This window comes from Phaeodactylibacter xiamenensis (assembly GCF_965229835.1).
Lineage (GTDB): Bacteria > Bacteroidota > Bacteroidia > Chitinophagales > Saprospiraceae > Phaeodactylibacter > Phaeodactylibacter xiamenensis.
Genome location: NZ_OZ245931.1, coordinates 6027176 through 6084846, shown reverse-complemented (window position 1 = coordinate 6084846; position 57671 = coordinate 6027176). Strand labels below are relative to the sequence as shown.

Sequence of the window (57671 nt, the reverse complement as noted above, 5' to 3'; positions counted from 1 at the left end):
ACCACAATCAGCGGACCGACCTAAGGGCACTGTTCGAATGTTTGTTGAAAAAGCCACAACCGCCCTCCAAGGCAGCGGTTTGGCAGGCGCTATTCCCGGATACGCCCTACAACGATCAGCAACTGCGGTTGATACAGAGCTATCTGTACCGCAGCCTGGAAGACTTTTTGCTTCATCAGGAACTGGACAACCGCCCGGAAAGCACCCGCCACCTGCTTTTGGATGCTTACCGCCAACGCGGGCTGGACCGGCATTTCACCAAAGCTTACCGGCAGCAGCAACGCGCCCTGGAGCAAACACCACTTCAGCATCCGGAGCATCATCTCGCCTTGTACTGGCAGGAGCGTGCCTTATTTCAGCATCAGGCGCGTCGCGAACGGACCCGCGAGCACAATTTACAGGCCATGGAAGACGCTCTGACCCTGGCTTTTCTCAGCATGAAACTCCGGCAGGCTTGCTGGCTCCTGGCGCACGAAGCAGTGTACAAGGCAGAGTACAAAGTAGCCCTGGAGCCTCTGCTGCTTGAGCTCGCTCTAAAGCCCGCCTACACCCAACAGCCTGCCGTAGCCATTTACCTCAACTGCTACCGGATGCTGAAAGCACCGGAGGAGTCGGCTCACTTCGAAGCGTTCCGGGACTGGCTGTTCCGCATTATCGGGCACTTCCCAGTGGAAGAACTGCGGGACCTTTTCCTGCTGGGCATCAACTACTGTATCCGGCAGATCAACCGTACTGCCGACAGCTACCTGCGGGAAGCCCTGGAGCTCTACAAAAAAGGGCTGGAAACAGACTTGCTGCTCGAAAACGGGGTACTCTCGAGGTTCACCTACAATAACATCGCCGGCATCGCCCTGCGGCTTCAGGAATTGGACTGGACTGCCCATTTTCTCGAAACCTACCGGCCCAAGCTTGCCCCACATCAGCGGCAGGCGGCCTATAGCCTTAATGCCGCCCGGCTGGCTTTTTCCCGAAAAGATTACGCTCAGGCGATCACCCATCTGCAGCAGGCCGATTACCGGGACTTTATTAATAACCTGGTCGCCCGTACTTTACTCTTAAAGTGCTATTTTGAACTCGACGAGTACGATTTGCTGGAGTATCACCTACAGACTATGCGCAGCTTTTTGCGCCGAAAACGGAAAATGAGCTATCATCAGCAAAACTACCGGAATATTGTACAGCTGACCTTCCGATTGCTCCGGCTCAAGCCCGGAGACAAGGCTACCGCCCGTACCCTGAAGGCCGCTATTGAAAACACCACCCCACTAACCGAACGCCGGTGGCTGCTCCGTGCATTGGAACGCACCCAATAACCCATCCGGGTTGCAAATTGGCTCCACCTTGCTTAAATTCACAGTTTCTTACCCACTCACCGATGACAAGACTTGCCTATTTGCGGATACTTTTCCTGGCCGGGGTGCTGATGCCCGGTTGGCTTGTGGCCCAGAGCCAGGCAGCAGATAGCCTTGAGCAGGTCTTTTACCAGCATAACAAGGACTCTGTAGGCATCGAAGCTGCCCTCGCCCTCTGTGACGAGTGGTCGTTTCTGCAAACCGATACTGCATGGGAGTGGGCCAGGCGCGCTTATGCCCTGGCGGAAGACCTGCAATCCCCGTCACTCACAGCCCGCAGCCTTTACCAACTGGGCGCTGCGGCTTACGACAAACGGGAGCTGCAGCAGGCTATGACTTACTTCCTGCAGGCACTAGAGCGCTTCGAGGAGTTGGGCGATGACCGCCGGCGGATGGACACCCGGCTGGAAATCGGCCTCATCTACCAGGATATGGGCGAATACGGGCAGGCCCGGAAATACCTCGATGCCTTTTACCAGTTTTACGCCCGGAAGGGCGCTGCTGAGGCGCCCAACATCATTTTTGCCCTCAACCAGTTTGTAGTACTTTTCGAACAAATGCAGGAAGTCGACTCCATGCTGCACTACGCCAGGGCTACCCTGGAAGCCGCCGAGCAGTACGGGCAGGACAAGTACCTTGCTAATATCCACAACAACCTCGCTTCGGTCTACCTATACGCTAAAGACTATCCCAGTGCGCAGTACCATTTCCAGCAGGCTGAGCGTATCGGGTTCGGCCCCAATAAGGTAGGCCGGTACTACAACTTCTACGCGCTTGCCGACATGAAACAGGCACTGGGCGAGCCGGACAGCAGCGCTTACTATGCAAAACGGGCACTGACGGTAGCACAGAGTTTTGGCGACCTCGAAAAAGAAAGCAGTATCCACCTCTTTCTTTCCGGACTTTATCAGGAAAGTGGAGACTTTGAGCAAGCTTTTTCCCAACTTGACACCTTCACACAGCTCAAGGATTCCCTGACGGCTCTCCGGCACCAACGCGACCTGTCAGAACTCTCCGTGCGCTATCAGACACAGGAAAAGGAAGCCCGGATCACTCAGCAGCAACTGGAGTTGGAACAGGAAGCCAACCGCCGCAACCGATTGCTGTTTGGAGGCTTGCTGGGATTCCTGCTGCTCGGCGGGGCTTTCTTATTTTGGCGCAAACGGCAGCAGGAAGAAGCCCGGCAAACGGCACTGGAGCTCAAATTCCAGCAGGCGGAAGCCAACCGCCTGCGGGAACTGAGTGAACTAAAGTCTAACTTCTTTGCAAACATCAGCCATGAGTTCCGTACTCCGCTTACCCTACTGCTTGGGCCGCTACGGGATATGGAAACCGGGCAGCGAAGGGCAGAAGCCAACACCCTGGCCAGAATGCGGCGGCAGGGCGAGCGTCTGCTCAACCTTGCCGACCAAATGCTCGACCTCTCAAAGCTCGAAAGCGGGGCAATGCCTGAGCGGCTTGAGCAACGTGACCTCACCCGTATGACTGCACTCACAGCCGCCGCATTTGAGAGCATGGCAGAACAAAAACACATCCGCCTGCATACCCACCTCCCTGAAGAGGGCACCCTCGTCATGCTTGATGCAGACAAAATCGAAAAAGTACTGAACAACCTGTTGGGCAATGCCTTGAAATTCACTCCCGATGGCGGCCAGGTCAGCCTGAAGCTCCGGACGAAGCCCAATGGCGATCAATACATGGTCCGCATAGAGGTACAAGACAGCGGGCCTGGCATCCCTCCCGGGCAGCTGTCACATATCTTCGAGCGCTTTTACCAGGGGCAACCTGAAGGCAGGCAAGAGGGCGCTGGCATCGGGCTTGCCCTGACCCGGGAGCTGGTACATTTTATGGGCGGAGACATTCAGGTAGAAAGCCAGGTCGGACAGGGTACCCGCTTTGTTTTGTCCATCCCTTTTCAGAAAGCAACGCCAGCTTCAGCAGTAGTACAGGCTACACCAATAAGCCCTGACAACGGGCAGCCCATGGTCCTTATCACAGAGGACAACCCGGAGCTCCGGCAGTACATCCGCGAGCAACTTCAGGAGCAATACCAGATTATCGAAGCCGCAGAAGGGCAAACCGGCCTGCAAATGGCGCAGGAGCAACTGCCCGATCTGATCCTCTCAGATGTGCGCATGCCGGGTATGGATGGGCTTGACTTTTGCCGGGCGATTAAGTCGGATGAGCGCAGTAGCCACATCCCGGTTATCCTGCTGACCGCCCTGGCAGACCAGGAAGATGTCCGCACGGGGCTGCTCACCGGCGCAGATGCCTACCTGACCAAACCCTTCGACGCAGAAGAGCTCCGCATCCGCGTAGGGCAGTTGATTCAACAGCGGCGGCAGCTGCGGGAGAAGTTTGCCAGATCTTTGAAGGATAGCCCCGCTCCGGTAGAAACTGAAAACCCTGCCGATACTGCATTCCTCCAAAAGGTAGAACAGGCGGTGATGAGCCAACTCGATGAAGAAGACTTCAGCATCGAAGCCCTGGGCCGGGCAGTAGGCATGAGCCGGAGCCAGCTCCACCGCAAAATCAAAGCCCTCACAGATCAGTCGCCTTCTGTTTTTGTCCGCACGCTCCGGCTGCGGGAGGCCTATCGGTTGCTGCAGGCTAAGGCCGGCAACGTTTCAGAAGTCGCTCATCAGGTGGGGATGCCCAATCTTGCGCATTTCTCCCGCTCTTTTAAGGACCTCTTCGGGCACCCGCCCAGTCAGATCAGCTAATCCCCTTATGCTACATAAGTGCAAAACCGCGACATATCAGCAAAACACCATAAAAAACACGTGCACAACCCGCTCATCTAACTACTGATTATCAAATACTTATACCCAAAAGACACATAGCGCAAAACATTTGGGACATAGCGCAAAGCAGGGCCCTGTGAATCTCTGCAACTTGCCCCCAACAACAAACTCACAATCGTATGAAAGCGCTAATTCCATTTATTTTTTGTCTGGCACTTGGTGCGGCAAGCACCATTCAGGCACAGCAAACCGTAGTGGTCAACGGGCAGGCACTCGCCCCCCAAACAGTGCAGCAACTCGAAGCTTACTATCAGGTAAAAATACAGCCCGGGCGGTACTGGTACGATCCCTACTGCGGGCTATGGGGCATGGAAGGCGGCCCGGCACGTGGCGGCATGATGGCTGGCCTTGCACTGGGCGGGCAAATGCGGGCCAATGTTTCCCGGGGGCAGACGCATATCTTCATCAATGGCCGGCAAATCCCGCAAAGTGAGCGGGTACAGTGGGAACAGCTCACGGGGCCGATTACGCCCGGCCGCTACTGGCTCGACGCCTATGGCAATGTAGGGCTGGAAGGCGGCCCCTCCCTGGGCAATCTGACCGTGCTGGCACAGCAGGTACAGCGCAACGCCTCTGGCTATAACCAGGGCAAGGGCAATACCTTCTACCGCAACTTCTACACCGGCACCGGTAGTGGCAGCAGCAGCGAGGGCTTCTACATCATGGGCGAAGACTGGTCTTACAGCAGTTTTTAATCTATTCAACCAAAACCCGATCAACAATGAGAAAGTTACTTTTGATGCTTATCCTGCCTTTACTATGGGCGTCCTGCAACAAGCAAGAGACTGAACCCGGTGGCGGCAACGGCAACAACGCTCCCAATGAACCGATACTGGAAGAAACCATTGACGCGGCCTTCCCCTTCACCCCCAATCAACCATTCGGTGCCATTTACTACTGCGGGCGACTTGGCTCACAGCTCAGCTGGTACTTCCTGTTTGCAACAGACAACACCTTACAGGTGCTCTTTACCACTGATGCCCACCAAAACTATGCCTTCAACGGCAGCTATACCTACGCCTCAGATGAGTTGCGCCTGCAAATGCCCGGAGGCCCGGCAAGCCCTTTCCCTCAGGGACTGGACGAGCGGTCTACCCTGATCATGCCCAGTATGGGGCTCGTGGGTGCTTTTGCCACTCCGAAAATGGTCTGCGTCTGTATGGGACACGACCTCAACCCACAGGACCCGCCACAGGCAGAGGCTAATTACGACTGCCCAACCATCAATGTACAAGCGGCAACGGATGAGGATAATGCCATAGAACTCATGCACCGGAGCGTGCCCTATGAATTTGCCGTGCCTGGCTCTATTTTCCGGCAACAAGACACTTACGTCAGTGGTGTGAGCAACCCGCAAGTCAGGCGCGGCTATGGCATCTACCGGACCGATGGCAACCGGTTTTATGCCAACTTCCGCCTGGCTCAGGATTTATACGAATATGCAGCCCCCGGGCAGTTGCCTGTTAATTTGGAACCCGGTGTGCCTTTTACCGACCATAACCTGATCAGCGGGCAGATTCAGGCGGGCTATCAGGAGCTAACGGTAGACCAGCTGTCGCCGGAGTCTGGCCCCTGCCGGCTCAGGTAAAGAAAGTCTATTCCAACAGACCTGATCAACAACGGCATCTCTGCTCAGAAAGGATTGGCTGAAACCAATGAACCGTTCCAGCCCGGTCCGTACTGTGCACTTCAGGGACCGCCAAATGAATCAAACACCTAAGACCCATGTCATCTTTATCCCTTAAACTACTGTTCACCCTGTGTTTGCTCCATCCGATCAGCCTATTGGCCCAACCCGTATGCGAGGGCACGCTTTCGATCGACCTCCTAACCTATGATGGCTTTGGTGCCGGGCAGGAGCCTGTACAAACGGACGATCCATTCCTGTCTTCGTTACTGAGCTACCAAAGCACAGGGCCATGGCTGCCCGGTACTTACAGCCTGATGAACACCACTGCACTGCCCGGCAGCCCTCCTTGCTGGATAACCGCTCAGGGCAACAGCAATGAAGAAGAGGGCTACTTCCTGGCGGCCTATGCCGGGGCAGATCCGGTAGCGGTGATCGAACAAGGAGTCGAATGGTGCGGGGAAGGCAGGTATACCCTCGCCGCCGACCTGATCAACCTGAGCAGCGATACCTGCATAGAAAACGGAGCAACCATTAGCTTTTTCATTGACAGTACGGAGGTGTACAACTCTGGCCCATTGCCCTCCAACGGCAATTGGGAAGCACATCAGGCGGCATTCGATATCCCTGCCGGCACGCCCTTGAGCACGGTCCGGATAATTGCGGCCGGCACACCATTTGGGATGGACAATCTACAGCTGCAATACTGTCAGCCGATACTGGAACTACCAGATACGGTGCACTTCTGCAACGGGCAGGCAACCACCCTCACCCTAAACGGAGCAGACACCCTGTTTTCCAGTCCAGCCTGGCAATGGCAACAGAGCTTTGACGGCGGGAGCACATGGGTAGATGTTGACGGCGCTACCGCCCCTACGCTGACTATTGATCCCCCACTTGAAGGCGTTCAGTACCGAATATTAGGAGCTAACAGCCCGGTCGCCCTCTCTGGCGCAGGCTGTGCAAGCCTGTCCAATACAGTGAGCCTGCTGGAACAACAGCCCGTGGAGGTTTACCAGACGCCGGTCATCTGCCAAGGTGATACAGCATACATCGGCCAAACACCACTCTACGAGCCGGGCAACCACAGCATTACCCTGCCCGGTGGAAGTGGGTGCGACAGCCTGGTCCACGCCTTCTTGTTTGTCCATCCGGTTTATGAGCAGTGGTTCACCCAGCATTTATGCTACGGAGAGGCCTTTCTGGGCATGGCCTGGACTACCGATACCCTGCTGACCCTACAGTATGAAACCATGGCAGGGTGCGACAGCCTCGTCACCTACGATATTGAGGTGGCGGCTCCCGACACCTTTGCCATAACAGGGGCTTTGCAGATTTGCACAGGTGCGGCCACTACCCTTTCTGCACCCGGCGGGTACAACGATTATGTATGGAGCAATGGGGCAACTGCCGTTACGACCATCGTAACAACAGGAGGGACCTATACCGTATCCTTCACCGACAGTCAGGGGTGCCCGTACGAAGCAAGCGCCACCGTAATCAGCGATCAGCTGCTCTTTGATGTTTCGGCTATTCCTCCGGACTGCCCGGATGACCAGGACGGACAGTTGCATATTCCCTGGGTGGAAAGCGGCACCCCACCCTATGCCTACCGGCTTAACGGAGGGGACTGGCAGTCTAGTAATCACTTTGAAGGACTTGCTCCCGGCGACTACGTAACAGAAGTGCAAGATGCCGCCGGCTGTAGCGCGGAGGTGCCCATTTATCTGGAGGCACCTCAGGAAATCAGCCTTTCCTGGTCGGGTTGGGCTAACGGGCTGCTCAACGCAGGCGACACCCTTTTTTTGAATGCTTCAGCGGCTGATGCCAATACACAATTCGAGTGGTCCGGTCCGGGTCGGTTTAGCTGTGCCTCTTGCCCGTCCACCCAATTTACCGCTTTGACGAGTGGGCGGTTCAGGGTACGCGCCACTACACAGGAAGGCTGTACCGCCACACTGGACACCACATTGGCCGTAGCCAGCCGCTACCGGCTATACCTGCCCACGGCTTTCTCGCCCAATGGGGACGGGAACAACGATTATTTCGAGCCGGGCTTCGGCTCTAATGTCGTCCGGGTATTGCGCTGGGACATTTATGACCGCTGGGGCGGGCAACTGTTTGAGGGCGGCCCTGCACTGCCCGGTGCACCACAACTGCGCTGGGATGGCAGCCGCGATGGCGCACCATTACCGCCCGGGCTTTACCTCTACCATGGGCAAATAGAATTCGAGCACGGGCAAGTCCGGGAGACCTCCGGCGAAGTCCTGCTATTGCGATAATCCAATTAAAAACTTTCAAGATGATGTCAGTTATTCAACAATTCGTATCAGCGGTGGCATTTGTGGCTTTGCTGATCGGGTACAACCCACCCGCTCCGGCCCAGGATATGCCACGCGCTGTATTTGGCAATGCCGGGGATTATTACACCAACCTCTTGTTCGGCGACCTGCACTGGACGGTTGGAGAGGTCGCCGTGTCTCGCTTTCAGAATGGGATTTCCCTTTCCGAGGGCTTCCATCAGATGTATTATGAGTTGGTGGTGGAAACCCGGGAAGAAACTTACCGGGACTGGACAGTGCGGGTGTTCCCAAATCCCACAGCCAGCCATATACAGGCCGATTGGGCTGCTGACGCCCCCGTTCAGGCCAGGCTAATGGCCGCCACCGGGCAGGAGCTTCTTCGGGATCCCCACTTCCAAAAAGGGCAGCAGCTGGACCTGACGGGTCTGCCGCCCGGCGCTTACTTCCTGCAGTTACGCAACCGGGACGGACAGCAAAGCACCTTCCGCATCCTAAAGGTCAGAAGATAGATTTTCCACACCAAAACCTTAAAGTCATGAAACCGTATTTAGTCCTTGGGGCCATTTTGGCCCTTGCTTTGCCATTGCTTGGGCAGAGTCCTCAAAAATTCAAATTCCAGGCGGTTGCCAGAGATGCTTCCGGCCAGCCCTACACAAGTGTTAACCTTGGCGTCCGCATCAGCCTGGTGCGCGATGGGGTCTCCGGACTGATCGACTATGCCGAGCGCCACGTAGTCACCACCTCCCCACTTGGAGTCTTTGACCTTGAAATTGGCGGTGGGCTTCCCATCTCAGGGACCTTTGCTGATGCCGACTGGGCCAACCATCCCTATTACCTCAAAGTAGACATTGACCCCGATGGAGGGACCAATTATATGAACCTGGGCACCTCTCAGTTGCTCTCCGTACCTTACGCTATTTACGCCGGAGCAGCTGGCAACGGTGGTGGCGGGGACCCTACCGATGAGCTGCAAAACCTAATCTATAACCCAGCCACGCAAACCCTGACTCTCACGAATGGAAATACCGTTACGCTGAATTTCCCTACCGGTACAGATGCTCAGCACCTCAGCCTGAATGGCACCAACCTTTCCATTGAAAACGGGAATACGATAGACCTAAGCCCACTCATGGACGGCGTGGAAGATGCCGATGCGGACCCTATGAATGAGCTACAGGACATCTCCTTCAACCCTGCTACCAATCAGCTCAGCATCTCCGGCGGAAGTACCGTCACCCTGCCCACAGGTGGTACGGATGCCGATGCAGACCCCACAAACGAAATTCAGGTCATCTCCAAAACAGGCAACACCGTGACCCTCAGCAACGGCGGAGGAAGCTTCACCGACGAGGTCAACGATGCGGACTCAGACCCCACAAACGAAATCGAAACCTGGGCCACACTCAGCGGCATCCCGCCAGATATCGCCGATGGGGATGACGTGGATGATGCCGACCCCAACCCGTTTAACGAGATTCAGGACATCTCCTTCAACCCTGCTACCAATCAGCTCAGCATCTCCGGCGGAAGTACCGTCACCCTGCCCACAGGTGGCACGGATGCCGATGCAGACCCCACAAACGAAATTCAGGTCATCTCCAAAACAGGCAACACCGTGACCCTCAGCAACGGCGGCGGAAGCTTCACCGACGAGGTCAACGATGCGGACTCAGACCCCACCAACGAAATCGAAACCTGGGCTACACTCAGCGGCATCCCGCCAGATATCGCCGATGGGGATGACGTGGATGATGCCGACCCCAACCCGTTTAACGAAATTCAGGACATTTCCTTCAACCCTGCTACCAATCAGCTCAGCATCTCCGGCGGAAGTACCGTCACCCTGCCCGCAGGCGGCACGGATGCCGATGCGGACCCCACAAACGAAATTCAGGTCATCTCCAAAACAGGCAACACCGTGACCCTCAGCAACGGCGGAGGAAGCTTCACCGACGAGGTCAACGATGCGGACTCAGACCCCACCAACGAAATCGAAACCTGGGCCACACTCAGCGGCATCCCGCCAGATATCGCAGATGGGGATGACGTAATTGACGGAGATGCCAGTCCAACGAACGAACTTCAAGCCCTCAGCCTATCCGGCAGCACTTTAAGTCTGAGTGGAGGTGGCGGCAACGTTGATCTGTCCGGGCTGGGCAGCGTGTGGTCGCAGAATGGGAATCAGATTTATTATAACACCGGAAGAGTTGGGCTCGGCAACACCAATCCGGACGAAGAACTGGTAGTAGGCACCAATTTGAATTCTGGCTGGGCAGTGCCCGCCATCACAGTAGGGTCCAATAGTGGTGGAGGAATTCAGGTGGGCAATCCGACTACCAAGCTCTCCATAGGCTCCGGTAATGCTTTTAACCGGGGCCGCATCATCCAAAGCGATGCCAATGGGTATGGACAGGGTATTATTGAAATGCGGACCCGCCAGCTCAATATTGGCACGGAACCAGGCATCAATACCACCCGAACCTACCCCGTACGGATTGTTCAAAACACATCCGCAACAGGTGGAGCCTTCGGTATGCTGCTAATGAATGGTACCAATAACGACAGCAACTGGGAGTTTTATGTAGGTGGGAGTGGCAACCTGCTGCTCTACGCAGATAATGCTCCCCGCGGACAATTTGATGCGGTTTCGGGCAACTACACGGCGACTTCTGATGCCCGCCTAAAGACCGGTATCAGAGACCTCCCGGCGGTCTTAGCTAAGGTACAACAGCTTGCCCCTAAAACCTACCAATACCGTGGGCAGGAAGGTAAAGATTACATTGGCTTGCTCGCTCAGGAGCTACAGGTGATCTTCCCGGGCCTCGTTTCCGAGACCCCTTCCCGTAACACAGAGGAAGACCCAACTCTGTTGGTCGATTACAATCAGCTGTCCGTAATTGCCCTCAAAGCGCTGCAGGAGCAACAAGCCATTATTGTCCGCCAACAGGAACAGATCCAAAGTCTGGAAGCTCGTCTGGAACGTTTGGAAAAGCAAGTGCTGAAAGATTAACCTTTGTCTCTGATTTCATCCCCCTGATTACCTGGGCTCCGGTTAGGCCGGAGCCCTTTTCCGCTTTTCTCCGCTCAAAGGTTTGAGCTAAAACCTCTAACTTTCCGCAAAAACATGAAGCAACACCTCGCCCGCATTGCCCTGCTGGTCCGCGACTACGACGAAGCCATCGAATTTTTCGTGCAGAAAATGGGCTTCACCCTGCTGGAAGATACACCGCGCTCCCCCAGCAAGCGATGGGTGGCCGTTGCCCCGCCGGGACAGCCGGAATGCTCCCTGCTGTTGGCGAAAGCCAAAGACGAGGAACAGGCACAGTACATTGGTAAACAAGGCGGTGGGCGGGTCTTCTTATTTCTTCACACTGATGACATCCAACGGGACTATGAGCAATACCGGGCAGCAGGCGTCCACTTTGAGGAAACGCCCCGGCAGGAAGCATTTGGCACCGGCGCTATTTTTCAGGACTTATATGGCAACCGATGGGAATTGATTGAACGGAAAATTTAGCGCCCCCGACTCAATAACCACACCCCAGCCAGCGTCACCCCAAAGCTCAGCAGAAGCTCCAGGGTTAGCAACTCGTCCAGCAATAGCCAGCCGAAAAAGAGGGCGACAAATGGGTTGATGTAGGCATAAAGCGTGACCTGAGCTACCGGCAGGTGCCGTATGGCGTAAACGTAACTCCCGAAACCGGCGATGGAACCAAATAGCACGAGATAAGCCACCCCCAGCATGGAGGTATTGGAGATGGCAGCAAAGTCCACGGGCTCCAGCAAAACCCCGCTGATCAGCAACAGCCCCATAGCACCGAAGAACAGCTGTACGGCCGACCGGAACATGGCGGGCAGATCACCGTCCCGCCCATCGGACAACAGCACGCTCGTGCCTGCCCAGCAAACTGCTCCGCCCAGGGCAATGCCCATACCAATGAGCGCATCCGTGCCTTCCAGATTGAACAGGCTTTCCCGGAAGACCAGGAACATGCCCAGAGCCCCCAGCAAGAGCCCCGTGACGATACGGCGGTTCATGCGCCCCTGCCCCATCAGCAGATTGATGAATAGCACGTACACCGGGATCAGGGAAAATACCAGCGCGACCAGTCCGGCCGGCGCATAGTCCAAACCCAGCACCATCAGACCTCGGGCAAAAGCAAAAAAGCCCAGCCCGAAGAGCCCCTGCCGCAGTACCTCTTTCCAGTCTATTGCCTTCGGTTTTTCCAGTCCCAGCGACAACCCGAGGAAGATCAGGCTGGCCATCAGCTCCCGGATACCCGCCATGAAGAAGACCGGAATGGTCTGAATGGCATACTTCACCGCGATGTGCGTAGTGCCCCAGATGAAACACAGCAACAGGATGGCCAGCAAAGACAGGCGTTTGGGGTCAGCGTGTTGGATGGCTTTCAGCATGCTCGGAATTTTGTGCAAAGGTGGGAAAATTTACCGGCTTTGCAGCCCACCTGCCGGACTGGCATAAGATATCATCGCCCATTTGCGTTATGTTTAAAAACCTACCTATGAAAAGCCAATACTTTATCCTCGTCGCCGGGCTGGCCCTGGTGGCCGCCTGCAACAGTACTTCCAAAACCACTGCACCCACTAGCACTGCCACTGCCAAATCCGAAACCACCATGGCGCCCAAACAACGCCCTTCCCTGGTCAACCGCAAATGGGATATTACAGAAGTTTCAGGTCAGGATGTGCGGAAGCTCCGCCTGGCCGTTACGCCTTTCCTGCGGCTTACCGGGGAGGCAGAGGGCTTCCGTCTGAGCGGCAGTGATGGCTGCAACAACCTGATGGGCGGCTATGATGTAGGGGACCACGGCACGATCAGCTTCTCCAGGGTTGCCTTTACCCGGCGTGCCTGCCCGGAAAACGGGGATATCAACGCCATACTGACCAAAGCACTCCAACAGGTCAACCACTATACCCTGAGCAAAGACGGGCTGAGCCTTACGCTGAATAAAGGCGAGGGCAATCCGATCATCAAAATGGAGCTGGCCCGATAGTCTTGCAGATCAGTTTGTGCCTGTTCTGAGCTAATCAGACCAGCCAGATTTGTACGTTGAGGTGGTCCAGTCCTGAAAATTGGGTTTTCCGCCAACCGAAAGGAAGTTTTTGATTGTTAAAGGGTCAAATAACGCACCCAACCCCATGCAAAAGCTCCAATTCGATCCGGCAACCGCTCCTGCCCCCTTGAGCGAAGTGCTGAAGTCCTGCTGGGTCATGCGCAGCAGCGCCGAAGACCGGCAAACGGTACCTGATTTGCTGATCCCGGATGGATGCCCGGAAGTCATCTTTGTCTATCAGGGCGGGTACCGTAAAGTGGCCCTTCATCAACCGGAAGTCAGCCAACGGGTTACGGAATCCTGCCTGGTGGGCTTGCAAACCCAGACGCAGTTGGTCACGCGGGTCAGCCCGGTGCATATTGTGGGCCTCAAGCTTAAGCCTGCCGGGTTTTACCGGCTTTTTCCCAAAGTGGCTGCCGAAGCGGCACAGCAAAACCTTCCCATATCACAACTCAGGATTCCATGGCTGCAACAGCTGGAAACGCAGCTTAAGGCTCTGCACACCGCTGCCGAAATCCTGGACCATCTGCAAGGTACCCTGCCTTTACAATGCATACAGATGCCGGATGGGCTGGCGATCGTGCAGCGTTGTATTGAGGCTCAATTGCAGGAACAAGGACAAATACCCATTCAGGAGCTGGCCCGGCAGCACCACCGCAGTATTCGTCAGCTGCAACGCTATTTCAAGCAATACACCGGAATTACCCCCAAGCAATTTGCCCGGCTCATCCGGTTCAAGGCGCTATACAAGGACAGCGTAATTCGGGAAGTGCAGCCCGGCAACTACTTTCAATACGGCTACTTCGATCAGATGCACTTTATCAAAGACTTCAAGGCGCACCTGGGCATCACCCCAACCGCTGTAGCCGACCGGGACTTTCAGCAACAGAACGAAATGGCCCGGATCAGCCGGTCCTGACGCTTTTTTACTATCGGGCAGGCACAAGAGATTATAGTTTTGCCATCAAAAACACCTATGGAATTACGACCACTCGGAAACAGCAGCCTCAAAGTCAGCCCCATCTGCCTGGGCACCATGTACTTCGGTACCAAAACCGATCAGGCACAGTCGGAGCTCCTGCTGGACGCCTACCTGAGCAACGGTAGGCGATAAAGCCATCAACAAACCGATTCAACTGTAAGCTATGCCGAATTACCCATTTTTCAATGAAATCACGCTGGACCGCCACTCGGAAGTAGCGCTGTACATACAGTTGTCCAACAATCTGGCCCGGCTGATCAAGCGCGGCATTCTCAAACCCGGTTTTAAGCTGCCCGGCACCCGCACCATAGCCAGCCACCTGGCAGTCAACCGGAATACGGTGGTAGCCGCCCTTAGTGAGCTGGAAGCAGAAGGCTGGATTTACAGCCGGAACCGCAGCGGGTGGTATATCAATAAAGACCTACCGGTGGTCACGCCCCGGTCGGTCAACGGGGACCTGGGTATGGCCTGCTGCTACCCGGAAACGACCGGTTTTGCGCTGTACGAGCCGGCACTGCCCGAGCTGGAGTATCAGCAATCCCCGCGGGCACCTTTGGCTTTTGATGACGGCTCATCGGATCCCCGGCTGGCCCCACTGCAGGAGTACGCCCGGGAGTATGCTTCCGTTCTGCAAAGCCCGAGGCTGGGGCGGCTGCTGGAGCAGGTTTCCCCCCTCGGCGACCGCAGGCTGCGGGAAATTTATACGCCATTGCTCAATCAATACCGGGGGCTGAATGTCCAACCCAATCAGATGATCCTGACCCGGGGCGCTACGCAGGCCATCTTCCTGCTGTCGCATACGCTCCTTAAGCCCGGTGATACCGTGGTGGTTGGGGAGAGCAGTTATGAAATCGCCAATCAGGCCTTCCGGAAAGCCGGCGCCCGCCTGCTGCGCATCCCGGTAGATGAGAAGGGCCTTGATACAGATGCCCTGAGCCAACGGCTCGAGCGGGAAGCCATACGGCTGGTCTATGTGCCTTCCCACCACTACTGGCCGACTACCGTAGCCCTATCTCCGGAGCGGCGGGTACAACTGCTGGAACTGGCCCGGCAACACCACTTCGCCATTTTGGAGGACGACTACGACTATGATTACCATTACCAGCATAAGCCCCTGCTACCTATTGCGAGTGCGGATTGCGAGGGGTATGTGATTTACATCGGCTCCTACTCCAAGAAGTTATTCCCGGCAGCACGGGCGGGGTTCATCCTTGCCCCGGATGACCTGATACAGCGGTTGATGCAGGTCCGGCAGCTCATTGGCGATCCCGGGGACCCCATTCAGGAGCGAGCCATTGCCCGGCTGATCGAGCTGGGCACTATGCGCCGCTATGGTAAAAAGGCGCTCCATGCTTACCGGCAGCGCCGCGACCATCTTTGCAAACTACTGCAGGAAGAGCTTAATTTTGCAGTCGATTTCCAGGTACCGGAAGGCGGTATGGCAGTATGGGCCCGGTTCAAACCCCAATTTCCCCTCCCGGAAATTGCCGCACGCTGCCGCGAAAAAGGGCTGCTGATTTCTGACGGCAAAATTTACAATCCACCAGGTACCGACTGGAATGCCTGCCGTCTGGGCTTCGCCGCATTGAATACAGATGAAATCTCCCGTGCCTTCCAAATCCTGAGAAGCAGTATGTTGGAAATGCAGGCTTCAAAACCACGAATATTTGTACAAAATCCTTAACCTTTACGCAAAAGCTTAACTATGCCACCCGAAGTAAAAATCATCAAAAACGAATTGCTTTCCGACAACTGGTACACCCTGCGCAAGATTACCTTTGACCTGCGGCGCGCGGACGGGCAATGGGAACGGCAGGAACGCGAGGCCTACGACCGGGGCAACGGCGCTACCATCCTGCTCTACAACAAAGCCCGCCGTACCGTTATCCTGACCCGCCAATTCCGAATGCCCACTTACGTCAATGGCAATCCGGAAGGCCTCCTCATTGAAGCCTGTGCCGGGCTGCTCGATGCAGAAGGGGCAGCTGCGGGCATACAGCGGGAAACGGAGGAAGAGACCGGCTACCGGGTGGAGGCACCGCAAAAAATATTCGAGGCCTACATGTCTCCCGGCTCTGTGACCGAGATCGTCCACTTCTTTGTGGCCCCCTACAACGATGCCATGAAAGTAAGTGATGGCGGAGGCGTAGCAGCCGAGCAGGAAAACATCGAAGTGCTTGAAATGAACTTCGACGAGGCCTGCCGGATGATTCAAACCGGAGCCATCCGGGATGCCAAAACTATACTGCTGCTACAGTATGCGCAGCTTAACGGTCTGCTCGATCAGTAGCCCCGATTGCAATTCCTGTGCTTCAACGGGAACTCATTTGTACCCTTTGAAGCTTTTCATAAAAACCTCATCGTGAAAAAATGGATTTGGGCACTGCCCATGTTTCTACTCATCAGTTGCCAACAACGACCTATGCAAGCCGAACAAAAGCGCGTAATTGAAACCTACATTCAGGCCTACAACAGCTTCGATGTAGATGGTATGGTTCAGCACCTGCACCCTTCTGTAGTCTTCAAAAACATCACCAACGGACAGACCGATCTTCAGACCGAAGGCCTACCCGCCTTTCGTCAGCAGGCAGAACAGGCAAAGCAATACTTCAGTCACCGCCGGCAAACCATCACAGCCTGGGAATTCACCGGAGATACCGTCACCATTGAGATTGACTACGAGGGGCAGCTGGCCGTTGACCTGCCGAATGGGCTCAGGGCCGGGGATACGCTCAGGCTCAGCGGGCAATCTGTTTTTGTTTTTGAAGGAGATCGGATCGTTGCCCTTACCGATAAAAGCTAATTTATGAAAGTAAATAATTTCACCATTCGCCCCATACGGCCGGAGGATACTGCCCGCATGGCCTACATCATCCGCGAAGTGATGACCGCCCACGGGGCTTCCGGAGAAGGTTTCTCCATCCACGATGCTGAAGTGGACGATATGTACACGGCTTATCAGGCTGACCGGTCGGCCTACTTTGTGATTGAGCGGGAGGGGATCATCTACGGTGGTGCTGGTATTGCCCCACTGCTCGGTGGCGACGAACACACCTGCGAATTGAAGAAGATGTACTTCCTGCCCGAAGCCCGTGGCAAGGGGCTGGCCGTTGCCATCGCAGACCGCTGCCTTGATGCGGCCCGTTCCTTCGGTTATCAGCGTTGTTACCTGGAGACCATTACCGAGATGGCTGCTGCCAACCGGTTTTACCAGCGATATGGGTTCAAAGCTCTGGACGGGCCAATGGGGGCGACCGGGCATAGTGCCTGTTCGGCGTTTTATGTGATGGAGTTGTAACGGTAAGGCAAAACATTTTTAGCCCCACTTACCGTTTTATGCCGTGTTATGTCCAGTTCATTCTTCTCTTCACCATGTATACCCCACTGTCAAGTCAAAACGCAATGGATTGTCCCATTCCCATGTTTGATCCGTTCTGGGGTCTTTGACAATACGATTGAAAATAGCCCGGTCAATCTTCTGAAAGTTGGCTACTCTGGAGTGCAGACCTATTATCAATTTACCAAGCCTGTAATTTACCCCAAGCCTCAATTGTATATCGTCCAACTCGAAAGTACCCTCTGAGTAAGGAAAAACTGCTCTGGACCGCTCCGTATGATCGATGCTCCTAAACACAAGAAAGCTGGAGGCTAATTCCCCTGAAATGAACCAGTGATCTCCTAACTCATAGAAAGCCAATAGAGACAGTGGTGTAAGGACCTTTTTATACCTATTTAGTAGCTTTAAAAAGTCTGTATCAAATTCACCCGGCTCTAAAAAAAATTTATGATCAAAAGGCCGAATAAATGTTGCTTTTTCATAACCTAATCCTAGCCCTAAAAAACTGCTAAATCTCCTGCTGCGCAAGACTTTTCTTCTCGCCTTTACTCCAAAATGGTAGGTGCCCCAAAATTCTGGCTGGGTTCTCAATAAAGTTTCTCTTTCTGGCCTTGCATAGTCGAACAGTCTTTTGTCATGTGCTTCTATTCCGATATTTGCACTGACTATCCAGTCACCCAAGCCCTGGGCTTGGCAGCATACTGCCTGGATGGCGAATAAAACTCCGAGCGTTAAAATCTCCTTTTTCATAGTTCATCTTTTTTTTCGCAAAAAATGAATAGTGAAATACTTACAAGACTATTTGAAAGCTGAACTGAGCGCCAGAATAGCTACAGCAATTACCGGTTTGACAGTAAACTACTCTCTTGTTCTGTATTTTTACTTTTATGTTTGAGCGATGATCAAATTTACCCCCACTCCCCCGCGACATTTCAAAATTTTTGGGCTTTTTTTTGAAAAAAACATTGTAGCTGGTATAAATCTGGTGGCAAAGGATGTAAGCTACAATAGATTTTATTAATGTAGGTTTTGTATAGACCATGGATTAGGATTTTTTGCCAGATCAAAGAGCGCCCGGAACCTCGTAGCCTTAGCTACGAAGGTGAGGACGTGATGCAGAGCTGGCGAAAAAGGCAATTCAGGGGCACACAAAATTTACTTTAATAAAATCTAATGGTTTTGCTGTAGCGGCGCAGCATTTGTGGGGGTGCTGATCAGGGTTCAGGCAAAGCGATCGGTTGTGAATTTGGAGGCAGGCTGCCTGGGTTAGAGCCTTGCAAGAGCTTTTTCCTGGCCCCTTACAGGCTCTTCGGCAGGTTTCCCCATGTAAAGCTGGGGCAGAGCTCCTGGAAATGCCCAGGCTTAAGCTCTACACCAGCTAGCAGACGTCCTGTCGGGGAGCTTTCTCCCGGTCTTTGCTGGGAGCCGGCAGGTTTTTCCACACTACACGGAAACTATAGCAGGTAATATAGCTTATTGATGCCAAAATATTCTAACTCATTATCACCAGCTCCTGACCCAAGAGACTGCAGGTAATACCGGGAAAAGCCCAAACTGGTAAAGCTGTCTTTCTCCTCTCTCATTTTCATCAAAATAAATATAGTATGGATTGATTCGGTTATAGGAGTTGTACAACCCAACTATCCATTTCCGTATGCCTTTTTTCATTGTTTTCTCTACCTGCCAGCTTAAATCAAGGCGATGGTAATCTGGCATTCTAAAGCTATTCCGGCTCCCATAGTAATGGGCTTCGTGATAATCCTCCGACAAATGAAAACCGCTGCCGGGGCTACTCCCAAAACCCAGCGTATGTATATCAAAGCCCCCCTGGGCTAACGATAGGGCATCGCCTGAGTGATAGACCCATAGAAAAGATAGCCTTTGGTTGTCTTTGGGCTTGAAGGAAATGCTGAGTGCTAAATCATGCCTTCGATCGTAACGATAAGGAAAGGAAAGGCCATTATTGAGTTGTGGAAATGTCCGCTGGTGCCTTGATAGCGTATAGGAAATCATTAAATCCCATTTAGTCCAATGCTTTTTAATGAAAGACTCCAATCCATAACTCACGCCCTTGCCTTCGGCAACAATTTTGGATTCCCAGTCTGTAGCCCCTCTAAAGAAAGAAGTTCCCTCCTGAAAGGCAATTAAGTTGGTGAGTGTTTTGTAATAAGCTTCCAGCTGTATTTCCCATCCCTTATGGTAAAACCTTGTTCCTGCAGCATACAGCCATGATCGCTCTACAGGTGCAACCGAGGATGCAGGCACCCAAATGTCTACGGGCAACCCACCACCACTATTAGAAAGCAGGTGCAGGGGTTGTACCATTTGGCTTATCGAAAGGCTGTGTTTCCAAGTGGGAGATGGCTGGTAATTTAGCAGCAATCGCGGTTGGACGGAAAGGAACTGATAGTCTTCCCTGCGGACGTCGGAAACAAACCAATTGGCATGCACCCCAACATTGGCAGACCAGTTCCGGGGCAACTGGATATTGGCTTCTGTATAAAAACTCAGCTCGTGATTAACCGTGTTGCTAACCGAAACAGAGGTATCAACACTATTGCCTTCTATACTCCCCTTGAAGCGCTCTATGCTGGGTTGGAAGTTGTGCCTGGTAGCCCTTATTCCGGAAACTACGTTTACTTGGTTGCTTAAGGAAAAGTCTGCACTGGAATGAAAAATAAAATCAACGATTTTCGATTGGAATTGATTGATTTCGTTTGTCTTGTCTCCAGTTACTATTTCTTTACGTTCAAATTCCGATCGGGTACCATAACCAAATGACGTGAAGGACACAGCGTTACTCCATACCCATCTTTTGCGCAGATGGCGCCACCTTAAACCAGCCAGTTGGTTTCCCCACCTGATCCTGGTGGTCTCTCTGGAGGTATACTGTGGGTTGCTTCCCCTGAATTTGAGCCGAATGTTGTCTCCACCGCCGTAGTAAGAGAAGTATAACTGATTGTTATTATCCAGTTTATGCTTTATTTTGAGATTAGCATCTAAAATGCCGTAACTCACTCTTTCATCCTGGCTATTGATGATGAGTTGAGCACTACTGTAAAGTAAATCTAAAAAGCTGCGCCGTGCAGAAAAGTGAAAGCTCGTCTTTTCCTTTTTGAGGGGTCCTTCTATAAAGAGCCTTGAAGAGAGTAAGCCCAGGCCTATTTCTTTTTTGACTTCCTTATGGTTGCCATCTTTCATTTGTATGTCAACTACCCCGGAAACACGCCCTCCGTAGCGAGCAGGAAAGCCTCCTTTATACACTTTCAGCTGTTGGATAGACCGGGGCTCAAAAACAGATAAAAACCCGCCCAGGTGTGCAGGGAAATAAATAGGAATATCATCAAGGAGAATAATATTTTGGTCTGGTGTGCCCCCTCTTACATACAAAAGGCTGGTCCCCTCCTTGCCTCCTGAAATTCCAGGCAGAATTTGTAGTGCTCTTAGTACATCGGCTTCTCCAAACAAGGTAGGAATACGTTCTATCTCGGAAGGGCTAAGGGTGGCCATACCTAATTCAAGCTGATTCCGTGTCGAGTGGGACGTTACTTCAACGGTCTGTAAGGACACTCCTGCCCGGAGGCCTATGTTCAAAACGGTATCCTTTGTAGCTTCTAACCCCAGGGATGCGGTTTCGTAACCAACGTACTGGACTTGCAAAACGAGTGTATCCCTGGCAGGCAGCAATAAGTTAAAATAACCTTTAGAATTGGTCACTTCAACGAGTGTTTTATCTTGATTGCTTACCAGTGCGCCAATAAGGGATTCCCCGCTACCTAAGTCTGTCACGATTCCTGATACATGGATCGTTTGGGCAAATGCCAAGCAGGCTGCAAAAACAAATATTAGTGCAATGAATAAGCGGGAAATACTTGTTTTCATTGTTCATGTATTGGAAAAATGCCTTCGTGGTAGCCAGCGAAAATGCCAAAACCATTAGATACATTTGAAAATAAAGTGAAAGGCTCCGCACCAAATAACAATTGCAGTTCATTGTCAAACTGATTATCCGTCGATTGATTGTGCCGATGTCTGAACCATGATTTCCGAAAGCGGTAATAATCTTCACTGACTGTACGGAAAATGAGATAATACTCGGACTGGTTATTACGGTATTTGCCTTTAATCCAGCGATTACCGCTAACCGAACTATGTTCAAATCTCAATTGCATTTCATAAGGCCCTCCATTTATCAGCTCATCGCTAAATACAAAGGAAGATGGGGCGTATACTAAATCCCCTTCTCTATTTAAGACAGCATCAGGAATGGCTATGTCATGCAAATAGCTTAGATAAGTGGAGTCTTTCAATTCATCATAGAAAGGATGTAGAATCACGAATTCGTAGTAATTCTTCTCGCTATCGGGATCGAAAAAATGAAGATTAATATCTATGTATTCGTTTCCATCTGCACTTTCCACAAAAAAGTACGTTGCGTGATCAATTTCTACTTTTGCAGGAGGCAATATGGCAGAAGCCTGAATTTTATGGTAATCCGTTTTTACTAAAAGTTGGTATAGGTCGCCGGAAACCAGGTTGGAACCAGTGTACCGATAACGGCCACTACCCTGATAGGACAAGGTATCCATAAGCTGATCCTGGTGCCATAATTCAATTATAGCATCCTCTTCAGGAATAGCTTCGGGTTGCAGAATAGATCGAAATTTGGTCAAATATGCTTCAAAATCATCAGAAGTGAAGAAACAAGACAGAATCAACTCCTGCGAGTTCTCTTCATCAAGGGGCAGATCAAGTGGTTTGGTGCAGCTCATCAGTATGGAGCCCGCTAAAAAAATGGGGAAAACGCCCTTTGGTATAGACATTTTTTCACAGCGTTTCAGTTACTCAGGTAGCAGAGTACTTTTACTTGGAATAATTTATTGGAATAATTTAATCGATCGGGTAAAAAGAAAACCGGCAGAAGCGCAGGAAATTGCTTCCGCCGGTTTTTTTAATTTTTAGTCAGGTTTTCAGGATCAACCGTCCGTCAACTGATAAGTCGTTACAGGGTTAGAATAGCTTTCAAATAACTTGCCATCATGGATTCTTTCCGTGAATAAGCTGGGGCAGAGCGCAGTGGAAGTGCTTGGCGCAAGCTCTACACCAGCTAGCAGACGTCCTGTCGGGGAGCTTTCTCCCGGTCTTTGCTGGGAGCCGGCAGGTTTTCCTAAAAATTACCATTCCAGTTGGGGCAACCGGGCATAGTGCCTGTTCGGCATTTTATGTGATGGAGTTATAAGTGCGATCCTTGGTACTGTTCGGTTAGTACGTAAATCGTCTGCATGCGGGCAATCTTCCAAGCGCCCTTTTCACGGACCATAAAGCGGGCTTCACGGGCCATCCCCTGTGGGATTTTTTTAGTGTAAAAAACCCAAGCTGTCTTGCCAAAATACTCAATGTGGTAATCCACTTCCACTTCCGGTACTGCGATAGGCTCAGGATGCTCCCGAATGTGGTCAACGGTATTCTGCCGGATTGCCTCCCAGCCTGAAAACACTACAAAATCAGTATCCCCTGCATACATTTTGGAAGTGTAGCTGGCGTGGGACCACTGCCCCTCCCATTTTGAAAGGTTGCGTTCGCAAAAATAACGGGTTTCGTCTTTCAGCGTTTGTATAATCTGGCGTTCGGCGGCCTTCGAAGGCAACCAGGCCGTTTGGCAAGCTGTGAGCCACGAGAGGAGGGTCAAGGTAAAAACAACGTACTTCATCTGATTTTTTCTTCAAAGCTAGTCTTTGGGCAATAGGCCTGATAGTAAAAAGACGACTTTGCCAGCTACCATTCCTGTCAATAGGAGGCTGCTTCTTTAAACCCGCCCAGCGCAAAACCGGCCTGCTTCGCTAACGCTAAAATCCGCAGGACACCTGCCGGGGAGACTGCGCCAACAGAGCCGGGGAAGTGCTTGCATTGGTCCAGCCCCATGATTAAGGTCTCGCCCATACAGGCAAATACATGCCCGTCCGGCAAAGGGATACCACCTATTTTAAAGTCTTCATTTCGTGGCAGCTGAATGACGCCTCCCTTGAGTACAATGATTTCTGGCCATATCGTTCCCACTGATTCAGCCACATCCGAAGGCACAGCGAGGTCGCAGATGATTTTGGTTGTTGGCGATAAATGTTCCGGAAAGAGAACGGGCATGCTGGAATTGGAAGAAGCCACGATTATTTCACAGTCTTTCACGGTATCTAACCGGTCTGTAATGTCAATCTGTAGTTCGGGATACTGCAGAGATAAGGTTTGCCGTAGCCGGGCGACTTTAGGATTTTGCAGCAGCCGTGGCACCAGCACCAGGCGCTTCACCTCACCTGCCAGAAGGGTGGCATAGGTATTGGCGATATTACCGCCGGCACCGACTACCGCTACAGCGGCTTCCCGCAATTGCACCTCCTGTATCCGGGCTGCCCGGGCGATAGCCTCCCACCCAAAACCTACGGTTAGTGAATTTCCGGTGGTTACCGTCAGCCCCGGGCGTTCCAGCCGTTTTCCATTTTTGGTCAAAATAGAGGTGTAACCCCCTAATCCCAGTACCTGGCAGCCTGCTGCTTCAGCCAGGCTGGCGGCATGCCTGATCTTATCAACGATCCATTCATAATCCCGGGTGCGGTAGGCCGACTCTATAAGGCGGGAATCTAAGAACAAGCCGATAAAGCTCAGGTGGGTGGTGTCCCCGTTGACAGAATGTACATTGACCTCATCAAAAACCACCGGGTCCAGGAGTTTGGCGGTCCGGTCTAACAGGTGTTCCAATTCGTGAGCGGACCAGTCCGCAAAGGAAGCATCCCACAATGACAGATCCCTGGCCGTAATAAAGTGCCCCAAAAAGGCGACCTTCTTTTTACCGGCAGGCGGCTGATGCTTGAAGGTATTTTGATGGCTATAATCTTTTGCAGCGGCGGCTTTGCGGTGTGCGAGGTGGCCAATCAAACCTCCTGCATCCGCCCGTTCTATCCGCTCGCAAACCGACCGCAGCCCCCTGAGGAAGCGGGACAGGTGCGCCTTGGAAACATAAGCAGAAGGCTGCACCCGGATGGTATTTGGATTGCTTAGCGTTGGCATGACACGGATCTGATGCCGCTCCAACAGATAGCTGGCTATGACATAACCCAGATAGGCCGTTCCGGCAAGATTGCGCAACAGGTTGGAAGCCGAGCGGCCGGGGGCATGAAATTCAATACCCAACATAAGGCCACTGCCCCGGACGGATTTGAGCACTTCGGGAAACGCCGCCTGTACCGCCATCAGCTCCTTTTTCCAGTAAGCTCCCTTTTTAGCGCATTGTGCTGCCAGGTCTTGCTCTGAGATGATATCAAGTACAGCATTGGCAATAGCCACACTCCACCCATCGTCAGAAAATGTAGAGGTGTTCAGCATGGCAAACTCAGGGACAAACCTTTCTTCTTTGACCAGAAGCGCTCCAATCTTTGCTATGCCGCCACCAAGCGCTTTAGACAAACAGATATAGTCCTTCCGCAAACCAATCTGATCTGCTGCAAGCAAGGACCCGGTACGGCCCAGTCCAGTCTGAACCTCATCCACAATAATGGGAATACCATGCTGTCCTGTGACGCTGTTGAGCCAATCCACAAACTGCTCCGGTAAAGGCACCACGCCAGCTTCGCCCTGAATGGGCTCTACGATGCAAAAGGAAACTTCATCAATATGAGCATACGCCTGCTCCCAGGTATCCGGCTGGTTCGGGTCAAGAAAGTCAATTGGCAGGCTTTTTCGTTGAAAGGGCTCATTATGGGCCTGAGCAAATGGCAGGGTGCCCAGTGACTTGCCATGATAGGCATTGTGGAGCGCCCAGCACCTCGTTTTCCCATTCTCCAGACTGGCATGTTTAATAGCAGCTTCAACGGTTTCTGCTCCGGTATTGGTCAGTATGGCACAATACGCTCCAAATTGCTCCCGCAGCTTATTGTTCAGGGCTTCCAGCCCTGGGCCAATCGTACCCTGAGCAAGAACAGGAGGCTTTGCCTGAAAATACTGCATCGCTACAGCTACCAGCTGTTCGTGGAAGTGCCCCAGGAAGTTCGCTCCATATCCGCCAACCAAATCCAGGACCGCTCGCTCTGAAGCCCCTTGTTTTTGATAGAGAATGTCCCCCTCTGCCCGGATATAGTGGGCATCAAGCCCTAAAGCTTGGAGTTTTTCTTTTAGCGCACTTCGGTATTTATTAGATTGGCCATGGCTGGAGGGGTTATCGTAAATCATAACTATTGGGGTTCAGGATGAACAACAAGATAACGATTCCTGAAAATATCTTCCTATCTTCCGGGTACAGAATTCAAGGACACATGCCAACTTCGGAGCTTGTCAAAACGACTAAGGTAGCGGATTTGCCTGACGACTGGGACCGGCTTGCCACTTCTTATTTTCAAAAAAAAAGGTTCCTCAGCCACTGCGAAAAGTTCAATGCCTGCCGGCAGCGATACTACCTGCTCTATGAGGGGGCTACTCTTAGAGCCGCCGCTGTAGTATATACTTTACAGATCGACCTGTTCACTTTCTCGAGCCTCAAAAGCCCGGTCAATATGCAGGTTATTGGCTTACCCGCATCCGTATCTGCACCCGGAGTAATGGGAACTCCCGGGTTTGCTGCCGATATTATACAACGGCTTTTAGCTGTGGAGCGCGGGCTCCTGCTGGGCGTCAACCTTGCGCCGGAACTGAGGGTAGCCCCAGGTATTTCGATGCCGATTTTACCAAACTTAATCCTGGACCTCAGGCAGTCAAGCTGGGCAGACTACCAGCGAAGCCTGCGGTCATCTTACCGGCGCCGGCTTAAACGGATTACGGCCAGGTTTGACCAGGTGGAGCAGGTCACGACAAATTGCGATGCGTTTTCTGCCAGGCATTACCAACTATACCTGGCTATACTGAAACGGACGCCCTCCCGGCTGGAGACCCTGACGGAAGCATTCTTTAAAAGCCTGCCTCCGGCCTTTCAGCTGACTACCTATTATTTGCCTATTCCCACAACAAGCAGCTCGCCTGACGCTGATCCTGAGCGGCGGGAACGCTCTACAATGCTTTGCTGGTCCATCACCTGCCGGGAAGCGCACTGCTGTTATTTCTTTTTTGGTGGTATGAACTATGACCAATTGGAGCTTTACGACAGCTACTTCAATAACCTTTTTGGCATTTTGAGAATCGCTTTGCAGCAAAAATGCACCCAACTGGATTTGGGGCAGACGGCAGAAATACCCAAAATGCGCCTTGGGGGAGCCCTAATCCCCAAACAGATGTTTTTGTACCACCGCCGCCCGGCTATCAGATGGATGCTACGCCAACTAAAGCCGCTAATTGGCTACCAGGCTGTATTCCCGGAAGTTCATGTATTCAAAAAAGGCTTATGAGTATTCGCATCGAACAGGCCATTAGTCCCCGGCAGATTAGAGCGTTCATTCGCTTTCGCCACAAACTGTACCAGGGCGACCCCAACTATATCCCTGAGCTCAACTGGTCCGAACGCAACTTTCTGGGCCCTAAGAACCCCTTCTTCAGGCACTCCCGGGCGGCTTATTTCCTGGCTTATAACGGTAAGCAGATGGCTGGCAGGGTTGCAGCTATTTACAACACCATGCACCTGGAACGGTATCAGGATAGAACTGGCTTTTTCGGATTCTTTGATGCGGTCGACGATCAGGCGGTTTGCGATGCCTTGCTCCATGCAGCTGGCAAATGGCTGGCCAGCCTGGGCATGACAAGGATCATGGGCCCGGAAAATTTTACCACCAACCATGCTGTAGGCATACTCACCGCAGGTTTTGAACAACCACCGGTTGTGCAAATGCCTTACAATAGGCCTTACTATGAGTCCCTACTCAACAACAACGGAATGACAGAGCAGATGGAACTGCATGCCTACCGTTTTGAGCAAGTAGACCTGCCCGCGGATTTCATGAAGCGGGCTCAGACTATAGAGGCCCGGCTCAAGTGCCACAATATCCGGATCCGCCCTGTCAACTTCAGCCACTTTGGTGAAGAAATGGAGCAGCTGCGCCAGGTGTATAATGCAGCCAATGAAGGGCACTGGGGATTTGTGCCGCTTACGGTAGCAGAATTTAGATTTCTAGCGAATGACCTTCGGAAAATCGTGCAAAAGGAAAATGTACTTCTGGCAGAAAAAGACGGACAACTCATCGGTTATATGGTCACCGTACCTGATGTCAATCAGATCCTTCGGAAAATCCCGGAGGGCAGGCTTTTTCCCTTCGGATGGGCCAAACTCCTGGCCAAGCCCCAAATCAACGGTGCCCGCTTGCTTATCCTGGGTGTTTTGCCTGCTTTCCGGCGCATGGGTATTGACTGGTGTTTTTACGCAAGAACGTCCCGGTTCTTCACCGAAGCCGGAATCAAATGGACCGAAGCCGGCTATGTCATGGGCAACAACCTGATGATGAACCGCATTATCCGGAACATAGGTGGGAAGCCAGCGAAGACGTATAAAGTTTTGGCCAGGCTCATTTAGACTGTGTTGCTTGTTCACAGTTTACAGCACCTTGGCTGCATCAACTGAAGGCCGCATTCTGTACTTTTTCCTGCACGGTCCATTCCTCTGTTTCAAGGGTTGAAGCTATTGATGCCCAATCCCGGTAATCCAACCCTGGCACAGGTTCGCCCTTGTACATGGCTTTCGCCAGCTCACGGGGGGTATGGTGCCGGTGCGCAGTCAGGAACTGGAACATGATCTTGATCATACCTTTCCAAATCCGGAAGTAACGGAAGGACCATACCGGGGGGCGGGTGCGAAGCGCATACCGGTCTGCCCGGCTGATATCAAGCATCGTCCGCATATACGTTTTCAGCAGCCACCGGTAATACTGCTTTAGCGGCATCTTGGTTTCAATCAGCATATGCGACAAGTCCCAGAGCCCATGCGCCTCTCTGGGTACCGTAATCCGGTCCTTATACAAATCCCAAATCAACGTGCCGGGCATTGGGGTAAGTGGGGAAATGTTGACGTAATACAACTTATTGCGCTCAATAAATGCAAACAGATTTTTCCATTCCTGCTCGGTATAGTCCGGGCCAGGTATAAGCGACCCGTAGACATCAACGCCGTACTTTCGGCATACTGCGATTGACTTTTCGTTCAGGTCAACGGAGCATTCTTTGTCCATCGAATCCAATTCCGGATTCGTCGTGGCCTCCAGGCCAATGAAGACAGCAGACAGCCCGAGTTCTGCCCAATCTGCGATAATATCTTCGTTTTCCGCAATATAATCAGCGCGGGCATACACCAGATACTTCTTTTTTATGCCGCGCTCCCTGATCAGCGCTGCCAGCTTGTTCAGGCGGGAGGACTTGATCAGAAAGATATCATCCACAATATAGACATCCTCTGCCTCAATCTGCTCGAGCTCTTCCACAATGGATTCCGGGCTTCGGGCGTAAGGGTGCCCGTCTGTGATACGCCAGGTGAAGCAAAAGTTGCACTTGTACCAACAGCCCCAGGCCGTCTTCATGGTGGCAACAGGCCGGTGAAAAATATAGTAATATCTATGCTGTAAATGAGCGACAAGGTCACGCCTTGGGAGTGGCAGGGTATCTGCGTTGGGCATGTAGGCTTTGCCCTTAGTCTTCAGCACCTTATTGGGTCCAACAGGCAAAGCCAGCCCTGATACAGATAACAGGGCTTTATCCTCCCCCAGGGCTTCAACGATAGTGGATATCTGAGAAGTGCCGTCTCCCAGAACGATGCAGTCTATAGCCGGATCAGCGAAATCTTCCGCACAGCGGGAAGCGTGTACGCCCCCGACAATGGTTTTGACTTTGCGATTCCAGATTTTCGCCTTCCGGCAAAGCTTGATCACCTCATTCACCCCGGAAATGTAGCAACTCGTGCAAATGACATCCGGCGAAAATGACCTGAGCCGTTTTGTGAAACCCTTTTCAAGGATCATATCCATGATTTGCACGTCATGGCCTTCCAGGCCGGCAGCAACGTATTCAAGTTCCAATGGCTCACAAATCATTACATTCTTCAATCCGATGGTATGTTTGGGGACAGGCGGGCGAACGAGGAGAATTTTCATAGGAGTATAGGTTTTGGGTGTTATTCAAATAAATCAGGGTCAAACGATTCCTGGTGTAATGCGATTCTTGATGTGCCCCCGGTAATGCAGATTTACCCCGGTAAGGAACAAGCGCATGTAAGGGCTCATATTCATCGGGCTGCCGCTTAGGCGGCGGAATATATTCCTGGGGGTGTACAGCTTTTCGTATAGCTTCCAGTAATTGTCCTGCAGGGCTTCAGCAGTGATGTGCTTCGGGTGGAAGACCACCTTTCCTCCGCTAAACTTTCCAATATCTTTGCTAATCAGCCGGTTCTCAGCCTCCATTTCCTTGTAAAGCTGAGTACCGGGCACCGGAGTGAGAATGTGGACCCGTGGCACGGCGATTTTGTTGTCGACGATAAAGTCGTAGGTCGCATTAAAAGTGGCGTGCTTATCCGCGTCCATTCCAATAATCATCTCGGTGGAAATATCAATACCAAACTTCCGCATCCGTCGGATCTGTTCCTTGTACTTGCTGGGATGGTTGAAGTCTTTACCTACGGTCATCAGGCTATCCTGATTGGTGGTCTCCACGCCTATAGACAACAGCCGGCAACCACTGCGGTAGGCCAGTTTCAGCATTTCCGGCCGGTCTGTGATTTGAATGCTGCATTGGCTCATCCAAATGATTTTCTCAGGAATGAGCGCTGCCCACAACTCCGCCGCATAGTCCCAGTCCACGCCGATGTTGTCATCAATAAAAACGATATACCGGCTGCCCGACCGCTTGGCTTCCCGGACATCCCGGACGACCTGATCTACAGGGCGTTTGCGGTACCGCCGGCCAAAAAAGGTTTGGATGGAGCAAAAACTGCAAGGAAAAGGGCATCCCCGGGTAGCTTGAACCGGCCTCCACATCCCCAGTTTACGGGCATTCATCATGTCGTAACGGGGCAATGGCAGGGTGTTGATATCTGGTGTACGCTCCATCCGGTAGACGGGCTTCAACCGGTTGGCTTTAAAATCGGCAATAACCTCTGGCCAGACTTCCTCTGCTTCGCCTATCACCAGTGCATCGGCGTGCTTCAGCGTCCATTCCTGTTCGCACAGGCTTGCCGCAATTCCTCCAATCACCACAGGCACCTTTTTTTCCCGAAATTGATCCGCAATCTCGTAAGCCCGCGCCAGACCGGAGCCCATACCTGTCAGGCCGACCAGGTCCCAGTGTTCCCCAAACGGAATATCTTCGGAGGTTTCAGATACCAGCGTAACATCGGCTTCATCCTCAGGCGTAATGGCCGCAAGCATGGGTAAAGTCAGCGCTGGAAGATGTAGTTTTTTTTGCTTGATGGGGTTGCCCTGATAATCCAGTGCGGTAGGGGCAACGAGCAGGATTTTTGGTTTTGAGGACATAACTGGGGGACTTGTTAAAAACTAGGTATGGCTTATTGCCAAAAGCTCAGCATACCAGTTACAACATCAGGTCAATGGCAAAACGGAGCTTTTGTCAAATTTCCAATTGTCACTGGTGAATTTAATAAAATTATCTGACACCAATGCCCTTATGTACAAATAAAACCAAACACTAGTACACTGTGTATTAAGTTAGTGAGTATTTTGAACGAGGGTATTTTTTCCTCAATCAAGGCGCTGCGGAGTCTCGTAGCCTAAGCTACGAAGGCGAGCACGCAACGATGAGTGAGGGAAAAAGAGCCCTTCAAAATGCTTAAAAATTTATTACACAGTGTACTAGTTTCGCTCTTGCGAATCTTCCCAGGATAGCAAGCTGAAAAAGTCCCTTTGTGAATTACCGCACCACCATCAGGCTAGCCCCCCAGCGCTCCGGTCCGGCGGCAGCCTCCAGGCGATATGAGCCTGCGGGCAATTGGGCGACGCTAAAGGTGGTCTCCCCCATCTCAACCGCTTTCCAGTCCCTGACTGGCTGACCGGCGGCGTTATACAGGGTGATATGCTCAGCAAAGGCAGGCACCTTAAGCGTAACCTCCGTACGGGCCGGATTCGGAAAACAACCGAAAGCAACCGGTACTGCCTGAGCAGCGGCCGGTGCCTCCGGCTGATCTGAGGTACAACTGTAGAAATCGTCGATCTTTTTAGTTTGTGTTTGTAGCCAGGCGCTCAAATCCGAGCGCACGGCATTACCTGACAAGATAGGCCGGCGGTGCAGCTCGGTACTGCCCGGAGTATCTTCCAGCCAGGCGTACTGCCCACCGGTTTGCAGAGCCATACTTTGCAGGAGGTACTCTCCCTCTGCATCCAATCCGCTACAGGCAATGGGCCACAAAGCGACTCCTTTCTGCGCAGCCCACTGAATGGCACGGCGCATTCTTTCTGCAGCCTCAGGCGTCCGGGCAGGTTTTGCGTCCGTGAGGTAGACGAGTACCCGGGCTGGGGCAGCGGTATCCCAATCCGCATGCGCCAAAGCGGAGAGCAAGAGCGTATCCATAGCTTCCTCATCGGGGCCGCCGCCAGCTGCCTGAATGGTGAATGCCGGGGCTGAGCCGCTACTGATATCCTGAATGAGGAAACGCTCGCCTGCATCTCTGGCAAGATAGATGGGATGCTCCTGAGCGGTGAGTGAATTCAACAGCCCCTCGAACTCATCCCGCATGGAATGGGTGGCATCCAGCAAAAAACGGATGTCCGCTCCCTTGAGTTCCTGGCAGGGCACGTCCAAAACCAGTGTTGCCGTTTCTCCGGAAGAGAGATTGCCGTCAATCGCTACAGCCATTTCCCGGTTGCCCAGGCTGACCACCAGTTGCTTAGCCGCTCCGGTGCCCGGTACCCACGCTACAGCGGTTCCATTTAGGTTGGACCAACTACTCCACAGGGTTGCCCCATCCTTATCATTGAGGCGCACCTGAGCATTGGCTACAGGCTGCCCTTGCTTGTTCAGGACCTTCACCGGAAATGGCAGGGCGTTATTCAACTGCCAGTATTGTTCGTAAGCCTGAAAATCATTTTTAAGGGTAGCCTGCCAGGCCTCCATGGATGGCGGAGCCGCCCAGCTGGAAAGGGGCAGGGTGTCCAGGGGCTGAGTTGCTTGCTCTGCGTGGCCGGCAGTGGTGAATTGAGCCAGGGCAAAAAGCAGTAAGGCAAGGTTCAAAGTCATCTTTTTCATAGCCATTAATTTTGGAGTAGGAGGTTTATTTCTGCCCGGCCTTTGCCAGCTGTGCCGTCAGGTTTTCGGTTTGTTTGATCAGTTCTACAAAGTCTGCCCGGTAGTTTTCCAGGTCATCCTGACGGGCCTGATCGGCCAGTTCCCGGGCAAGGCTGAGGGTAGCCAGCCCTTTATGTTTGGAATCCCGCAGACAATGTGCATAAGTAGCTACTGCGGCAGCGAAGCGGAAGTTTTCAGAGGTTTGTTCAAGCAGTTGGGCATCGCCTGGCAATTCGTGTTTCAGGTAGCGGCTCTGGGACTCGGCCGGCTCTTTGTAGCGGAGATGGAGCGTGCCTAATGGTTCGCCTTCCGCACCCGGTTGGGGCACAATTTCGTACAGGGCTGTTACGGTATGCCCGGCCCCGAGTTCCCCGGCATCCTTGGTATCGTCTTCAAAGTCTTCTTTTGCCAGCAGGCGATTTTCGTAACCGATGAGGCGGTACGTCTGCACGGTAGTAGAATCAAACTCCACCTGCAGCTTCACATCCTTCGCAATCGCAAATAAAGTGCCTGCCATCTCAGTGACCAGGACTTTTTCAGCTTCCTTGATGCCGTCGATGTAGGCGTAGTTGCCATTGCCTTTATTGGCTAATATCTCCAGGCGGTCATCTTTGTAGTTGCCGGTACCAAAGCCCAGCACGCTGAGGTAGATACCTGTGGCCCGCTTTTCAGCAATAAAGGCTTCCAGTTCCTCCGGGCTGGAAATACCGACATTGAAATCGCCATCAGTCGCCAGGATGACCCGGTTGCTGCCATTGGGCTGAAAGTACTGGCTGGCTAATTCGTAGGCGCGGTGTAAAGCAGCGCCGCCGGCTGTACCTCCGCCGGCGCCCAGCTTATTGACTACGTTCATGATCTGCTCCTTTTGGTCGCCGGGGGTAGGCAGCAGTGCCACCTGAAAGCCCCCGGCGTAGGTGACGATGGAAACCCGGTCCTGTGCCCTCAGTTCTTCTGTGAGCAATCCCAGGGCCTGCTTGACAAGTGGGAGTTTGTTAGTGCTGCCCATAGAACCAGAGACATCGATCAGGAAAACCAGGTTGGCAGGGGGTGCATCCACCGGGCTCGCTTCAAACCCCTTGATGCCAATGTGCAGCAGCTGATGCCCTTCCTGCCAGGGGCAAGGACCCAGCTCGGTCTCCACGGCGAAGGCATTGCCTGTCTCCGGCAGTGGGTAGGCATAGTCAAAGTAATTGATGAGCTCTTCCGTGCGCACAGCATCAGCGGGAGGCAATTGCCCGGCTGCAATAAACCGGCGGACATTGCTGTAGGCTGCTTTGTCAACGTCGATGGAGAAGGTGGAAAAGGCTTCTGTTCCCGCAGCGATAAACTCGTTTTCCACGATCTCGGCGTAGCCTTCGCCGGCAGCTGTTGGAGCTTGTTCGGGGATGGCATTGCCCTGCACCCGGATGCCATCCACATAATAATCGGTGGCATTGCTGCGGGAGCCGCGGATTTTCAATTCATTCGAAGCCTTGGCACCCGAGACGCCAGCAGTTGTTGCAGCAAGGCTGTTGATGTTGCGGGTGGGCAAATTTCTTATTTGATCACTGACTATTGTCGCTCCCTGCGTGCAATTGTCCTGCTCCACCAAGGGAATTTTATAGCTGGTCACCACTACTTCATCCAGGTTGACCGCATCTGCAGTCATTTCTATATCCAGCTTATTGGCTTTGCCTGCGTAGACGAGCACCCTTTCGATACGTTGCTTCGTATACCCTACGTAGGAAGTTTCGACGGCGTAGGTGCCGGGATCAAGACTGGCAAAGTGGTAATAGCCATCGAAGTCGGTTTCCGTACCGGTGATGAGCACACCGTTTTTATAAAGCGCTACTGAACCGAAAATAATCGGCTCACCAGTATCATCGGTCACCTTTCCGGAAAGAGAAGTTTGAGCGTAAAGGGGCAGGGCCAGCACCCAAAGGGCCAGCAGGGCCGGTAGTTTTGTTTTCATAGCTAATCATTTTCACCGGACAGTAACTTTACTGCGTCCGGAATTGGTGCCAAGATAGCCGCATTCCCCGCCGGGCGCGAACCGGATTGTGGGCATATGTCAGGTTGCTAAAATCAGAAAGAACACAAAAACACTTTTTAAATAGCTAACTAAAGCGCAATACGTCAGCTTCCTAAGCTATTTAAGAACCGGTTCAACTCCTCCTCCCGGAGCTCATCAGCAAGGGTATGCAGATGCCCCCGGTATTCCATCCCCAGGTATGCTGCGGTCTTCGAAAAGGGCAGCCAGAAATCCTCCCCCAGATTATTGCCAATGGAAACGGCAATGGCAGCCATAGCTTTACCTCTGAGCTGCCGCCCCAGGTCCTGCTCAATGGTGAGCAGGTCGGTGAGCCGGTCAAAGAAAACTTTCATCACACCGCTCATGGCGTACCAATACACCGGAGTAGCCAGCAAAAACAGGTCATACTGCCCGATAAGCGCCCGCATCAACTCCAGGTAGTCGTCCTCCCGGTTGGCATGCTCGTAATCGTAGTGGCTGATGTTGTAATCATTAAGGTCGATGACTGGCCAGCCGGACAATTGAGCCAGCATTTGGACCAATCGGGCGGTATCCCCATCCCGGCGCGCACTGCCTACGATGATCACTCCTCTCATTGCACCTGGATTTTTGCCTTACAGCTCACTTCGAAATTACAGGAATTTGCAATAAAGCAGAGCTGATGTGCCCACTCGTGCAGTGCCTCCGCTTGTTCCTGTTTTGCGATTTCCACAATGGTCACAAATGGGCGCAGCTCCACCCATTCGAAATGCCCGCCTCCATCGGGCGTTTGCAGCATTTGCCCTGACGGCTCATCTTCATAAGCCACGACGGTGATGCCCGCTTCGGCGCACAGGTGCAGGTACCAGAGCTTATGGCAGGCTGAAAGGGAAGCGACGAGCATCTCCTCCGGGTTGTAGCGTTCCGGGTTGCCACGGAATGCCGGGTCAGCACTGCCATACAGGGTGGGCTTGCCAGGCGCGTTGATTTCGTAATCCCGGCTATAGGCGGTGTAGTTCCGGGTACCGCTGCCGGTGTTGCCGGTCCATTGGAGGTGGAGTTGGTAATGGTGCTTTTTCATACTCCAAAATTAAGAACATAGCCCTTATATCGCCCCAACCAGTACGGCAAAAACCGGGCAGGCCAGACCGGAAATATCGTTGTGGTTTCAAATTTCGTTTGTATTTTAGAAACAAACCCGGCGATATGATCAATACTCCCCGATGATCCTTCCAAGCTGCGCCAGTGCCGATATACGTTCATCGGTCAGGGGCAGCCCCAGGCTGATCCGCAGGAAGGTATCGTACCGGTCACCTGGAGAAAAAACCGTACCGGGAACGATGCCTATGCCTGCTGCCCGGGCCTTCCGGTAAATTTCCATCCCGTCTTTGCCGTTCCGTAGTGACAGCCAACCGACCAAGCCACCCGGCGGCAAATGGGTATCAATCACGTCCCCCATATACTCTTCAACCAGCTTAAAATGTTGTGCCGCCCGTATCCGCATCTCCCGGCGTAAGCGGCGCATGTGGCTATCGTAGCGGCCTTTTGCCAGAAAGTGCGAAAGCGCCGCCTGGGATAAGCCCGACGTCGACAGGTTATGAACGATTTTCTGTTCGTATATGGCCTCGTAAAAGCGCCCCGGAATTACCCAGCCGATGCGCAGCCCCGGCGTCAGAGTTTTGGATAACGAGTTGCAGTAAATCACCCACCCTTCCTTATCAAAAGTTTTGATGTTGACCGGGCGGTTGCCTTCGTAAAAGAGTTCACCGTAAATGTCATCCTCAATCACCGGCACCTGATACCTGGCGGCCATACCGGCAATGGCTTCCTTGTCCGCTGTGGAAAGCAACGCTCCGTTGGGATTATTGAAATTGGGGATAAGCACTACTGCTTTGACGCGCCCTGATGCCATCGCCTCCCGGAGTACATGCGTCATGGTTCCCAATGGGCCTCCGGAGGGCAGTGGCAGTACCTTCAACCCGAGTACTTCCATGAGGCGCAGGGTACCAAAGTATGCCGGATCGCTTATGGCCACGGTATCTCCAGGCCGGGTCAGTGCGCGCAGGCTGAGTGCCATGGCTTCCATACAACCTGCAGTGATTAGTACCTCCGACTCATGAAAAGCACGCCCCCAGCTTAGCGCCAGTTTGCAAATATTGCGGCGCAGCTCCGGCAACCCACGGCTGTCTGGATAGCGGGTACAGACTTCCGGGTGCGCCTGACAAGCCTTCCGGATGCTTTTATGTATCCGGTCTCCGGGTAGCAGATCATGGCCAGGCACACCCGTGGAAAAGTCAATCAACCCCGGTTGCCGGGATGCTTCCACCACCTCCTGAATCAGGGATTTCTTAGCTACCGCTCGGCTTCCGTCCCCATTACCGGGGGCCGCCTTTGGCAGTTGTTCCTGTACAAAATAGCCTTGTTTGGGCCGGGCCGTAATCAGCCCTTCTGCCTCCAGCTTGTAATAGGCATTGAAAATCGTAGTCGGGCTCACACCCAATTCCCGGCTAAACACCCGGACTGATTTGAGCTTGTCCCCGGGGCGGTAATTACCGTGTTGAATATGGGTTTTGATCTGCAGGTAGATGTCTTCGTAGAGGTATCGTTTGTCACTGATCATAGCTAATAGGTTAAATCATCTTTGCCATTTAACAATGAAGGCCTAAAAATCGTGCAGTCCAGATCCTAAAGCTTTGCTCCTCCAGTATTACCGTGACCGCTGTATTTCCGGGCTTTTGAAACTGATATGCTCAAAAAGCGCCGAACTGACTATTTCCCGGGCTTCTGAAGGACTGTAATTTCGTGCCCATCACCATCAGACTCATTGACTATGAAAGACCTTTTCCTCGTTCTCCTCTTATTCCTGTTTAGCAGCACTGCCGTACTCAAGGGGCAGCAAGACACCCTCAGGCTGGCATTAGACCAGGTCAGGCGGGTACTGCTTACCCAGCTGCAGGTAAATGGGCAGAATGCCTACTTCCTTGTCGATACCGGTTCCGGTATTTCTCTGATCGACCAACAGGAGGCAGAGAGGCTTGACTTTGCCTTTCACCCGGAAAACGGGCAGGGCAAAATCTACGGCCTGGGCGGAACGGCACGGTTCATGGTCACCTCGAATATCCGGGTATCTTATCAGGGCGAACGGCTGCGGGGTTGCCGGTTCTATACCACAGACCTGAGCCTGCTTCAGGATTTCAAGCTTCCCAAACGGTATAAGATATCGGGCATACTGGGCGCGGATTTTTTTCACCGCAACCATGCTATCCTTGATTTCGAGCAGGCGCAGATATTGCTCACCCGGCGGTAAAGCATACTATTTTGAGTTTGAAGGGAGCGCGGTCCATGCTATGCGCCTGCGCTCCCCGCTCAAAGAAAAAGGCGCATGGTACCCCACACGCCTGAGTTTTATTTTTTGTTTTAATTCGTAGAAGGGCACCGGTCCCGCCGGTGCCCGTTTTGTTACCCCAGTACTTCATTCTCTGAAACGAATGGCTGCCGGTAGATGCGCTGCCCGGTAGCCCGGTACAGGGCATTAGCCAGAGCCGACTGAATGGGCGGCAGAGAGGGTTCGCCCAGTCCGGTTGGATCAATACCATTATCCACAAAGAAGGTTTCGATCTCCAGTGGAGCCTCCGAGTTACGGATCAGCCGGTAACGGTCAAAGTTTTGCTGCTCTGGGCTACCGTTTTTTAAGGTGATGGCGCTGTACATCGCATGCCCGATGCCATCGACGATGCCCCCTTCAATCTGATTGCGGGCGGCATCGGGGTTGACCACGATACCGCAGTCTACCGCGCACCATACTTTTTTGATCCGGGGAGTGCTCCCCTGCATCTCTACATCTACCACCTGTGCCACGTAGCTATTGTGGCAGTAGTAGGCCGAAACGCCCCGGTGCAGGCCCGGTGTGGGCTTGCCCCAGCCTGCTTTCTCCTTCACCAGCTTTAGTACGCCGGCATAGCGGGCGGCATCGTAATCGTTGTTCTCCCCAACCGGCGACTGCTGTGCTTTTTCAAACAGCTGCAAACGGAAATCAATGGGGTCCTGCCCGGTGACTTCCGCTATCTCATCGATAAACGCCTGCTCAGCGTAGGCCATAAAGTTGGAACGGGGCGCCCGCCAGGCACCGGTGGAGATATTGGAGCCCAGGTCGTGGTGCTCTGCCAGATAGTGGGCTACGGCACCGGCAGGAAAACGGTTTTCAAAGACCGGGCTGCCATGCACCCCTGCCCCCCGCACGTGGAAGGCCAGCAGGTTATTGTCCGCATCGAGCGCCGCACGGTACTTCACTTTGTAGGCCGGGCGGTAGGTGCCCTGCGTCATATCATCCTCACGGGTGTACACGAGCTTGACCGGTACGCCGGCTTTTTGGGAAATCAGCGCGGCTTCAGAGCCAAAGTTGCCGTACAGGCGCCGGCCAAAACCACCACCCATCCGGGTCAGCATTATGGAGACCTGTGCTTCTTCCATGCCCAACAGCGCCGCTACGGTCTTGCGCAGGGAAGCCGGGGTTTGGATAGGGCCCTCGAGTTCAGCCTTGTCAGCCGTCACATTGGCGTAGAAATTCATTGGCTCCAGCGTATTGTGCGCCAGGAATGGTGCGGCGTAGGTCCGCTCAATCACTTTGGCAGCGCCCTGAAAAGCTTTGCCCGGATCACCATCGCGGCGTGCCGGCTCATCGGCGGCTTTGTCCATGAGCTCAGACAGGGCGGCTTCATGGTCGGCGGAAGACTCCGGAGACTCTATGGTTTCCCACTCTACGCTGAGGGCTTTCTTCGCCTGCATGACCTCCCAGGTAGAGCGGCCGACAATAGCCACCAGTTCCGGGAAAGCGTTGGTATCCGACCACTGCAGTTCGATCCCCTCCGGTGCGGCATTAATGGCAAAGACCTGCTCCACGCCAGGCATATTGAGGACCTCCTCCGCATTAAACGATTTGAGCTTTTGCCCAAAAGCCGGCGGATGGGCAATCATGGCAATGCGCATGCCTTCTTTCTGTACATCCAGTCCGAAGAGCGGCTTACCGGTCACGATTTCGCGGGCATCCACATTTTTACGGCTGGTGCCAATAATTTTGAAATCTTTAGGGTCTTTTAGTTCCACCTCTTCGGGCACTTCCAGGGTAGCCGCTGCAGTCGCCACGGCACCGTAACCAATGGATTTGCCGCTGCTTTTGTGGTGAATGGTGCCCTGCTCAGTGGTCAGTTCGGATACAGGCACGTCCCATTCTTTGGCAGCTGCTTCCATAAGCATACGCCGGGCGGTAGCACCGGCAGTACGGAGGCTTTTCCAGCTTTGACGGATGGATTGGCTGCCGCCCGCCACCTGACGGGTGAATTTTTCGGTATCCAGCCCGGCCTGTTCCACCACGACTTTTTGCCAGTCGACATCAAGTTCCTCAGCCACGATCATGGGCATAGAGGTCTTTACATTCTGGCCGATTTCCGGATTGGGCGACATGATGGTCACCACGCCATTATCTCCGATTTTCAGAAAAGCGTTGATATCGGTCCAGGATTCCGGGATTTCCAGTCCGGTTTCGGGCTCGCGGGCGCAGGATGACAGCCAGCCAAAGCCCAGGAGCATGCCGCCGCCGGCAGCAGCGGAGACTTTCAGGAAGGATCTGCGGTTAACTGCAGTTTTTATAGTAGACATAATTGAGAAGTTCGATTTAGGAATAAGGTTGAAGGCGCAAATGCTTAGTAGTTTGACGGGAATAAATGATACAATTTTGATTCTCCGTCACTTAGCCCATTTTAGCGGAAGCTGTTTTGACCGCTGCTTTTACGCGGGTGTAGGTACCGCACCGGCAGAGATTGCCGTTCATAGCCGCTTCGATTTGCGCATCGGTGGGCTTGGGTGTATTGGCGAGGAAGGCAGAGGCCGTCATAATCTGGCCCGCCTGGCAATAACCACACTGCGGCACATCGTGCTCGAGCCATGCCTGCTGTACCGGATGGTCGCCTTTTTCGGAAAGGCCTTCGATGGTGGTGATGGACTTGTCTCCCACCGCTGATACAGGCAGGGAGCAGGATCGCATAGCAGTGCCATTGAGATGAACCGTGCAAGCGCCACACTGACCGATGCCACAACCGTACTTCGTGCCGGTCATTTGGAGATGGTCGCGCAATACCCAAAGCAGTGGTGTCTCTGGTGCTACCTCTACCGTTTGAGGTTTACCGTTAATTTGGAGTGTAAAGCTAGCCATTGGAAGGAGTTTTGGTTACAACTGGTAAGGTAACGAAAAAACGCCGGAATGGATGTGGGCGGGAGGGGCTTTTGTTGTTAACTTTCCTGTGCAGCTCCCTAAAACAAGTATAAGTTATCCGTTTTCTTTCTACTCATCTGACTTCGTAAGTTCCAACAGGAAATCCTTTGTTCTAATAACCTGTATTGGAGGAAAGCCAATTTGTTTGAGAACCCTGAAATGCCTATCGTCCGTCACAAGATAATGGGCTCGGCCATTTAGTGCACAGTCCACAAACTTATTATCATCTTCATCTTGCGTAATTATTGCCCATTTAAAGTAGACCTCAATTTTTTCTACGTCTGGAGAACGAACCATAAAATTCAACAAGTTTTCAGCTACGGCAAGACCAGTTTTTTCTTCTAATTTTTCTCTGTATTCATTTAGGATTTCTGTAGAAACCAAAAGCCGGATACGTCCCTTCAATAACGAATCAAATATTGGTCTGTATTTGGAGTGCCTCCCTATACTTACAAGCAGGCTATTCGTGTCAAGAACGACTCTCATTGATTACTTGTCATTATCCTTATTATAACTGACCTTTCGCACGCGAAAGGTTATGATAATTGAAAAAATTAGCAGTACTCAGGGTGCTTGGCACAGCAAGCCCACTCAGTGCATGGCACTGAAAAAGCACTCGCATGAACAAGTTAATCAAGGCCTTACCCCAAAAGAGGGGTGGCTAGCCCATCCGGCGGTCCAATTTTAGGGACATAGGCTTTGAGCCTTTGCACCTCTTGAAAAGCCGCCCTGAGGGCATTGACATAAATTTTGGTTTTTAGGGCAAAGTGGTTGGTCTGCTCTTTTGCAGCCAGCAGTTCGAGTTTAGTCCAGGCAATCATGGCAGCAAAAACATGGTTGCACTGGGATGTCTCGTGCTTGGTGGGGGACTTTTCCAGCCCCACGTTTTGTTTGAGCGATTTGTGGAATACCTCCACTCCCCAGCGTGTCCCGTAGGTTGTGCAGATAGCTGGGCCGCTTAGCTCCAGATCGTTGGTGACCAGGTACAAGTCTCCAGTTGAGCCGTCTTGGTTTATAAAGACCTGCTTGACCAACTGGACTTGGAAATCCAGCCCTTTGAGGTAAACAGTAATGGCCTGGCCTGCTTGCAGTTCTAGCCCGTCGACTCGGTGGAACTTGCCTTCCAGCTTGTCTTCCATGCTAAGGGCGACCTTGCGGTTGCTCTTCAAGGCACTGATGAAATGCTTGCCCAGCTCATAATGCACGAACTCGAAGTTCTCCTTGGCAGCAAACCAAGTGTCCCATACCACATAGCGGAAGGGCACGCGGTTGTATTTGACAAGTGCAAAAAGCTGGTCGCGCAGCATCTCGTTCTTGCTGCGGGGGCTGCGCTTCTTTACCTGCCCGCTTTTGGCATCCACGTATTCTTGCGACTTGCGCACGATCTCAAAAGCAACAGGCAGCTCTATACCCTGTGGGCTCTGGTAAAGGAAATTCAGGATGTTGATCCCTTTGGTGTGCCCCGCTTTCGGCTTCTTGGAGTGGTCCCAGTGCCAAGTGACCACTTCATTCTCCGTAGAGTGCGGCTTCTCCTCGATCGTGTCATCTATCTTGATGACCGCGTCCGGGTGCTCCACTTTACGTACCAAAGGCTTTATGCAACGCCAATAGTCTTTTGCCGTGAAGGCTTCCTGCCCTAAAAAACGGCTGATCTTGTCATGGCTCAGTGCCTGATCGGTCAGCTCGGACAAGCCGGTGGCTGTCGCCATGCGAAACGATGCCAGCAGGTAGTCCGAATACAAGTCAAGTAACTTTGGGTCTTTCATCTTGCGCTCCTTTGAGCTGCAAGATAACTGCCCTAACATTATTAATCAATTTTCCAAATCTTTCGCGTGCGAAAGGTCAGTTATAATCCTTCTTTGTCTTCTAGCCAATTATCCATTGTTTCGTTTGTCCAGCCCTTTTCAGTCCATAATTTATCCATCTCATCTGATGCTTTATCAGCAAAATACATAGCAAGCATTCGCTTTATAGCAATGAGGTCTTCGTTACTGACATCCTGACTGTACAACTGAAGCAGCTCAATCTGGAGGTTACTTAATGGCTTATCTAATATTTTCATTTTCCATCATTTATGATCAAGTTAGTTCTTTTTTTCCATCCTTTCAAGATAAACATCTTTGGCTTCCTATCGTTGACCTCATTGACCGGGACATAAGCAAAAGCCCGCACCTCATTGAGGCGCGGGCCAGGCATATCCCAAAATGCTTAAAACTCCTGTATCGCGAAGGTTTCCATCATATGGTCAAGGGTACTGCGCTGCCCTTCCTGATTGCTCAGGGCAATGAACAGCCCATTAGATTCAGGGAACAAGGCAATGAGCGAAGTGAAGCCGTCCACATCTCCGCCGTGGAAATAAACCAGCTCTCCTTGTATACGGATGGCAAACCAGCCCAGCCCAATGGAGGTGGCATCATCCTGTGCGGGAGCAGGGAAGACGGCTGCCTGCTCCAGGCCGGTGAGCAAATCGCCCATCCAGGCATCGCCCCATTTTTCCATATCTCCTATCGTACTCGCCCAGTCGCCCGCACCGAAGGCAACCGACATGGGGTAGGGCTCCACCGGTGCACCGTTAAGGTAGCCCACCGCTTCGCCTATGGTGCCGAAGTCGTTGGCGCTGGGATAAGTGTCTGACATATTCAGGTACTCCAGCGCGGTAGATTGCAGGTACTCGTGGTAGGGCTGGCCTGAAAGTGCTTCCACAAGTGTGGCCAAAAGCAGGTAATTGGCGTTGCAATAGTGGAAATTGCTACCGGGCTCAAAGAGCAATTCTTCTTCCTGTAAGGCCTCTGTATAGGCATCCACGATATCCTCTGGTGTGAGGAAGGCATTTTGTTGCTCGTACAATTCTTCAAAGGTCGCAACGTGGTCCGGCAATCCGGAAGTATGCGACATAAGGTGCCGCAGGGTGATCTGACTGCCGTAGGGAAAATCGGGCGCAAATGCACTGATGGTTTGGTCGAGGCTTTCGATCAGCCCTGTTCTTTGCAGTTGTAAAATGCCCAGCACGGTGAATGCCTTAGACATGGAGCCAATACGGAATTTGGTGTCTGTGGCATTCATGATGCCCTCCCCTGCCCTTGCCTCTCCAAAGCCCTGACGGATGAGGTCCTCATCGCCCTTGCGCAGCAGCATGCTGCCCTGAAACCCGGAGGCTTGGGCATAGTCCAGGGCATTGGTGTAAGAAGGGGTCGGGGTCGGCACCATCATGTCATCGTCTTCGCAGGAAGTAAACAGAATGACAATAGACAGGAGGATTGGAAAAAAGAAAAACAGGTTTTTCATAGGTGACTTCAATTTTGTCGGGTGTAAAAAGTGGGTGATTTCTTAAAAACGGGTGATTTCTAAATCATTTGAAACTAACAACAGCACAAAGATGCAGGGCACTGCACGGGCAATCGTCCGGAAATGAAATCCTGAACGTGTGTGGTAAATCCGAACTTTGAGGTGGCAGGGATAAAATCAGTGAAAGAGGAACAGGATGCCGGTTGTGAATCAGGCTTATGGCAATGACAGGCAGGGTATCTGGTTGGAGTGGGTACACCTGCGGAAGTCATCGCCGGGCGTGCTGACTAAGAGCCAACTAAAAGCGCACCGGGTGAATCCCCCGGCAATGGCTGGACGTAGTGCACCCGGTGAGCACACCACAGCCTCCGATCATCAAAAGCCCGTTGATTAAGACCTAAAAGATTAAATTGGCAAGGTACAGACATCTACACCCCCCACTCCACAACAGTCCCCGCATAGGAAAGCCCGCCACCAAAGCCGAGCAGCATCACTTTATCGCCTTTCTTGACCTTGCCGGCTTTGACGCCTTCGTTCAGGGCCAGTGGGATGGAAGCAGAGGAAGTATTGCCATAGATGGAGAGGCTTTCAAGGGCTTTTTCCACTGGCAGGCCGATGCCTTTGCAGATCGCCTCAATGATGCGCATATTGGCACTGTGGGGTACGAACCAGTCGATGTCATCAATCGTCAGGTTGTTCTTTTCCAGCAATACTTTGGCCTGTTCAGTCATGCGGTTGACCGCCCACTTGAAGACCTTGCGGCCGTTTTGGTAAATTTTGCCGCTGGCTTTGATGGGTTCGCCATTGATCATCGTAGATTGATTGGACAGGTAGAGGTCCTGTCCGCCACTGCCTTCAGCGCCCACAATGCAGCCCCCTATGTTGCCTTGTTCCGATGCCTCCACCAATACCGCCCCGGCGCCGTCACCAAACAGGATGCAGGAAGTACGGTCAGAATAATCAATAACCTTGGAAAGCACTTCCGCTCCAATAACGAGGACTTTACGCTGCATGCCGGACTCTACCATGCTTTTCGCTAAAGCAATGCCGTAACCGAACCCTGCACAAGCCGCTGCAATATCAAGCGCTCCTGCCTGCCGGATACCCAGCCGGTGCTGTAAGACTGCTGCCACGCTGGGCATGACGTGGTCATGGGATACTGTAGCGAGCAGGATAAAATCCACATCGCTCAGGTCTTTACCGTAGGTTTTAGCCAGGTTGAGGGCGGCTTTTTCGCTGAGGTCTCCGGTGTACTCATTTTGGCGGGCAAAGTGGCGGGTTTTTATGCCGGTACGGGACTGAATCCATTCATCGGAGGTCTCAATGAAGCCTTCAAAGTAGTGGTTATCAATAATTTGTTCTGGTGCATAGGCACCGATGGCCGTAATTTTCGCTTGCATGTATCAGGGTGTTATCGGCTGAGGCTCTGATTATTAAAGTCTTTTTGCGGTGCAAAAATAGATTTTATTCGCTATTTAACAAGCTTAAAATGTCTGGCGGTGAATAGTCAGTTTTTACTTTTTTTGCTACCGATTGAACTAATGGCAGGCTTTGAGATGTTATGGGTATAGTTCTTTGAAAGCTGAAAGATTCAGTTTTCCCATGACAAAATGTCAAAACTGCTGATGGTGCCGATGGCGCTTCAGTACAATCAGCCAAGGCTTAACAAGCCTGGCTACAGAATGGGGACGTACTGGAATCGACAGGGAAGTAAACTGGTAAGTAAGCATGCCGGAGCACGATAGTTCACTCCGTTAACAAATGGCTATTAACACTTTTACATGGCAATACACAGTATGCCATGGCTGCCTAAGACTAGGTCTTAGAAAGCCTTTGTGCCGTACGCTTGACGCCTAATACACAGCGTGCCGCATATCAACCAACCCTTTAGGCTAGTGGTCTGCCCTGCTCCGAACAGACTGCGAAATTAAGGAGCTAAGGCTTGGTCATGGGTGGGTACCGCGACCTCCCCCAGGCTCGAAAACCTCAATGTGGTACTAAGCATGTAGAAGGCTTATGAGTGCTTTCGCTGGACGCGAGTTCGACTCAGAGGGTCGCCCACGCAGCGATGCGTGGTGCAAAATCGGGTGAATTCAGGGGAACCTGTTCCATAAGCAGGCCATCCTGAGCCAAGCCAGAAGGAAGATTCTGGAAGGTGCAGAGACTAGGGATACTACGGTAAGCCCACAGCGCCCGACATCTCACCGAGATGATGATATAGTCCGACACCCTGAGCAATCAGGGACTGCTTTTTGCAGTGCTAAAAAACAGTTGCTCGCCGTCTCCACAACAATAAGGCTACCGCTTCTTTACGGAAGGGTAGCCTTTTTTTATTTTTACCCACAACCAATTCAACCACTACATGATCTACGCTTTCAAAGGCTTCATTCCCGTTGTCCACGAATCGGCTTTCGTCCACCCTCAGGCGGCTGTGACCGGTAATGTTATCATAGGCAGGGATGTGTATATCGGGCCCGGCGCAGCGATCCGGGGCGACTGGGGCGGCATCGTGATCGAAGACGGCTGCAATGTGCAGGAAAACTGCACCATCCACATGTTCCCTGGGGTGACGGTGCGCCTGGAAGCATCGGCACATATCGGGCACGGTGCCATTATCCACGGAGCGCATATTGGCCGGAACTGCATGGTAGGCATGAACAGCGTCATCATGGACAATGCCGTCATCGGGGCGGAGTCTATAATCGGGGCCCTCACTTTCGTGAAAGCTAAAGCAGCAATCCCGCCCCGCAGCCTGGTGGTGGGCAATCCGGGCAAAGTCATCAAGACCGTAAGCGACGAAATGATCGCCTGGAAGACCAAAGGCACACAGCTGTATCAGACCCTGCCGGGCGACTGCCACGCCACGCTGAAGCCGGTTGAGCCCCTTCGGGAAATCCCGGCTGACCGCCCCCGGCAGGAAGCGTTGTACGCAACCTGGGAGGCGATCAAACGGGAAGAATAATAAAGAGCTTATTGGGATTTTACACTTCGGGCTGCTCTTGCCAAATTTTGTCCTGCTCTTCGTTATTCTTCGGTCACGTCCGTACGGATGTTCCCTCATCATGCCTTGATCAGAATAAAATTTGGCTGCGTTCGCTCCAAAAGCAAAACCCCAACAATCTCTAACTTTCCTGAAGCGTTTTCAGGTAAGCGACCACTTTACGGATTTCCGCATCCACTTCAGCTTCGGTCTCCAGGTTTTCAGATTCCCGGAAGGTCTCGCCCCAAACGGGCATAGCGCCACCATGCCCCTTGAGCTCTTTGTTGCCTTTGACAATATCAAAGATCAGGGCCTCCGGATATTCGCCATTGCGACGGGCAGCGATCTTAGTCAAGTCAGGAGGGGTGACTTTGAGCAAGTCCGACATGGGCCCGGCAACACCTTCTTCACCGTGGCAGATTTTACAGTAAGAAATGTATAGCTCCTCGCCCCGCTCCAGGGGGTCCGCCGCTTTGTGGACCGGAGCCTCTGTTACGGCCTCTTCCTGTGAAGTGTCTGCCTCGTTTTTTTCGGCGGTATTGACACACTGCGCCAACAGCAAGGGGAGTCCGCAGAGGGCTAATAATCTCAGGGCTGCATTCAGAACGGTTGGTTGTTTCATTTTGAATTTTATTTGGTTTTGTCTGCCATTAATTTACAAAGCATTGGCAATCTTTGCAATTCAACAAGCCATGATTTACATCAACCACCACTTAATCCGATAAAAATTGGGAAAGACCATCAAAGAAAACCTGACTGATCAGTGCCGGGCACAATTGGAAGCCCGGATAACCACCCTGCAGCGGTCTGTGGAAACCATTCAGGCAGCCCGCAACAACGAAACCAAAAGCAGCGCCGGCGATAAGTACGAAACCGGTCGGGCGATGATGCAGATGGAAGAGGACAAGGTCATGGCGCAGCTCGATCAGGCGCAGTTTCAGTTGCAACAGCTCCGGCAACTTCCGGCTTACATTGGCACCACCATTAGTTCCGGAAGCCTTGTGCGTACCCAAAATGGCTGCTACTTTTTATCGGTCAGCATGGGCAAAGCTATGGTGGATGGAACAGTATTCTACTGCATATCCACTCAGGCACCGCTCGCACAGCAAATGCTTGGGAAATCGAAAGGGGACAAGATCGTCTTCAACGGGCAGGAAGATGAAATTTTGGACGTAACATAAAAAAAGCCCGCTCGAAGGCGGGCAAATTACAAATCGTGACCTTATGATTTTTTAACCTGTCTTACTAACTTCAAATACCGTGCCAAAAATCAAAATACAACTGTTTCTCTGCATTTTATGCCCCACTTTTTTGCTAATATCTGGTGGTTGCGGAAGCTCAGCACCTCAGCCCGCCTCTGATGAACCCGTTTCGGCAGTGGAAGCAACCGTTTTAGGCATTGCACAAGATGCCGGCTACCCTCAAGCCAATTGCCAGAAAGCCTGCTGCCGCCCGGCCTGGGACAATCCCGCAAAAAGGCGAATGGTCAGCTGCCTGGTCATCAGCGACCGGCAAGCGGGCAAAGCCTGGCTGCTGGACGCCACGCCCGACTTCCCGGAGCAGCTGCAGTTCATCCGGGACAGCCTGGGATTGGAACTGGGAGGCATCCTGCTCACCCACGCCCACATCGGCCATTACACTGGTCTGATGTACCTGGGCAGGGAAGTGATGGGCGCTCAAGGCGTCCCCGTGTATGTCATGCCCCGCATGGATAGTTTTCTCCGGAAGAACGGCCCGTGGAGTCAGCTTGCTGACCTCGGCAACATCGAACTACGCACCCTGCAGGCAGGACAAGCCGTAGCACTTAGCCCAAACCTTACCATCACTCCTTTCCCGGTGCCCCACCGCGATGAATTTTCGGAAACAGTAGGCTTCAGCGTGCAGGGCCCCAACCGCCAGCTGATGTTTCTGCCGGATATCGACAAATGGGACCGCTGGGAAGTGCCCATCGACTCCATGGTAGAGGTTCATGACCTCGCTTTTCTTGATGCCACTTTTTACTCCGGAGCCGAGCTGCCCGGGCGGGACATGTCAGAAATCCCCCACCCTTTTGTACAGGAAAGCCTGCAGCGCTTTGCCCCTTTACCGGACAGCATCCGCAGGCGCATTCATTTTATTCACTTCAACCACTCCAATCCTTTGCTGCAAGCTGGCAGTGCAGCACAGCGGCAGGTGGAACAGGCTGGTTTTGGGATCAGCCGGGAGGGGATGCGGTTTGGGTTGTAGCCTTTTGAATGCTATTAGGCGGGTGTTTTCTACAGCCGCCTAATTTTACTGTAAGGTCCATCCATGCTGGAAAAGCGTTCCCTTACCATAAGCTTCCCACATTTTTCGTAATTTCGCGAACGAACGATCGTTAGTATATCCAAATAAAACCAACCATGCCCAATACCAACCTTCATAACTACCTGCTGGGACAATGGACGCCCCACGATGGAGACGGATTCCCACAGTACGATGCTGTCACCGGTGAGCTTATTGCCACCTGCGGAAGCGAAGGGCTCGACTATGCCACCATTATGGATTATGCCCGCCGGGTGGGTGGCCCCAATTTGCGGAAAATGACCTTCCGCGAGCGTGGGCAGATGCTCAAAAAGCTGGCGCTCCACCTGCACAGTATCCGCAAAAAATACTATCCGCTCAGCTACCGTACCGGCGCGACCAAGGGCGATAGCTGGATTGATATCGATGGCGGTATTGGCACCTTATTTGCTTACGCCAGCCTGCGCCGGCAATTTCCGGACAAGCCTTTCCATATTGATGGAGAGGCGGTGGGGCTGTCCAAAGAAGGGACGTTCATCGGCCATCATATCATGGTGCCTAAGCATGGCGTTGCTGTGCATATCAATGCCTTCAACTTCCCCATCTGGGGGATGCTGGAGAAGCTCTCCGTCAATCTGCTGGCCGGCGTGCCTGCCGTGGTCAAGCCCTCTGAAATTACGTCCTTCCTTACCGAAGCTATGGTGCGCGATATCATCGACTCTGGTATTTTACCGGAAGGTGCCGTTCAACTGGTATGCGGAAAAGGCCACGGCATTCTGGACACCCTGGGCGAACAGGACACCGTCACGTTCACCGGCTCTGCCTCTACTGGGCGCAAGCTGAAAGCCCTGCCTAATATCATCGAAAATGCCGTCGCTTTCAATATGGAAGCTGACAGCCTAAATGCAGCCATTCTGGGCGAGGATGCGGTGCCCGGCTCCCCCACTTTCGACCTGTTCATCAAGGAGGTGCGGCGGGAAATGACGGTCAAGTGCGGGCAGAAGTGTACGGCCATACGGCGCATCATCGTACCGGAAAACCTGGTGGAAGATGTACAGTTGGCCCTAAGCCAGCAATTGCAGAAGACGACCATCGGCAACCCTACAGTGGAAGGGGTGCGCATGGGGGCACTAGTCAGCAAAAAGCAACTCGAAACCCTGCGGCAGCGTATACAGGAACTGGCCGGAGAAACCAATATCGTATACGGGCAGCCCGACGGCTTTGAAGTCATGGGCGCCGATCAGAACAAGGGCGCCTTCTGCTCCCCTATCCTGCTGCTCAATGACGATCCGTTCAACAAGCAGGGCGCTCATAATATTGAAGCCTTTGGCCCCGTAAGCACGCTTATGCCCTATAAAGGCCTTGAAGAGGCCATCGAGCTGGCGAATATGGGCAAAGGCTCACTCGTAAGCACCGTAGCCACAGCCGATGAGCGTATCGCAACCGACTACGTGATGGGCGCAGCGGCTTACCACGGGCGCATTCTCATCCTTAATGAGGAAAGTGCCAAAGAGAGCACCGGGCATGGCTCCCCTATGCCTCTGCTGGTGCACGGCGGGCCAGGCCGGGCTGGTGGCGGAGAGGAAATGGGCGGCGTGCGGGGCGTCAAGCACTACCTGCAGCGCACGGCCATTCAGGGGCACCCTACGATGATAACAGCAGTGACGGGACAGTACCAAAAAGGTGCAGCCTACAAAGAAAAAGCCATCCACCCTTTCCAGCAGCATTTTGAAGATTTGGAAGTCGGTGAGACGCTCATTACCGCCAAACATACCGTTACCGAAGCGGACATCGTCAACTTTGCGAATGTGAGCGGCGACCACTTTTACGCCCACGTAGATGAGACCTCACTGGAAGGGACGATCTTCGAGCGGCGGGTCGCACATGGGTATTATCTGTTGTCCAAAGCAGCCGGCCTGTTTGTGGACGGACGGAAGGGCCCCGTTTTGCTCAATTACGGTATTGAAGACTTCCGTTTCACCAAACCGGTTTATCCGGGCGCGACCATCGGCGTGCGGTTCAGCTGCAAGGAGAAAATCCGCCAGGAAAAGCGGGACGAGGAGGACATCCGCAAAGGCATCGTCAAATGGATGGTGGATGTGTACGATGAAACCGGCGAGACGGTGGCGATTGGTACTATTCTGACTATGGTAAAAATGCGCGACCAGCGTTAATGGTCCATCCAGGCTTTAAAATCCCCCGCCCGGTCGATGCTCACGATGGTATCCTGTTCCTCATCGGGCGGAGGGCTCAGCTTAAGCTTCACTCGGCTGCGCGACCAGGCAATCATTTGGTCTATAGCACGCATGCTGACGATGTACTTCCGGTTGATCCGGAAAAAGCGGGTGGGGTCCAGGTTGGGCTCCAGGCGGTCTAAGCTGAGGTCAAGGTCGTAGGTTTTCCCGGCCTGAGTGCGGAGAAAGGTGCTTTTGTGCGCTGAGAAAAAATAGGCAACCTCAGTGGTCTCCACCTTTCGGAACACCTCCCCCACCTGTATCAAAAAGCGCTCCCGGTAATGCTGCCGGGGCTGCATCGCCTCTTGCAGGGCATTGAAATCAATCGCAAAAGCTGTGCGCAGGGACTGGTATTTATTCAAGGCTTCTTCCAGGGCAGAACGGCGGATAGGCTTGAGGAGGTAGGCAATACTGTTCAGCTCGAAGGCCTTGATAGCATATTGGTCGTAGGCCGTGGTCAGGATAACCGGTGTGGAAACCGGTACCGATTCAAAAATGGAAAAGCTTAGCCCGTCCGACAATTGAATATCCAGAAAAATCAGGTCGGCAGGGTGGGTGCGTAGCCATTGAGCCGCGGTCTTTACGGATCCCAGTGTCGCCAGCACCTCTGTATCCGGGGCGATTTCCAAAAGCAGCCGCTCCAGGCGTTGTGCGGCTACCGCTTCGTCTTCAATGATTACTGCTTTCATCCGGTTTCCATTTTGATTAGCGGCAGGCGGGCTTCATATCGATCAGACCCCATGATGAAGGCCGGGCGCTCCGCACTCACCATTTGATAACGCTTAGCCAGATTGCGCTGCCCAAGCCCTGCCGAGTAAGTATTCGAAACTTTGGGCTGTAAGTTATTCCTTACCACCAATTGCCCGTCTTCAACCGACACCTCAATGTGCAGGGGCTGACTGGCATTAGCGATGTTATGCTTGATGGCGTTTTCCAGTACTACCTGCATAGACAATGGGGGCATAAGCTGCTCCAGGTATTCTGCGGGCACGGCCATTTCCACCCGGACGCCTTCCCCATACCGCATCTGCTGCAGGGACAGGTAAGAGTGAGCAAAGCGCAGCTCCTCTTTCAGGGCTACCACAGGTTGCTCGATGGTTTCCAAAACATAACGATAAATCATGGAGAACTCATCAATAAAGTCTTGTGCTTTGGCTTTGTCCTGCTCGATCAGGCCCGATAGTACGTTGAGACTATTGAACATAAAGTGCGGATTGATCTGATGCTTGAGCACCTCGAAGCGGATTTGCGAAAGCTCCTGCTCCAGCGCCTGCGCCCGCTCCTGAGCGGCACGGTTTTCCCAAAAGGACAGCATCCCTTCCAGAATGGCCATAAGCACGATATTGACCACCGAAAAAATCAGGGCGTTGTAGAGCAAGACCTTGGAGAGTGGGTTTTGGTAAGGGTGAAGGGCATTAGCTGTGAAGGTCGCAGCAAAACCTACCAACAGCGCTACAACTACCGTCAGCAACAATTGCAGCAACAGGCGCTCCGGCACCCGGGCATTCCAGGGCACCCACCGGTTGAGCCACTGAATCAGCCAAAGGTCAGGAAAAGCCATCAGACTGCCGGCGATAAGGCTAAGTAGGATACCCCGGCCCAGACGTATGCCGAAATGCGCCCAGCCTGACAAGGGGTAAAAACCAGTAAAGTGGTTGTAAGACACCACAATTAACTGCACCCCAACAGCAAGCGCCAGCATCAGGAACAATAGCTTCCTGATTGGGAACGGACTGGAAATACGATAAGCCTTCATGATGCACTGCTTCTAAGGTGGGAAAATACAAAACAGAAAAGGCCGAAGGAATGATAAAAAGCAGTGGCCCTGACGAAGCTGCGCTTGTCAGGACCGTCGGGTGATTCTTGCTTTAACTTAAAAGTCCTTTCGAATGCCCACTCTTGCGGAAAGGTAGCGCAGATTTAGCCCGGTAACCGTTGCCCCGGTATCCAAATCCCGGTTGAGGGCGTGGAATTTTACGCCAGGCGTCAGGCTCCATTTCCCGCCAATTGGGATATTCACGCCAGCAGCGGCTTGTACGCCCCAGCCATGGCCTGTATCACCGATTATTTCCCCACTATTATCTTCCACTTCAAGGTGGTTGTAAAGCGCCCCTGCTCTCAGGTAGTAGCGGATGGCAGACTGTGGGAAAGGATGCTCAAAAGTCAGCCCCATCACGTAGCCCGTTTCCTCGTAATCCAGTTGATCATTGCCGGCAAAGTGTGCCCAGCCCCAGCCGGCGTATAGCCCGGTATGTTGCAGCAGGCGGTAGTGTAAAGTGGCTTCCAGGTTGAGGCCCGTTTCCAATTCGGTGCCGCCGAGTTCCTGCATAGGGAAGCCGGCTCCACCATTCAGTTCAAAGCTCCACCGGCTGCCGTTGTCTTGCGCCTGGGCATTGATAAGGATAAGGGCGAAGAACAAAGTGATGATTAACCATTGCGTTTTCATGATTCTCTAATTTTGGTGACTGTTTTTCGTTGTTTACAGTTCAAAAGTAGCCCCCTTTCCACCCCATTAAAAGGAAAACCGGACGAGGGTGTGCAAGTGGCGACCGAACCTGTTGTGGTGCAGGATGAATGTGTATGATGAAGTTTGTTACATTTGCGCCATGAAGCGCATACTCTTTACCGGGCCGGAATCTACAGGCAAATCCGCCCTCGCTACACGGCTGGCAGAGGAATGGGACACCGCTTGGGTGCCGGAATACGCCCGTACCTATCTGGAGCAACTCGGCCGCCCTTACAACGAAGCGGATCTTCTAAACATCGCCAAAGGGCAACTGCAATGGGAAGACCAATACGCCGAAAAGGCAACTGACTTTCTTTTTATTGATACCGGTATGCTGGTGATGAAAGTCTGGTCGGAATTCAAGTACAACCGCTGCCATCCCTGGATTCTGGAGCAACTGCAACGCCGGCAGTACGACCTATGGGTGCTCTGCGGCATTGACATCCCATGGGAGCCTGGCCCCATGCGGGAAAACCCCAACGAGCGGGAAGCCCTGTACGGCATCTACCGGCAGGAACTGCAAAAGCTAGGCGTACCCTTTATTGAACTCTGGGGCAGCCGGGAAGAGCGGGTGGCGCGGATGCAGATGGTTTTGGAGAGGATGTAGTAAGGGGGGGGCACCCTACGACAAGCCTAACAGTCCATTTTTTAGCCACCTAAGCTGCATAACCTTTGATTGAATCGTATCACGCTCAGGGTCCAGAATCATTGCTTTTGCTAAGATTGTTTCCTCCTTAATTGCAGATGTAAGTATACGTAGAACCCTTTGTCTAAGCATTTCATCTTCGGCAATAATGTTATTCAATTCATAACCAAGGGCTGTGATACCAATTTCTAATTGACCTTTTTCTGACTCATACAAAAAACTATAGTCTTCCCAAATAATATCAGTTTCGATGTATGGATAGTGCTCCAATATAGCGCTGATATCTCCGGGGTCATTAAGGCGATGTTCTGGACGGTCGTCAAATGCAATTAGCTTTAGCAAAACAACACCAGGAATAGAAGACAAATTAATACTAAGCTCTCCAATGTCTTTTCTTACGAGGCCATTTCGAAAAACAGCAGACAGGCCATCCAACTTCAAATCAATCATCCCCCTACCTTCAACCAAAATTTTACCTTGCTCTTCTATTTCCCCAAAAGGAAGAAGGTCTACCGGAATACCATGTGGAGAAATCAGGCAAAAGCTATTCTCCACGGTAACTGTATAGCCAAAATCTTCAATAAGCTTCTCTCTAAGCAAATTGTAATTACGATCAGAAGGTACATACACTCCAAAATCAATATCCCGGGTACCTCTAACCGGCTGATTATGCTCTACATACCATGCATTGCGGGCCAAAGCTCCAATAGCAAAAAAAGGAATATCAAGCAAACCTGATGCCTCCTGCATTTCCTTAATGACCTGATTAAGCTCAGGCATATTCAATGCTGCAAGTAATTTATATGACATATTGATCGTAAACAATTTGAGCGGTATCTGTATTCCGGGGCGAAGGGCTGAGCAACAAATCTGCGTAAATTAGTACAGGTGATACTGTAGCCTTTGAAGGCAAATAGTCAGCCTGATCAATCCAAAACTGCTCCGTCATCAATATTTCCCCGTTCTCTTTCGGAATGAGCTCCAGGGACTTGGCTAAATCAACAAATGAGGATAAGGTATAGAGGATGGCCTCTTCAGCAATCAAATAATTGGTTAAATGAGCTGCTGCTGCCGCGCCTCCGACGGTGTACTTTCCTTCTGCTTTCTCTAAAAGGCTGGAAGAATAGGAGTTGCTGTTTTTAAAAGCAAACCGTCTTTGTTTCAGTTTCGGCCGTAATATTTTATTGAAGAACAACGTCCAATCGCGCAACAACCGTCCTTTGTCTGCAATTTGATACTGACGTGAAGATGATTGATGAAGATAATGGTCTTTCAACAACCCTTTTATGGTCTTTCCTACTGTATCAATTGATACATCTGCTAATCCTGCAATAGTTCTGTAAGGCAAATTCAGAATATCCTCATTGGCTAAAAACAGGAAAACTACCTTCAGCCCGGATTTGGTGAATGCCCGGTTTCCCTGGGCTTTTTTGATACGTTCAGTTTTGTTGGTTTCCACATGTAGCAATAGACCATTCCCATTATACAGAAAAGCATTTCCAGCTGCGTCAACATAGGAAATGGCTTTCGATTTCAAATGAGATTTTAGAGGCTTTGAAATGTAGTCAGTTATAATGCAGGGCTTCCGGGATTCCAGTAAATACCGATGTTGTTGTAAAAAACCAATAGACAATCTATCGCATACCAGTATAGGCCATGCCTGTTCTTTGCCGTGATAAGATACCAACAAATAATGCTCGTTATCCTTATCCGTCAGCGTACCTGATTCGATATTCACACTAAATCCAGCTCCCAAATTGGCAGAAAGCCGCTCAGTTGCCATGGTTAGCAAATCTTTTTCCATGTACGCTAATTTACGCTTTATTTAAAAAACATACAATTAAATATAACGTACAAATCGTTTTCCTCGACTTTACCCCCTATTCATACCGATACCTAAACTCATAAGCTCCCGGCACCGCCTCAAAAGTCACAGCCCCATTGACCTGTTGTACACCCGTAAAATCAGGGTGAGACAGCAGCGGGCCTCCATTGGCTTCGACCGCAGAAAGATTGGCATTAGGCAGCTCGATTACCGCTGTGGTATTGGGTGGAATGGCTACGTTAAGTACCAGTTCGCCCGCCATTAAGGACCAACCGGAGGCAATCCTGCCGTAGGGGGAATCCAGGGAAGCTTTGGCGTATCCTAACCGGGCATCAGGCTGAGGTTGGATGCGGATTTTTCGGTAGCCAGGCTCCAGCAGCTCAATGCCGGCCACTACCCGGTACATCCAGTCGCCGATAGCGCCGTAGGCATAATGGTTGAAAGAATTCATGCCGACATCCTGAAAGGTGCTGTCGGGGCGCTGCCCGTCCCAACGCTCCCAGATGGTGGTGGCGCCCATCGTCACCGGATACAGCCAGGAAGGGTAGGATTTTTGCAGCAGCAGATCATAGGCGACTTCCGTGTAGCCGTGATCGGAGAGGACGTGGCACAGATAAGGCGTGCCCAGGAAGCCCGTAGACAGGTGATTTTTACGCCTGCGGATATCGTCAACCAGATGGGCGGCAGCTTTGGCGCGCAGGGGCTCCGGCAACAGCCCAAACTGTAATGCCAGCACATAAGCCGTTTGGGAATCGGAGGCAATACGGCCGGATGGGGTAACATATGCTTTCTGGAAAATGGCTTTGACCGCTTCGTAGACGGCCCGGTACTCCATCTCCTCTTCTGTTTTCCCCAGTACGCCAGCCGCCTGAGACAGCAAATGAGCGGAGTACGCAAAAAACATCGTGGCGATCATATCCGGATCGGTGTAGCCATCGGGGGCAGTATGGTTATTGCCGTGGGGCTTGTAAAACAGCCAGTCACCAAAAACGCTCCCACCTTTCCACATCAA

50 protein-coding genes and 1 other RNA gene (2 of these 51 running past the window's edge) are annotated in these 57671 nt (G+C 52.4%); 24 read left to right on the top strand and 27 right to left on the bottom strand.

What is annotated here, in order from left to right; translation table 11 throughout:
* The 8 genes from ACO08I_RS23155 to ACO08I_RS23120 all read left to right on the top strand — a co-directional run.
* Window positions 1–1313, top strand: partial view of a hypothetical protein gene (locus ACO08I_RS23155; RefSeq protein ID WP_421947249.1) — the 3' portion only. It extends 85 nt beyond the left edge of the window; 1313 of the gene's 1398 nt are visible here — the last part of the coding sequence; the start codon falls outside the window, past its left edge; it ends in the stop codon at window positions 1311–1313.
* Between the two features lie 62 nt (window positions 1314–1375).
* Entirely contained in the window at window positions 1376–4075 is a 2700-nt protein-coding gene (locus tag ACO08I_RS23150; protein WP_421947248.1) for an ATP-binding protein, read from the top strand.
* Window positions 4076–4275: 200 nt separating this feature from the next.
* Window positions 4276–4851: a hypothetical protein gene (locus ACO08I_RS23145; protein WP_421947247.1), complete on the top strand. Its 576-nt coding sequence runs from the start codon at window positions 4276–4278 to the stop codon at window positions 4849–4851.
* Window positions 4852–4877: 26 nt separating this feature from the next.
* Entirely contained in the window at window positions 4878–5744 is an 867-nt protein-coding gene (locus tag ACO08I_RS23140) for a hypothetical protein (RefSeq protein WP_421947246.1), read from the top strand.
* A gap of 137 nt (window positions 5745–5881) precedes the next feature.
* Window positions 5882–8065 (top strand): gliding motility-associated C-terminal domain-containing protein, encoded by a 2184-nt coding sequence (locus ACO08I_RS23135; RefSeq protein WP_421947245.1) that lies wholly within the window; start codon window positions 5882–5884, stop codon window positions 8063–8065.
* A 20-nt stretch (window positions 8066–8085) separates the two neighbouring features.
* A complete protein-coding gene (locus ACO08I_RS23130; RefSeq protein ID WP_421947244.1) occupies window positions 8086–8595 on the top strand; it encodes a T9SS type A sorting domain-containing protein in 510 nt (169 codons plus the stop codon).
* A 26-nt stretch (window positions 8596–8621) separates the two neighbouring features.
* Window positions 8622–11096 carry a tail fiber domain-containing protein gene (locus ACO08I_RS23125; protein WP_421947243.1) on the top strand — a complete coding sequence of 825 codons (2475 nt, stop codon included), beginning with the start codon at window positions 8622–8624 and terminating at the stop codon, window positions 11094–11096.
* A gap of 114 nt (window positions 11097–11210) precedes the next feature.
* Window positions 11211–11603 (top strand): VOC family protein, encoded by a 393-nt coding sequence (locus tag ACO08I_RS23120; RefSeq protein WP_282774926.1) that lies wholly within the window; start codon window positions 11211–11213, stop codon window positions 11601–11603.
* On the opposite strand, the gene ACO08I_RS23115 is transcribed toward ACO08I_RS23120, so the two are convergent.
* Window positions 11600–12502, bottom strand: a complete 903-nt coding sequence (locus ACO08I_RS23115; RefSeq protein ID WP_282774928.1) for a DMT family transporter — start codon at window positions 12500–12502, stop codon at window positions 11600–11602. The two genes, ACO08I_RS23120 and ACO08I_RS23115, sit on opposite strands and share 4 nt — an antisense overlap.
* A 107-nt stretch (window positions 12503–12609) precedes the next feature.
* Between ACO08I_RS23115 and ACO08I_RS23110 the strand changes: the two genes are divergently transcribed.
* The 7 genes from ACO08I_RS23110 (at window position 12610) to ACO08I_RS23080 (ending at window position 17441) form a co-directional block, all read left to right on the top strand.
* Complete coding sequence (locus tag ACO08I_RS23110) at window positions 12610–13101, top strand: META domain-containing protein (RefSeq protein ID WP_282774930.1); 492 nt, start codon at window positions 12610–12612, stop codon at window positions 13099–13101.
* A gap of 145 nt (window positions 13102–13246) precedes the next feature.
* Window positions 13247–14080, top strand: a complete 834-nt coding sequence (locus ACO08I_RS23105) for a DUF6597 domain-containing transcriptional factor (RefSeq protein ID WP_421947242.1) — start codon at window positions 13247–13249, stop codon at window positions 14078–14080.
* A gap of 57 nt (window positions 14081–14137) precedes the next feature.
* Window positions 14138–14275 (top strand): hypothetical protein, encoded by a 138-nt coding sequence (locus ACO08I_RS23100; RefSeq protein WP_421947241.1) that lies wholly within the window; start codon window positions 14138–14140, stop codon window positions 14273–14275.
* Between the two features lie 31 nt (window positions 14276–14306).
* Window positions 14307–15827, top strand: coding sequence for a PLP-dependent aminotransferase family protein (locus ACO08I_RS23095; RefSeq protein ID WP_421947240.1), 1521 nt, complete (start codon window positions 14307–14309; stop codon window positions 15825–15827).
* A gap of 21 nt (window positions 15828–15848) precedes the next feature.
* Window positions 15849–16433, top strand: a complete 585-nt coding sequence (gene nudK / locus ACO08I_RS23090; RefSeq protein ID WP_421947239.1) for a GDP-mannose pyrophosphatase NudK — start codon at window positions 15849–15851, stop codon at window positions 16431–16433.
* Between the two features lie 72 nt (window positions 16434–16505).
* A complete protein-coding gene (locus tag ACO08I_RS23085; RefSeq protein ID WP_421947238.1) occupies window positions 16506–16946 on the top strand; it encodes a nuclear transport factor 2 family protein in 441 nt (146 codons plus the stop codon).
* Between the two features lie 3 nt (window positions 16947–16949).
* Entirely contained in the window at window positions 16950–17441 is a 492-nt protein-coding gene (locus tag ACO08I_RS23080; protein WP_421947237.1) for a GNAT family N-acetyltransferase, read from the top strand.
* A gap of 69 nt (window positions 17442–17510) precedes the next feature.
* On the opposite strand, the gene ACO08I_RS23075 is transcribed toward ACO08I_RS23080, so the two are convergent.
* From ACO08I_RS23075 to ACO08I_RS23055, 5 genes are all read right to left on the bottom strand, one after another.
* The gene (locus ACO08I_RS23075) at window positions 17511–18230 is read right to left on the bottom strand and encodes a hypothetical protein (protein ID WP_421947236.1); all 720 of its coding nucleotides are present in this window, start codon (window positions 18228–18230) and stop codon (window positions 17511–17513) included.
* A gap of 753 nt (window positions 18231–18983) precedes the next feature.
* Window positions 18984–21362: a TonB-dependent receptor gene (locus ACO08I_RS23070; RefSeq protein WP_421947235.1), complete on the bottom strand. Its 2379-nt coding sequence runs from the start codon at window positions 21360–21362 to the stop codon at window positions 18984–18986.
* Window positions 21359–22303, bottom strand: a complete 945-nt coding sequence (locus tag ACO08I_RS23065; protein ID WP_421947234.1) for a DUF4249 domain-containing protein — start codon at window positions 22301–22303, stop codon at window positions 21359–21361. The genes ACO08I_RS23070 and ACO08I_RS23065 overlap by 4 nt, the downstream gene beginning before the upstream one ends.
* Window positions 22304–22713: 410 nt before the next feature.
* Complete coding sequence (locus ACO08I_RS23060) at window positions 22714–23190, bottom strand: hypothetical protein (protein WP_421947233.1); 477 nt, start codon at window positions 23188–23190, stop codon at window positions 22714–22716.
* A gap of 77 nt (window positions 23191–23267) precedes the next feature.
* A complete protein-coding gene (locus ACO08I_RS23055) occupies window positions 23268–25697 on the bottom strand; it encodes an aminotransferase class III-fold pyridoxal phosphate-dependent enzyme (protein ID WP_421947232.1) in 2430 nt (809 codons plus the stop codon).
* An 83-nt stretch (window positions 25698–25780) separates the two neighbouring features.
* Here ACO08I_RS23055 and ACO08I_RS23050 point away from each other — a divergent pair, with 83 nt between their 5' ends.
* Both ACO08I_RS23050 and ACO08I_RS23045 read left to right on the top strand, forming a co-directional pair.
* Window positions 25781–26842 (top strand): hypothetical protein, encoded by a 1062-nt coding sequence (locus tag ACO08I_RS23050; RefSeq protein ID WP_282780102.1) that lies wholly within the window; start codon window positions 25781–25783, stop codon window positions 26840–26842.
* Window positions 26839–27957, top strand: coding sequence for a hypothetical protein (locus ACO08I_RS23045; RefSeq protein WP_421947231.1), 1119 nt, complete (start codon window positions 26839–26841; stop codon window positions 27955–27957). Before ACO08I_RS23050 ends, ACO08I_RS23045 begins: the two co-directional genes overlap by 4 nt.
* Window positions 27958–27997: 40 nt before the next feature.
* Here the strand turns inward: ACO08I_RS23045 and ACO08I_RS23040 are convergent, their stop codons facing one another.
* The 7 genes from ACO08I_RS23040 to ACO08I_RS23010 all read right to left on the bottom strand — a co-directional run bounded on the left by ACO08I_RS23040 (window position 27998) and on the right by ACO08I_RS23010 (window position 37273).
* Complete coding sequence (locus ACO08I_RS23040; RefSeq protein WP_421947230.1) at window positions 27998–29524, bottom strand: B12-binding domain-containing radical SAM protein; 1527 nt, start codon at window positions 29522–29524, stop codon at window positions 27998–28000.
* A gap of 39 nt (window positions 29525–29563) precedes the next feature.
* Window positions 29564–30898, bottom strand: coding sequence for a radical SAM protein (locus ACO08I_RS23035; RefSeq protein WP_282780096.1), 1335 nt, complete (start codon window positions 30896–30898; stop codon window positions 29564–29566).
* A gap of 394 nt (window positions 30899–31292) precedes the next feature.
* Window positions 31293–32624: a hypothetical protein gene (locus tag ACO08I_RS23030; RefSeq protein ID WP_421947229.1), complete on the bottom strand. Its 1332-nt coding sequence runs from the start codon at window positions 32622–32624 to the stop codon at window positions 31293–31295.
* A 25-nt stretch (window positions 32625–32649) separates the two neighbouring features.
* Window positions 32650–34614 carry a YfbK domain-containing protein gene (locus ACO08I_RS23025; RefSeq protein ID WP_421947228.1) on the bottom strand — a complete coding sequence of 655 codons (1965 nt, stop codon included), beginning with the start codon at window positions 34612–34614 and terminating at the stop codon, window positions 32650–32652.
* A 164-nt stretch (window positions 34615–34778) separates the two neighbouring features.
* Complete coding sequence (locus ACO08I_RS23020) at window positions 34779–35270, bottom strand: flavodoxin family protein (RefSeq protein ID WP_282779465.1); 492 nt, start codon at window positions 35268–35270, stop codon at window positions 34779–34781.
* Window positions 35267–35734 carry an OsmC family protein gene (locus ACO08I_RS23015; protein ID WP_421947227.1) on the bottom strand — a complete coding sequence of 156 codons (468 nt, stop codon included), beginning with the start codon at window positions 35732–35734 and terminating at the stop codon, window positions 35267–35269. The genes ACO08I_RS23020 and ACO08I_RS23015 overlap by 4 nt, the downstream gene beginning before the upstream one ends.
* 129 nt (window positions 35735–35863) lie before the next feature.
* Entirely contained in the window at window positions 35864–37273 is a 1410-nt protein-coding gene (locus ACO08I_RS23010; RefSeq protein WP_421947226.1) for a PLP-dependent aminotransferase family protein, read from the bottom strand.
* 210 nt (window positions 37274–37483) lie between these two features.
* On the opposite strand from ACO08I_RS23010, the gene ACO08I_RS23005 reads away from it, so the two are divergent.
* Window positions 37484–37960, top strand: coding sequence for a retropepsin-like aspartic protease (locus tag ACO08I_RS23005; RefSeq protein ID WP_282779473.1), 477 nt, complete (start codon window positions 37484–37486; stop codon window positions 37958–37960).
* 152 nt (window positions 37961–38112) lie between these two features.
* Here ACO08I_RS23005 and ACO08I_RS23000 read toward each other — a convergent pair whose 3' ends face one another.
* The 7 genes from ACO08I_RS23000 to ACO08I_RS22970 form a co-directional block, all read right to left on the bottom strand.
* Entirely contained in the window at window positions 38113–40308 is a 2196-nt protein-coding gene (locus ACO08I_RS23000) for a molybdopterin cofactor-binding domain-containing protein (RefSeq protein ID WP_421947225.1), read from the bottom strand.
* A gap of 91 nt (window positions 40309–40399) precedes the next feature.
* Complete coding sequence (locus tag ACO08I_RS22995) at window positions 40400–40861, bottom strand: (2Fe-2S)-binding protein (protein WP_044215911.1); 462 nt, start codon at window positions 40859–40861, stop codon at window positions 40400–40402.
* 129 nt (window positions 40862–40990) lie between these two features.
* Window positions 40991–41407, bottom strand: coding sequence for a putative toxin-antitoxin system toxin component, PIN family (locus ACO08I_RS22990; protein WP_282779477.1), 417 nt, complete (start codon window positions 41405–41407; stop codon window positions 40991–40993).
* Window positions 41408–41562: 155 nt separating this feature from the next.
* On the bottom strand, window positions 41563–42687 hold the full coding sequence (locus ACO08I_RS22985) for an IS701 family transposase (protein ID WP_421946784.1): 1125 nt from the start codon (window positions 42685–42687) through the stop codon (window positions 41563–41565).
* Between the two features lie 80 nt (window positions 42688–42767).
* Window positions 42768–42983: a hypothetical protein gene (locus tag ACO08I_RS22980; RefSeq protein ID WP_421947224.1), complete on the bottom strand. Its 216-nt coding sequence runs from the start codon at window positions 42981–42983 to the stop codon at window positions 42768–42770.
* 146 nt (window positions 42984–43129) lie between these two features.
* Window positions 43130–44206 (bottom strand): serine hydrolase domain-containing protein, encoded by a 1077-nt coding sequence (locus ACO08I_RS22975; RefSeq protein WP_421947223.1) that lies wholly within the window; start codon window positions 44204–44206, stop codon window positions 43130–43132.
* Window positions 44207–44634: 428 nt separating this feature from the next.
* Window positions 44635–45606: a ketoacyl-ACP synthase III gene (locus ACO08I_RS22970; protein WP_421947222.1), complete on the bottom strand. Its 972-nt coding sequence runs from the start codon at window positions 45604–45606 to the stop codon at window positions 44635–44637.
* Window positions 45607–45898: 292 nt separating this feature from the next.
* Between ACO08I_RS22970 and ssrA the strand changes: the two genes are divergently transcribed.
* Window positions 45899–46255, top strand: a transfer-messenger RNA (tmRNA) gene (gene ssrA / locus ACO08I_RS22965).
* Between the two features lie 313 nt (window positions 46256–46568).
* Complete coding sequence (locus tag ACO08I_RS22960) at window positions 46569–47168, top strand: transferase hexapeptide repeat family protein (protein WP_044215915.1); 600 nt, start codon at window positions 46569–46571, stop codon at window positions 47166–47168.
* Between the two features lie 160 nt (window positions 47169–47328).
* Here the strand turns inward: ACO08I_RS22960 and ACO08I_RS22955 are convergent, their stop codons facing one another.
* Window positions 47329–47808, bottom strand: a complete 480-nt coding sequence (locus ACO08I_RS22955) for a c-type cytochrome (protein WP_282779485.1) — start codon at window positions 47806–47808, stop codon at window positions 47329–47331.
* 106 nt (window positions 47809–47914) lie between these two features.
* Between ACO08I_RS22955 and ACO08I_RS22950 the strand changes: the two genes are divergently transcribed.
* The 3 genes from ACO08I_RS22950 to paaZ all read left to right on the top strand — a co-directional run bounded on the left by ACO08I_RS22950 (window position 47915) and on the right by paaZ (window position 51622).
* Window positions 47915–48367, top strand: coding sequence for a 3-oxoacyl-ACP synthase (locus ACO08I_RS22950; protein ID WP_421947221.1), 453 nt, complete (start codon window positions 47915–47917; stop codon window positions 48365–48367).
* A 196-nt stretch (window positions 48368–48563) separates the two neighbouring features.
* Window positions 48564–49412, top strand: coding sequence for an MBL fold metallo-hydrolase (locus ACO08I_RS22945; RefSeq protein WP_421947220.1), 849 nt, complete (start codon window positions 48564–48566; stop codon window positions 49410–49412).
* A 155-nt stretch (window positions 49413–49567) separates the two neighbouring features.
* A complete protein-coding gene (gene paaZ, locus ACO08I_RS22940) occupies window positions 49568–51622 on the top strand; it encodes a phenylacetic acid degradation bifunctional protein PaaZ (RefSeq protein ID WP_421947219.1) in 2055 nt (684 codons plus the stop codon).
* Here paaZ and ACO08I_RS22935 read toward each other — a convergent pair.
* From ACO08I_RS22935 to ACO08I_RS22925, 3 genes are all read right to left on the bottom strand, one after another.
* Window positions 51619–52371 carry a LytR/AlgR family response regulator transcription factor gene (locus tag ACO08I_RS22935; RefSeq protein ID WP_282779494.1) on the bottom strand — a complete coding sequence of 251 codons (753 nt, stop codon included), beginning with the start codon at window positions 52369–52371 and terminating at the stop codon, window positions 51619–51621. The two genes, paaZ and ACO08I_RS22935, sit on opposite strands and share 4 nt — an antisense overlap.
* Entirely contained in the window at window positions 52368–53438 is a 1071-nt protein-coding gene (locus tag ACO08I_RS22930; RefSeq protein WP_282779500.1) for a sensor histidine kinase, read from the bottom strand. The genes ACO08I_RS22935 and ACO08I_RS22930 overlap by 4 nt, the downstream gene beginning before the upstream one ends.
* Before the next feature lie 117 nt (window positions 53439–53555).
* Window positions 53556–54128, bottom strand: a complete 573-nt coding sequence (locus ACO08I_RS22925) for an outer membrane beta-barrel protein (protein ID WP_282779502.1) — start codon at window positions 54126–54128, stop codon at window positions 53556–53558.
* 160 nt (window positions 54129–54288) lie between these two features.
* Here ACO08I_RS22925 and ACO08I_RS22920 point away from each other — a divergent pair, with 160 nt between their 5' ends.
* Window positions 54289–54795, top strand: a complete 507-nt coding sequence (locus ACO08I_RS22920; RefSeq protein WP_421947218.1) for an AAA family ATPase — start codon at window positions 54289–54291, stop codon at window positions 54793–54795.
* A 15-nt stretch (window positions 54796–54810) separates the two neighbouring features.
* On the opposite strand, the gene ACO08I_RS22915 is transcribed toward ACO08I_RS22920, so the two are convergent.
* The 3 genes from ACO08I_RS22915 to ACO08I_RS22905 all read right to left on the bottom strand — a co-directional run.
* Complete coding sequence (locus ACO08I_RS22915) at window positions 54811–55644, bottom strand: hypothetical protein (protein ID WP_421947217.1); 834 nt, start codon at window positions 55642–55644, stop codon at window positions 54811–54813.
* Window positions 55634–56638, bottom strand: coding sequence for a type IV toxin-antitoxin system AbiEi family antitoxin (locus ACO08I_RS22910; protein ID WP_421947216.1), 1005 nt, complete (start codon window positions 56636–56638; stop codon window positions 55634–55636). The genes ACO08I_RS22915 and ACO08I_RS22910 overlap by 11 nt, the downstream gene beginning before the upstream one ends.
* Before the next feature lie 76 nt (window positions 56639–56714).
* Window positions 56715–57671: the 3' end of a family 78 glycoside hydrolase catalytic domain gene (locus ACO08I_RS22905; RefSeq protein ID WP_421947215.1), read on the bottom strand. 1761 nt of this gene lie beyond the right edge of the window; the window shows 957 of its 2718 coding nt (coding positions 1762–2718); the start codon falls outside the window, past its right edge; it ends in the stop codon at window positions 56715–56717.

Coding starts and splice junctions, on each gene's coding strand:
- nudK (WP_421947239.1), top strand. CDS start 15,849: ATGCCACCCGAAGTAAAAATCATCAAAAACGAATTGCTTTCCGACAAC.
- ACO08I_RS23030 (WP_421947229.1), bottom strand. CDS start 32,624: ATGAAAAAGATGACTTTGAACCTTGCCTTACTGCTTTTTGCCCTGGCT.
- ACO08I_RS22915 (WP_421947217.1), bottom strand. CDS start 55,644: ATGTCATATAAATTACTTGCAGCATTGAATATGCCTGAGCTTAATCAG.
- ACO08I_RS22930 (WP_282779500.1), bottom strand. CDS start 53,438: ATGAAGGCTTATCGTATTTCCAGTCCGTTCCCAATCAGGAAGCTATTG.
- ACO08I_RS23150 (WP_421947248.1), top strand. CDS start 1,376: ATGACAAGACTTGCCTATTTGCGGATACTTTTCCTGGCCGGGGTGCTG.
- ACO08I_RS23140 (WP_421947246.1), top strand. CDS start 4,878: ATGAGAAAGTTACTTTTGATGCTTATCCTGCCTTTACTATGGGCGTCC.
- ACO08I_RS23020 (WP_282779465.1), bottom strand. CDS start 35,270: ATGAGAGGAGTGATCATCGTAGGCAGTGCGCGCCGGGATGGGGATACC.
- ACO08I_RS23050 (WP_282780102.1), top strand. CDS start 25,781: ATGCCAACTTCGGAGCTTGTCAAAACGACTAAGGTAGCGGATTTGCCT.
- ACO08I_RS23095 (WP_421947240.1), top strand. CDS start 14,307: ATGCCGAATTACCCATTTTTCAATGAAATCACGCTGGACCGCCACTCG.
- ACO08I_RS22925 (WP_282779502.1), bottom strand. CDS start 54,128: ATGAAAACGCAATGGTTAATCATCACTTTGTTCTTCGCCCTTATCCTT.
- ACO08I_RS23135 (WP_421947245.1), top strand. CDS start 5,882: ATGTCATCTTTATCCCTTAAACTACTGTTCACCCTGTGTTTGCTCCAT.
- ACO08I_RS23010 (WP_421947226.1), bottom strand. CDS start 37,273: ATGATCAGTGACAAACGATACCTCTACGAAGACATCTACCTGCAGATC.
- paaZ (WP_421947219.1), top strand. CDS start 49,568: ATGCCCAATACCAACCTTCATAACTACCTGCTGGGACAATGGACGCCC.
- ACO08I_RS23040 (WP_421947230.1), bottom strand. CDS start 29,524: ATGAAAATTCTCCTCGTTCGCCCGCCTGTCCCCAAACATACCATCGGA.
- ACO08I_RS23045 (WP_421947231.1), top strand. CDS start 26,839: ATGAGTATTCGCATCGAACAGGCCATTAGTCCCCGGCAGATTAGAGCG.
- ACO08I_RS23075 (WP_421947236.1), bottom strand. CDS start 18,230: ATGAAAAAGGAGATTTTAACGCTCGGAGTTTTATTCGCCATCCAGGCA.
- ACO08I_RS22990 (WP_282779477.1), bottom strand. CDS start 41,407: ATGAGAGTCGTTCTTGACACGAATAGCCTGCTTGTAAGTATAGGGAGG.
- ACO08I_RS23130 (WP_421947244.1), top strand. CDS start 8,086: ATGATGTCAGTTATTCAACAATTCGTATCAGCGGTGGCATTTGTGGCT.
- ACO08I_RS23005 (WP_282779473.1), top strand. CDS start 37,484: ATGAAAGACCTTTTCCTCGTTCTCCTCTTATTCCTGTTTAGCAGCACT.
- ACO08I_RS23055 (WP_421947232.1), bottom strand. CDS start 25,697: ATGATTTACGATAACCCCTCCAGCCATGGCCAATCTAATAAATACCGA.
- ACO08I_RS23025 (WP_421947228.1), bottom strand. CDS start 34,614: ATGAAAACAAAACTACCGGCCCTGCTGGCCCTTTGGGTGCTGGCCCTG.
- ACO08I_RS23035 (WP_282780096.1), bottom strand. CDS start 30,898: ATGTCCTCAAAACCAAAAATCCTGCTCGTTGCCCCTACCGCACTGGAT.
- ACO08I_RS23120 (WP_282774926.1), top strand. CDS start 11,211: ATGAAGCAACACCTCGCCCGCATTGCCCTGCTGGTCCGCGACTACGAC.
- ACO08I_RS23015 (WP_421947227.1), bottom strand. CDS start 35,734: ATGAAAAAGCACCATTACCAACTCCACCTCCAATGGACCGGCAACACC.
- ACO08I_RS23100 (WP_421947241.1), top strand. CDS start 14,138: ATGGAATTACGACCACTCGGAAACAGCAGCCTCAAAGTCAGCCCCATC.
- ACO08I_RS23000 (WP_421947225.1), bottom strand. CDS start 40,308: ATGTCTACTATAAAAACTGCAGTTAACCGCAGATCCTTCCTGAAAGTC.
- ACO08I_RS22955 (WP_282779485.1), bottom strand. CDS start 47,808: ATGAAACAACCAACCGTTCTGAATGCAGCCCTGAGATTATTAGCCCTC.
- ACO08I_RS22970 (WP_421947222.1), bottom strand. CDS start 45,606: ATGCAAGCGAAAATTACGGCCATCGGTGCCTATGCACCAGAACAAATT.
- ACO08I_RS22985 (WP_421946784.1), bottom strand. CDS start 42,687: ATGAAAGACCCAAAGTTACTTGACTTGTATTCGGACTACCTGCTGGCA.
- ACO08I_RS22975 (WP_421947223.1), bottom strand. CDS start 44,206: ATGAAAAACCTGTTTTTCTTTTTTCCAATCCTCCTGTCTATTGTCATT.
- ACO08I_RS22935 (WP_282779494.1), bottom strand. CDS start 52,371: ATGAAAGCAGTAATCATTGAAGACGAAGCGGTAGCCGCACAACGCCTG.
- ACO08I_RS23125 (WP_421947243.1), top strand. CDS start 8,622: ATGAAACCGTATTTAGTCCTTGGGGCCATTTTGGCCCTTGCTTTGCCA.
- ACO08I_RS22960 (WP_044215915.1), top strand. CDS start 46,569: ATGATCTACGCTTTCAAAGGCTTCATTCCCGTTGTCCACGAATCGGCT.
- ACO08I_RS23060 (WP_421947233.1), bottom strand. CDS start 23,190: ATGAAGTACGTTGTTTTTACCTTGACCCTCCTCTCGTGGCTCACAGCT.
- ACO08I_RS22910 (WP_421947216.1), bottom strand. CDS start 56,638: ATGGAAAAAGATTTGCTAACCATGGCAACTGAGCGGCTTTCTGCCAAT.
- ACO08I_RS23115 (WP_282774928.1), bottom strand. CDS start 12,502: ATGCTGAAAGCCATCCAACACGCTGACCCCAAACGCCTGTCTTTGCTG.
- ACO08I_RS22920 (WP_421947218.1), top strand. CDS start 54,289: ATGAAGCGCATACTCTTTACCGGGCCGGAATCTACAGGCAAATCCGCC.
- ACO08I_RS23105 (WP_421947242.1), top strand. CDS start 13,247: ATGCAAAAGCTCCAATTCGATCCGGCAACCGCTCCTGCCCCCTTGAGC.
- ACO08I_RS23110 (WP_282774930.1), top strand. CDS start 12,610: ATGAAAAGCCAATACTTTATCCTCGTCGCCGGGCTGGCCCTGGTGGCC.
- ACO08I_RS22995 (WP_044215911.1), bottom strand. CDS start 40,861: ATGGCTAGCTTTACACTCCAAATTAACGGTAAACCTCAAACGGTAGAG.
- ACO08I_RS23080 (WP_421947237.1), top strand. CDS start 16,950: ATGAAAGTAAATAATTTCACCATTCGCCCCATACGGCCGGAGGATACT.
- ACO08I_RS23065 (WP_421947234.1), bottom strand. CDS start 22,303: ATGTCTATACCAAAGGGCGTTTTCCCCATTTTTTTAGCGGGCTCCATA.
- ACO08I_RS22980 (WP_421947224.1), bottom strand. CDS start 42,983: ATGAAAATATTAGATAAGCCATTAAGTAACCTCCAGATTGAGCTGCTT.
- ACO08I_RS23070 (WP_421947235.1), bottom strand. CDS start 21,362: ATGAAAACAAGTATTTCCCGCTTATTCATTGCACTAATATTTGTTTTT.
- ACO08I_RS23145 (WP_421947247.1), top strand. CDS start 4,276: ATGAAAGCGCTAATTCCATTTATTTTTTGTCTGGCACTTGGTGCGGCA.